The 57,167-nt window shown below is 65.6% G+C and carries 50 protein-coding genes; 16 read left to right on the forward strand and 34 right to left on the reverse strand.

Translation table 11 applies throughout. From position 1 onward, the window contains the following. The 4 genes from ilvA to GCT19_RS42555 all read right to left on the reverse strand — a co-directional run. Nucleotides 1-1,189: threonine ammonia-lyase, biosynthetic (gene ilvA / locus GCT19_RS02335; RefSeq protein ID WP_152851118.1), on the reverse strand; the 1,189-nt coding region annotated here is incomplete at its 3' end. Nucleotides 1,190-1,451: 262 nt separating this feature from the next. Next, a complete protein-coding gene (locus GCT19_RS02340; protein ID WP_018435620.1) occupies nucleotides 1,452-2,717 on the reverse strand; it encodes a virulence factor family protein in 1,266 nt (421 codons plus the stop codon). Continuing rightward, a complete protein-coding gene (gene mprF / locus GCT19_RS02345) occupies nucleotides 2,714-5,305 on the reverse strand; it encodes a bifunctional lysylphosphatidylglycerol flippase/synthetase MprF (RefSeq protein WP_152850937.1) in 2,592 nt (863 codons plus the stop codon). Before mprF ends, GCT19_RS02340 begins: the two co-directional genes overlap by 4 nt. Before the next feature lie 436 nt (nucleotides 5,306-5,741). Further along, nucleotides 5,742-5,885, reverse strand: a complete 144-nt coding sequence (locus GCT19_RS42555) for a hypothetical protein (RefSeq protein ID WP_013089588.1) — start codon at nucleotides 5,883-5,885, stop codon at nucleotides 5,742-5,744. A 226-nt stretch (nucleotides 5,886-6,111) separates the two neighbouring features. Here GCT19_RS42555 and GCT19_RS02350 point away from each other — a divergent pair, with 226 nt between their 5' ends. Next, nucleotides 6,112-7,515 carry an MFS transporter gene (locus GCT19_RS02350; protein ID WP_152850938.1) on the forward strand — a complete coding sequence of 468 codons (1,404 nt, stop codon included), beginning with the start codon at nucleotides 6,112-6,114 and terminating at the stop codon, nucleotides 7,513-7,515. A 63-nt stretch (nucleotides 7,516-7,578) separates the two neighbouring features. On the opposite strand, the gene GCT19_RS02355 is transcribed toward GCT19_RS02350, so the two are convergent. The 5 genes from GCT19_RS02355 to GCT19_RS02375 form a co-directional block, all read right to left on the reverse strand. Next, nucleotides 7,579-8,073 (reverse strand): DUF421 domain-containing protein, encoded by a 495-nt coding sequence (locus GCT19_RS02355; RefSeq protein WP_152850939.1) that lies wholly within the window; start codon nucleotides 8,071-8,073, stop codon nucleotides 7,579-7,581. 88 nt (nucleotides 8,074-8,161) lie between these two features. Further along, nucleotides 8,162-8,827, reverse strand: a complete 666-nt coding sequence (locus GCT19_RS02360; protein WP_152850940.1) for a glycosyltransferase — start codon at nucleotides 8,825-8,827, stop codon at nucleotides 8,162-8,164. After that, nucleotides 8,824-9,429: an SAM-dependent methyltransferase gene (locus GCT19_RS02365; protein ID WP_013089592.1), complete on the reverse strand. Its 606-nt coding sequence runs from the start codon at nucleotides 9,427-9,429 to the stop codon at nucleotides 8,824-8,826. The genes GCT19_RS02360 and GCT19_RS02365 overlap by 4 nt, the downstream gene beginning before the upstream one ends. A gap of 33 nt (nucleotides 9,430-9,462) precedes the next feature. Continuing rightward, nucleotides 9,463-10,659: an acyl-CoA dehydrogenase family protein gene (locus GCT19_RS02370; RefSeq protein WP_018435615.1), complete on the reverse strand. Its 1,197-nt coding sequence runs from the start codon at nucleotides 10,657-10,659 to the stop codon at nucleotides 9,463-9,465. 121 nt (nucleotides 10,660-10,780) lie between these two features. Further along, entirely contained in the window at nucleotides 10,781-12,751 is a 1,971-nt protein-coding gene (locus tag GCT19_RS02375; RefSeq protein ID WP_026228720.1) for a PAS domain-containing hybrid sensor histidine kinase/response regulator, read from the reverse strand. Between the two features lie 317 nt (nucleotides 12,752-13,068). On the opposite strand from GCT19_RS02375, the gene GCT19_RS43200 reads away from it, so the two are divergent. Next, the gene (locus GCT19_RS43200; protein ID WP_152851119.1) at nucleotides 13,069-13,266 is read left to right on the forward strand and encodes a hypothetical protein; all 198 of its coding nucleotides are present in this window, start codon (nucleotides 13,069-13,071) and stop codon (nucleotides 13,264-13,266) included. A 64-nt stretch (nucleotides 13,267-13,330) separates the two neighbouring features. Here the strand turns inward: GCT19_RS43200 and GCT19_RS02385 are convergent, their stop codons facing one another. After that, nucleotides 13,331-14,389: an NAD(P)/FAD-dependent oxidoreductase gene (locus tag GCT19_RS02385; protein ID WP_152850941.1), complete on the reverse strand. Its 1,059-nt coding sequence runs from the start codon at nucleotides 14,387-14,389 to the stop codon at nucleotides 13,331-13,333. 242 nt (nucleotides 14,390-14,631) lie between these two features. Between GCT19_RS02385 and GCT19_RS02390 the strand changes: the two genes are divergently transcribed. Continuing rightward, nucleotides 14,632-15,069 carry a carboxymuconolactone decarboxylase family protein gene (locus tag GCT19_RS02390; protein ID WP_013089597.1) on the forward strand — a complete coding sequence of 146 codons (438 nt, stop codon included), beginning with the start codon at nucleotides 14,632-14,634 and terminating at the stop codon, nucleotides 15,067-15,069. 54 nt (nucleotides 15,070-15,123) lie between these two features. On the opposite strand, the gene GCT19_RS02395 is transcribed toward GCT19_RS02390, so the two are convergent. Further along, nucleotides 15,124-15,984 (reverse strand): LysR family transcriptional regulator, encoded by an 861-nt coding sequence (locus GCT19_RS02395; protein WP_018435610.1) that lies wholly within the window; start codon nucleotides 15,982-15,984, stop codon nucleotides 15,124-15,126. Between the two features lie 149 nt (nucleotides 15,985-16,133). On the opposite strand from GCT19_RS02395, the gene GCT19_RS02400 reads away from it, so the two are divergent. The 5 genes from GCT19_RS02400 (at nucleotide 16,134) to GCT19_RS02420 (ending at nucleotide 20,560) form a co-directional block, all read left to right on the forward strand. Next, nucleotides 16,134-17,534: a DHA2 family efflux MFS transporter permease subunit gene (locus tag GCT19_RS02400; RefSeq protein ID WP_018435609.1), complete on the forward strand. Its 1,401-nt coding sequence runs from the start codon at nucleotides 16,134-16,136 to the stop codon at nucleotides 17,532-17,534. A 94-nt stretch (nucleotides 17,535-17,628) separates the two neighbouring features. Then, on the forward strand, nucleotides 17,629-18,558 hold the full coding sequence (locus tag GCT19_RS02405; protein ID WP_018435608.1) for a LysR family transcriptional regulator: 930 nt from the start codon (nucleotides 17,629-17,631) through the stop codon (nucleotides 18,556-18,558). Nucleotides 18,559-18,636: 78 nt separating this feature from the next. Then, nucleotides 18,637-18,864: a hypothetical protein gene (locus GCT19_RS02410; RefSeq protein ID WP_018435607.1), complete on the forward strand. Its 228-nt coding sequence runs from the start codon at nucleotides 18,637-18,639 to the stop codon at nucleotides 18,862-18,864. Nucleotides 18,865-19,086: 222 nt separating this feature from the next. Further along, nucleotides 19,087-20,205, forward strand: a complete 1,119-nt coding sequence (locus GCT19_RS02415; RefSeq protein ID WP_152850942.1) for a glycosyltransferase family 2 protein — start codon at nucleotides 19,087-19,089, stop codon at nucleotides 20,203-20,205. A gap of 133 nt (nucleotides 20,206-20,338) precedes the next feature. Next, entirely contained in the window at nucleotides 20,339-20,560 is a 222-nt protein-coding gene (locus GCT19_RS02420) for a hypothetical protein (RefSeq protein ID WP_013089603.1), read from the forward strand. 134 nt (nucleotides 20,561-20,694) lie between these two features. Here GCT19_RS02420 and GCT19_RS02425 read toward each other — a convergent pair whose 3' ends face one another. The 13 genes from GCT19_RS02425 to GCT19_RS02485 all read right to left on the reverse strand — a co-directional run bounded on the left by GCT19_RS02425 (nucleotide 20,695) and on the right by GCT19_RS02485 (nucleotide 39,377). After that, the gene (locus GCT19_RS02425) at nucleotides 20,695-22,002 is read right to left on the reverse strand and encodes an MFS family transporter (protein WP_152850943.1); all 1,308 of its coding nucleotides are present in this window, start codon (nucleotides 22,000-22,002) and stop codon (nucleotides 20,695-20,697) included. 288 nt (nucleotides 22,003-22,290) lie between these two features. After that, complete coding sequence (locus tag GCT19_RS02430) at nucleotides 22,291-23,814, reverse strand: SpoVR family protein (RefSeq protein ID WP_018435604.1); 1,524 nt, start codon at nucleotides 23,812-23,814, stop codon at nucleotides 22,291-22,293. Nucleotides 23,815-24,051: 237 nt separating this feature from the next. Continuing rightward, nucleotides 24,052-25,323, reverse strand: coding sequence for a YeaH/YhbH family protein (locus GCT19_RS02435; RefSeq protein ID WP_018435603.1), 1,272 nt, complete (start codon nucleotides 25,321-25,323; stop codon nucleotides 24,052-24,054). A 162-nt stretch (nucleotides 25,324-25,485) separates the two neighbouring features. Next, nucleotides 25,486-27,408 carry a PrkA family serine protein kinase gene (locus tag GCT19_RS02440; RefSeq protein WP_018435602.1) on the reverse strand — a complete coding sequence of 641 codons (1,923 nt, stop codon included), beginning with the start codon at nucleotides 27,406-27,408 and terminating at the stop codon, nucleotides 25,486-25,488. 721 nt (nucleotides 27,409-28,129) lie between these two features. Continuing rightward, complete coding sequence (locus GCT19_RS02445; protein WP_152850944.1) at nucleotides 28,130-28,891, reverse strand: 2-keto-4-pentenoate hydratase; 762 nt, start codon at nucleotides 28,889-28,891, stop codon at nucleotides 28,130-28,132. A gap of 364 nt (nucleotides 28,892-29,255) precedes the next feature. Beyond that, entirely contained in the window at nucleotides 29,256-31,022 is a 1,767-nt protein-coding gene (locus GCT19_RS02450; RefSeq protein WP_152850945.1) for a methyl-accepting chemotaxis protein, read from the reverse strand. Between the two features lie 284 nt (nucleotides 31,023-31,306). Beyond that, the gene (gene rbsK, locus GCT19_RS02455; protein ID WP_321576739.1) at nucleotides 31,307-32,236 is read right to left on the reverse strand and encodes a ribokinase; all 930 of its coding nucleotides are present in this window, start codon (nucleotides 32,234-32,236) and stop codon (nucleotides 31,307-31,309) included. Nucleotides 32,237-32,284: 48 nt separating this feature from the next. Further along, nucleotides 32,285-33,328, reverse strand: a complete 1,044-nt coding sequence (locus GCT19_RS02460; RefSeq protein WP_018435598.1) for a LacI family DNA-binding transcriptional regulator — start codon at nucleotides 33,326-33,328, stop codon at nucleotides 32,285-32,287. A gap of 115 nt (nucleotides 33,329-33,443) precedes the next feature. Then, nucleotides 33,444-34,523, reverse strand: coding sequence for an ABC transporter permease (locus GCT19_RS02465; RefSeq protein ID WP_018435597.1), 1,080 nt, complete (start codon nucleotides 34,521-34,523; stop codon nucleotides 33,444-33,446). After that, a complete protein-coding gene (locus GCT19_RS02470) occupies nucleotides 34,523-36,115 on the reverse strand; it encodes a sugar ABC transporter ATP-binding protein (RefSeq protein WP_013089613.1) in 1,593 nt (530 codons plus the stop codon). Before GCT19_RS02470 ends, GCT19_RS02465 begins: the two co-directional genes overlap by 1 nt. Nucleotides 36,116-36,468: 353 nt before the next feature. Then, a complete protein-coding gene (locus tag GCT19_RS02475; protein WP_013089614.1) occupies nucleotides 36,469-37,443 on the reverse strand; it encodes a sugar ABC transporter substrate-binding protein in 975 nt (324 codons plus the stop codon). 315 nt (nucleotides 37,444-37,758) lie between these two features. After that, on the reverse strand, nucleotides 37,759-38,736 hold the full coding sequence (gene corA, locus GCT19_RS02480) for a magnesium/cobalt transporter CorA (RefSeq protein ID WP_018435594.1): 978 nt from the start codon (nucleotides 38,734-38,736) through the stop codon (nucleotides 37,759-37,761). Between the two features lie 179 nt (nucleotides 38,737-38,915). Further along, entirely contained in the window at nucleotides 38,916-39,377 is a 462-nt protein-coding gene (locus GCT19_RS02485) for a hypothetical protein (RefSeq protein ID WP_152850946.1), read from the reverse strand. A gap of 258 nt (nucleotides 39,378-39,635) precedes the next feature. Between GCT19_RS02485 and cydX the strand changes: the two genes are divergently transcribed. After that, on the forward strand, nucleotides 39,636-39,782 hold the full coding sequence (gene cydX, locus GCT19_RS02490; RefSeq protein ID WP_026228716.1) for a cytochrome bd-I oxidase subunit CydX: 147 nt from the start codon (nucleotides 39,636-39,638) through the stop codon (nucleotides 39,780-39,782). Next, on the forward strand, nucleotides 39,779-40,360 hold the full coding sequence (locus GCT19_RS02495; protein WP_321576740.1) for an AAA family ATPase: 582 nt from the start codon (nucleotides 39,779-39,781) through the stop codon (nucleotides 40,358-40,360). The genes cydX and GCT19_RS02495 overlap by 4 nt, the downstream gene beginning before the upstream one ends. Before the next feature lie 110 nt (nucleotides 40,361-40,470). Here GCT19_RS02495 and GCT19_RS02500 read toward each other — a convergent pair whose 3' ends face one another. Then, entirely contained in the window at nucleotides 40,471-41,568 is a 1,098-nt protein-coding gene (locus GCT19_RS02500; RefSeq protein WP_041734636.1) for a saccharopine dehydrogenase family protein, read from the reverse strand. Nucleotides 41,569-41,826: 258 nt separating this feature from the next. Continuing rightward, complete coding sequence (locus GCT19_RS02505) at nucleotides 41,827-42,285, reverse strand: Lrp/AsnC family transcriptional regulator (RefSeq protein ID WP_152850947.1); 459 nt, start codon at nucleotides 42,283-42,285, stop codon at nucleotides 41,827-41,829. A gap of 308 nt (nucleotides 42,286-42,593) precedes the next feature. Here GCT19_RS02505 and GCT19_RS02510 point away from each other — a divergent pair, with 308 nt between their 5' ends. Then, entirely contained in the window at nucleotides 42,594-43,115 is a 522-nt protein-coding gene (locus GCT19_RS02510) for a Spy/CpxP family protein refolding chaperone (protein WP_013089620.1), read from the forward strand. A 112-nt stretch (nucleotides 43,116-43,227) separates the two neighbouring features. After that, nucleotides 43,228-43,665, forward strand: a complete 438-nt coding sequence (locus tag GCT19_RS02515) for a PGDYG domain-containing protein (RefSeq protein ID WP_152850948.1) — start codon at nucleotides 43,228-43,230, stop codon at nucleotides 43,663-43,665. An 18-nt stretch (nucleotides 43,666-43,683) separates the two neighbouring features. Here GCT19_RS02515 and GCT19_RS02520 read toward each other — a convergent pair whose 3' ends face one another. The 8 genes from GCT19_RS02520 to GCT19_RS02555 all read right to left on the reverse strand — a co-directional run bounded on the left by GCT19_RS02520 (nucleotide 43,684) and on the right by GCT19_RS02555 (nucleotide 51,556). Next, nucleotides 43,684-44,049: a DUF3022 domain-containing protein gene (locus GCT19_RS02520; protein ID WP_018435589.1), complete on the reverse strand. Its 366-nt coding sequence runs from the start codon at nucleotides 44,047-44,049 to the stop codon at nucleotides 43,684-43,686. Between the two features lie 96 nt (nucleotides 44,050-44,145). Next, on the reverse strand, nucleotides 44,146-45,042 hold the full coding sequence (locus GCT19_RS02525) for a YhfC family intramembrane metalloprotease (RefSeq protein ID WP_152850949.1): 897 nt from the start codon (nucleotides 45,040-45,042) through the stop codon (nucleotides 44,146-44,148). Nucleotides 45,043-45,126: 84 nt separating this feature from the next. Next, nucleotides 45,127-46,200: a LacI family DNA-binding transcriptional regulator gene (locus GCT19_RS02530; protein WP_152850950.1), complete on the reverse strand. Its 1,074-nt coding sequence runs from the start codon at nucleotides 46,198-46,200 to the stop codon at nucleotides 45,127-45,129. A gap of 54 nt (nucleotides 46,201-46,254) precedes the next feature. Further along, nucleotides 46,255-47,220: a 2-hydroxyacid dehydrogenase gene (locus GCT19_RS02535; protein WP_152850951.1), complete on the reverse strand. Its 966-nt coding sequence runs from the start codon at nucleotides 47,218-47,220 to the stop codon at nucleotides 46,255-46,257. Continuing rightward, entirely contained in the window at nucleotides 47,220-48,509 is a 1,290-nt protein-coding gene (locus GCT19_RS02540) for an MFS transporter (RefSeq protein ID WP_018435585.1), read from the reverse strand. The genes GCT19_RS02535 and GCT19_RS02540 overlap by 1 nt, the downstream gene beginning before the upstream one ends. A gap of 123 nt (nucleotides 48,510-48,632) precedes the next feature. Then, on the reverse strand, nucleotides 48,633-49,616 hold the full coding sequence (locus GCT19_RS02545; RefSeq protein ID WP_152850952.1) for a sugar kinase: 984 nt from the start codon (nucleotides 49,614-49,616) through the stop codon (nucleotides 48,633-48,635). Between the two features lie 86 nt (nucleotides 49,617-49,702). Further along, nucleotides 49,703-50,497: a sugar phosphate isomerase/epimerase family protein gene (locus tag GCT19_RS02550; RefSeq protein WP_152850953.1), complete on the reverse strand. Its 795-nt coding sequence runs from the start codon at nucleotides 50,495-50,497 to the stop codon at nucleotides 49,703-49,705. Nucleotides 50,498-50,665: 168 nt separating this feature from the next. Beyond that, nucleotides 50,666-51,556, reverse strand: a complete 891-nt coding sequence (locus GCT19_RS02555) for a LysR family transcriptional regulator (protein ID WP_152850954.1) — start codon at nucleotides 51,554-51,556, stop codon at nucleotides 50,666-50,668. A gap of 137 nt (nucleotides 51,557-51,693) precedes the next feature. Between GCT19_RS02555 and GCT19_RS02560 the strand changes: the two genes are divergently transcribed. From GCT19_RS02560 to GCT19_RS02575, 4 genes are all read left to right on the forward strand, one after another. Further along, nucleotides 51,694-52,773, forward strand: a complete 1,080-nt coding sequence (locus GCT19_RS02560) for a YeiH family protein (RefSeq protein ID WP_152850955.1) — start codon at nucleotides 51,694-51,696, stop codon at nucleotides 52,771-52,773. Nucleotides 52,774-52,975: 202 nt separating this feature from the next. After that, complete coding sequence (locus GCT19_RS02565) at nucleotides 52,976-53,713, forward strand: glutathione S-transferase (protein ID WP_152850956.1); 738 nt, start codon at nucleotides 52,976-52,978, stop codon at nucleotides 53,711-53,713. Nucleotides 53,714-53,825: 112 nt separating this feature from the next. Continuing rightward, nucleotides 53,826-55,559: a ClcB-like voltage-gated chloride channel protein gene (locus GCT19_RS02570; protein ID WP_321576741.1), complete on the forward strand. Its 1,734-nt coding sequence runs from the start codon at nucleotides 53,826-53,828 to the stop codon at nucleotides 55,557-55,559. Nucleotides 55,560-55,711: 152 nt separating this feature from the next. Beyond that, nucleotides 55,712-57,049 (forward strand): C45 family autoproteolytic acyltransferase/hydolase, encoded by a 1,338-nt coding sequence (locus tag GCT19_RS02575; protein WP_018435578.1) that lies wholly within the window; start codon nucleotides 55,712-55,714, stop codon nucleotides 57,047-57,049. The last annotated feature ends 118 nt before the right edge of the window (nucleotides 57,050-57,167 follow it).

The raw sequence follows: 57,167 nt of genomic DNA on the forward strand, positions 1-57,167 counted from the left end.
TCAGATCGACGGTCGCGAAGCCGTGCGCTTCGAATGCGTCGGCGATCTGCGCCGGTTCGCTGCGGTTGCGGATCTGCACGCCGACGAAGATATGCGCCGAGTTCGCGTCGGCGATCCGGTAGTTGAATTCGGTGACGCTGCGCGTGCCGACCAGTTCGCAGAAGCGCCTGAAGCTGCCGCGCTCTTCGGGGATCGTCACCGCGAATACCGCTTCGCGCGCTTCGCCCACTTCGGCGCGTTCGGCGACGAAGCGCATGCGGTCGAAGTTCATGTTCGCGCCCGACGTGATCGCGATCAGCGTCTGGTTCTCGATGCCTTCCCGTTCGGCGTACTGCTTGGCGCCCGCCACCGCGAGCGAGCCCGCGGGTTCGAGCACGCTGCGGGTGTCCTGGAACACGTCCTTGATTGCCGCGCATAGCGCATCGGTGTTCACGAGCAGCACTTCGTCGAGATATTCGCTGCACAGGCGGAAGGTTTCCTCGCCGACGAGCTTCACCGCGGTGCCGTCCGAGAACAGGCCCACTTCGTTCAGCGTCACGCGCTCGCCCGCCTTCAGCGACGCAGCCATCGCGCACGAATCATCGGTCTGCACGCCGATCACCTTGATCTCCGGGCGCACCGATTTCACGTATGCAGCGACACCGGCCGCGAGACCGCCGCCGCCGATCGGCACGAAGATCGCGTGAATCGGCCCCTGGTGCTGGCTCAGGATTTCCATCGCGACGGTGCCCTGGCCCGCGATCACGTACGGATCATCGAACGGATGCACGAAGGTCAGGCCGCGTTCTTCCTGCAGCTTGACCGCGTGACCATAGGCATCGCTATACGATTCGCCGAACTGCACGACCTCGACGGTCGGCCCGCCGTGCGTGCGGATCGCGTCGACCTTGACCTGCGGCGTCGTCACCGGCACGACGATGATCGCCTTCACGCCCATGCGTGCGGCCGACAGCGCCACGCCCTGCGCATGATTGCCCGCCGACGCGGTGATCACGCCGCGACCGAGCGCTTCGGCCGGGATATGCGCCATCTTGTTGTACGCGCCGCGCAGCTTGAACGAGAACACCGGCTGGTTGTCCTCGCGCTTCAGATAGACCGGATTGCGCAGCCGTGCCGACAGGTTCGGCGCGCGTTCGAGTTCGGTCTCGCGCGCCACGTCGTAGACGCGCGCGGTCAGGGTCTTTTTCAGGTAGTCGTGAAAGCGGACATAAAAAAACCCGCCTCGTTTGGCGGGTTATGTGTCACTGCAAGTCGACGCGCGCTAACCCACCATTCGATGAATGATGCTAATAATCAGCGCAATACGGATGTCGAGGCAGTTCATGCCGGCGATCTTCGTCGACTTGGCAGGCTTTGTCAATCTCCGCGGACCACGGTTCCGGCCAGAACGGACCAGCAAAAAAACGGGGCGCGCCGTCAAGCGCGCCCCGCTGATACAGCCAACGCCGCAATCAATCGCGCACGCCGCTCTGCTTCTTGAATGCCGCGAGAATGCGTCGCTCCAGCGCGTTGTAATCGCCGCCGAAGTGATGATCGCCGGAGGTGCGGATGACTTCTACACCGCTCTTGTCGAGTGCCGGACACAGCGTGTCGGTCTCGCTCTCGCCATAAAAGCATTGAACGATCGACGGCGGCACATGCGTCAACTCGGGCCGCACGTTCAGCGCCTTGTCGCTCGCGGGCATGCCGAGCCAGCCGCCGACGCGGATCTGGAAGTCGGCGTCGGGCGCGAAGCCGAGCAGCGACATCAGCGACACCTTATCGCGCTGCGCCTGCGGCAGACGGTTATACGCGAACGGCATCACGTCGGCGCCGAACGAGTAGCCGATCAGCGCAACGTGCTGCGCGTGCCAGCGCTCGCCATAGGTTTGCATCACGCGCGCGAGATCGCGGCTCGTTTGCGCGGGCGGCTTCTCGCTCCAGAAATAACGCAGGCTGTCCCAGCCGACCACCGACACACCATCCTTTTGCAACGCCTGCGCGATCGTCTTGTCGAGATCGCGCCAGCCGCCATCGCCCGAAATCACGATCGCCAACAGGCCGTTCGGATGCGCGGCCGGCAACTCGATTAGCGGCAGGTCGGACACGTCGTCGGCACTCGTCGAGACCGGCTGCAGATGCGGCGTCAGCAAAGCGACGAGACGCGCGCGATCGGCGTTGCCCGTGCTCGCCTTTTCGACGAAGCCAGGCACCTTGTCACGGATCACGGTCGGGTCGGGTGGGCACGGTTGGAAGCGCGCGTCGAGCGTGCGGTCGGCGTCGACCGACACCGCGCCCGCGATCGTATTGGACGGCGCCTGCTCGAGCACGTGCATCGCCAGCGTTGCGCCCTGCCCGGTACCCGCGACGATCGGCGCGAAGTAGCGGCTCGACTGCGATTGCCGTTCGAGCTGATGACTCAGCGCCTCGGCATCGCCCACCAGTTGATGGCAGGTTTCCTTCTTCGCGGCAAGGTTGGCCTCGTAGCGCGCGGTATCGACGCCGACCGTCATCGCGCCCGCTTTCGCGAGCGCATCGGCGCTCTGCTGATCGGCTGCGCTCCAGCCGCTCGCCTGCGAATACAGCACGACGAAGCCGCGCAGCGGCCCCTCGGGCTGCGTGACGCGCACGTCGCCATAGCGGCCGCCCGGCACGGTGATGGTGGCCGCGTGCGCGAGCGCGCCGCAGCTCAAAACGCTCGCCGCGACGGCGAGCCGGAACAACGGATGCAATGTCATGAACGCCGGCCTCCTGCCAGCAGCGACAGGTCCGCGAGCGTGAAGAACACGCCCGAACCGGATGCCGCGAGATAGCGCGGCTCCCAGTGCGGTTGAAACTTGCTCTTGAAAGCACGCAGTCCGCGGAAGTTATAGAAGCGACCGCCGAAACGCCACACGATGCCGGCCAGCCGATGCCAGCGCGACGCGAGCGGAGTCGGCTGCACGCCGGAGAGCGGCGCAATGCCGAGACTGAGCGAGCGGAAGCCCGCCTGCTTCAGATGCAGCGCGAGCTGCGTGAACAGATATTCCATCGCGTACGGCGACGCGCTTTCGACGTGACGCATCACGCCGACGGTCGCCTCGGTATTCATATCGGTCGTCATGAAGGTCACGAACGCGACCGGCTCGCCGTTCTGGCGCACCAGCATCACCGACTGCGCGGCGAGGTATTCGTCGTGGAAAGCCGCGACCGAGAAACTCTTCTCGCGCGCATCGTGGCTGCCGAGCCAGCCGTCGGAAATGCCGCGCAGCGTTTCGAGCGACGCCGGCACACGCGCCTGATCGATCACTTCGACGCTAAAGCCGTCGCGCTCGCCGCGCTTGAGCGCATAGCGCAGATGCGCGCGGTGCGAGCCCTTCAGATCGAAGTCGTCGAGCACGACGTGCGCTTCCTCGCCGAGCTTCATCAGCGTGAGGCCGGCGTCGAGATACAGCGGCAGCGCATTCGCGCGCACCTGGTAGAACGCGGCGCGACCGCCGTGCGCATGTGCGAGCGCGACGAACTTTTTGATGAGGCCTGCCCACTCTTCGCGCGGCCCCACCGGATCGTGCAACGCGGCCCACGTGCGGCCGTATTTCGCGTACATCAGGAACGCCTCGCGCGATTCCGAAAACAGGAAGCTCTTGTCGCCCATCAAAGCGAGACCGGCATCGCTGCGTTCCTGCGCGCGGACGATGCGCGCGGCGTCGAGCAGATCTTCGGGCGCCGGCTTCACGAAGCGGCCCGGTGCCGGGCGCAGCAATTGCCAGAACGAGAAGGTCGCGGCGAACACGCTCGCTGCGAGCGTTGCGCGCAGCGCGCGCGGCGCGCGCTCGTCGAACGCGAATTGCCACCACAGGTCGCGCGTGTACGGCACGTCACGGAAAGCGAACAGCATGACCCACGTCGCGAACATCAGCACCATCGCGATCGACACGAGCCAGCCGGCCGTGAAACGCTCGGCGAACAGCGACGAATGACGGTTGAAGCGCTTGCGCGTCGCGAGCAGCAGCACGATCAGCATGCCGAGCACACCGGCTTCGACGAATGCGAGACCCTTGGTCAGCGACAACGCAAGGCTCAGCAATGCGAGCGCGAGTGTCATCCACCATGCGGCATCGAGCCGCCGCAGCAGCCCACGCGCGACGAACAGCAGCAGCACGCCGACCACGCTGCACAGCAGCGCCGAGCTTTCGAGCACCCACAGCGGCACCACGTTGCGCAGCATATGAATGCGCTGCCAGAACGCAGGCGTCGCGCTCGAGATGACCAGCATGCCGCCGACCACGAACGTGACGAGGCTCAGAAACAGCGGCGCGAGTTCCGACACGCGCTCCGCCTGCAGCATCGACAGACGGCTCTTCAGCGCGCGCCCCTCGAAGCCCGCGAGCAGCGCCGCGGAGACGATCAGCGGCAGGCCGAAATAGATCGCGCGATAAGCGAGCAGCGCGGCGACCATCTGATGCATCGGCACGCTGCCGCTCAGTGTGAACACCATCGCCGCCTCGAACACGCCGACCCCGCCGGGCGTATGACCGATCAGGCCGAGCAGCATCGCGGCCGCGTAGACGGTGATAAAGCCAATGAAGCTGACGTTCGCATGCGGCAGCAATGTCCACAGCGCGAGACCTGCGGCAACCACGTCGAGCACCGCCAGCGCGACCTGCGCGAGCAGATCACGGCGCGCCGGAATATCGAACGAGAGCCACTGCCAGCGCGTGCGGATCGGCCGGGTTTCGCGACGGCACGCGGCGGCCGCCAGCGTCAGCGCGATCAGCAGCGCGGCGCCGCTCCAGCGCAGCGCGACCGGCGACAGATGCAGCATCGGCGCGAGCGGTCCGGCCATGCCGAGCATGCCCAGCGCGGTCATCAAAACGAGGGCGAGCGCGAGCGACACGCTGGTGAACACGGTCATGTGGCCGATCTGCGCGGGCGTGATGTTCGCGACGCCGTACACGCGCGCGCGCACCGCTCCGCCCGTCAGCGCGCCGAAACCGGTCGCATTGCCGAGCGCCGAGCCGGCCGTCGCGCCGACCCACAGCGCCGCGCGCGGCACACTCGCGCCGAGATAGCGCAGGCCGACCGCGTCGCGCCCCACCAGCGCGACGTAGCTAAGCGCGGTCGCGCCGAGCGCGCCGACCCACTCGCGCGGCGACAGCTGGCGCAGTTCGCGCATCACCGAACGGTAATTCACCGCCTCCGACAGATGCTGCAGCACGACCAGCAGCAGCCCGCAGATGACGAGCGCGAGCACGGGCGACAGAAGTCCCCGGCTGCCAAGCACTTTCGCGGCACGGCCGAGCAGCGCGCGCGGGCGCTCGAAGCTGTGTTGAAGTCGGTGGAACATGGTCAATGCGGGCCTTGCGAGAGCGGTCGCGGCGACGGGCGCGTCACGCGCGGTATCGCCTGTGGCGGCGATTACAAAGTGATAACGGCAAAACGTGCAAAAGGTTGACAGCATTAGCAATTTTGCTGTCGGTTTACCGGTGCGCGGCGCGTCGAAAGCGCGCGATTGTAATGCTTCGTCGCGCGATGCGAGGGGGGCGGGGCCGGCTGGGCGAGCCGCAATCAGGCGCGAAAGCGCGATATCTGGAAGGGAAACTGCGATGGCGGGCCCGAACTGGCCCGAAGCGAGGGCCTTTCGTGGGGACCGATGTCGACGGCACGGCTGAGGAGCCGAACGCGCCCCGCCTGGCGGGGCCAGAAAGCACAATGCCCGCTACTCGGGCGGGCATCGACACTTGTGAGCCGGGGCTTGCGCGACCGGCGCGGGTAACACGCGCTTATTGCGGGCGACGATACGCTTCGGCGATCACCGCGCAGTTCTGCAGATGCAGGTTCAGCGCATGCAGCGCCAGCGCACGCAGCTTGCCGAAGAACGTGGTGGCGGCGGGGGTGGAACGGACGACAGTCGATGCGGTGTTCATGGCGGCTCCTTATTAGGGTTTATACCTAAGCGATAACCCGATTATAACCATCTCGTGCCGCAGCGCAACAAAAATCAATATTGATTGCGATGTCGCAACGCCGCAGTCGTGCGTCAGATACAGAAATTGGTAAAGGGGCGGCATCGGCCGCGCAGGTATTAACAATCCGCACCGTACAGGTGCAATAATGACCCCTTTGCCTGCGACGCTTCGCCGCACCGCCGTCATGACAGTCGCCCAGACTCAGAAAGCTCTGATTGCGCCCCTTATCGTCGCGTGCGCGATGTTCATGGAAAGCGTCGACGCCAATGTGATCGTCACCGCGCTGCCGGCCATGGCGCGCGATTTCGCCCGCGATCCGGTTACGCTGAAAATCGCGGTCACGAGCTACGTGCTCGGGCTCGGCGTGTTCATCCCGGTATGCGGCTGGCTCGCCGACAAATTCGGCGCCCGCTCGGTGTTCCGCACGGCGATCGGCATCTTCATCACGGGCTCGCTGTTGTGCGCCGCGTCGAACTCGCTTGCCACTTTCACGGTTGCGCGTTTCATTCAGGGCGTCGGCGGCGCGATGATGGTGCCGGTCGGGCGGATCATCATCTTTCGCGTGGTGGAGAAAGCCGACTTCATCCGCGCGATGAATTATCTGAGCGTGCCCGCGATGCTCGGCCCCGCCGCCGGTCCGCTGCTCGGCGGCTTCATCACCACGTACCTGCACTGGCGTCTGATCTTCTTCATCAACGTGCCGATCGGCATTCTCGGCATCTATCTGACCAATCGCTATATCGCCAATACGCGCGAACCGGACCCCGGCCCGCTCGACTGGATCGGCTTCCTGCTGTCGGCGGCGGGTGCGGTGCTGCTGCTGCTCGGTTTGTCGCTGGTCGGCGGCGAACTGATTTCGAATACCGACGCGTTCGGCATGTGCGCGCTCGGCGCGGTGCTGCTCGCGATCTACGTCGCGTACGCGCAGCGCGTCGCGCTGCCGCTGCTCGACCTGCGCTTTTTCAAGGTGCCGACGTTTCAGGCGAGCGTGCTCGGCGGCTCGCTGTTTCGCATTGGTCTCGGCGCATTGCCGTTCCTGCTGCCGCTGCTGCTGCAGGAAGGCCACGGCATGAGCGCGTTCCAATCGGGGCTGATCACCTGTGCGTCCGCGTTCGGCGGCATGTTCATGCGCACGATCGCCTCCACCGTGCTGCGCCGCTTCGGCTTTCGCCAGGTGCTCGTGTTCAACGCGGCGCTATCGGGCGTTTCGATCGCCGCGTGCGGACTCTTTTTCCCGCACACGCCGACGTGGATCATCTGGGTCGTCGTGCTACTCGGCGGCTTCTTCCCCGCGTTGCAGTTCACCAGCCTCAATTCGCTGACCTACGCGGAGATCGCGAGCCGCGACGTCGGCCGCGCGACGAGCCTCGGCAGCGTCGTGCAGCAGATGTCGCTCGGTCTCGGCGTGACGGTCGGCGGGATCGTGCTGCAGATTTCGCGCGCGCTGCATGGGCATCCGAGCATCACGTGGTCCGATTTCTGGCCTGCGTTTCTAGTGGTCGGGCTGTGCTCGTTCGCGTCGATTCCGGTCACGCTGCGCTTGCCGCGCGGCGCGGGCGCGGAGATTTCGCGAGGCGGGCGCGGCTGAGCCGCGCGTCGAGCCCATACAGCGCGCCCGAACAAGCGCCCCGCCCTTCACGCGTTCGGGCGCTCACGCGCGCTTGCGAATCACGCTCACTTCGCCATTGCGTTCGAGAATCGCGGCGGCCACGTTGTCCATCGAGCGCGAGCCGGTTTTCTGCCGCACGCTTTCCTCGATGTCGGTGCGCGTGATGAGCGCCGCGTGCATTTCGTTCGCGTTGAACTTGCCGTCGCTGAACACCTCGCGCTCGACGCCGCACACCAGCAGCTCGAAGCGGCGCGAACGTATGAACGCCCACGCGAGCACCCGGTGACATACGACGATCACCAGCGACGCGACCACGGTCGCGATGAACGGCGACGCCCCAACGATCGCGCGGCTCAGCGTCGCGCCGAGCAGAATCACGACCACCAGATCGAACGGCGAGCGCTGACCGAACGAGCGCCGCCCCGAGACGCGAATCAGCACGATCGCGATCACGAACACGACGATCGAGCGCAGTCCCATCTGCAACGGGTCGAGCTCCCTGCCCTGGCCGAATAGAACGAAAAGCGCGTCCATCATGTTCGTCCTCCCCGCGGCGTATTGCCGTGCAATGTTCTGGTGTGCGGATCGTTGCGAGCGAGACCAGCTCGCGACGCAGCGGCGGCGCTCAGGCCAGCGCGCGATCCGTCGCCCATGCGATCAACGTATCGCCGAAGCCGCCGCGCGCGCGGGCCGCGGTGCGCGCGCTCGTGGTCACGCGCGGCGCGGCGCTCCACGCGATACGCGCGCCCGTCGCGATCAGGCGATCGACGAGCGCGACGTCCTCGCTGCACTTGAGTGGCGGAAAGCCGCCCGCGCGCCGATAGGCTTGCGCGGAAACGCCGAGGTTCGCGCCGTGCACATGGCGATGCCCGTCGGCGTCGACATAGGTCTTGCGAAAATATTCGCGCACGCTGTGCGGATGCGCGCTCCAGTCGTCGACGGCGATCGAGCCGCACACCGCATCGGCGCCGAGCGCCAATTGCGCGGCGAGCCAATCCGGCGACACGCGGCTGTCGGCATCGGTAAACGCGAGCCAGCGCGCGCCGAGCGCGAGCAGCAGCGACGCGCCGAGCGCCCGTGCGATCCCGACGTTGCGCGCCTTCAGCGTCAGCGTCTGCACGCCGTAAGCGCGCGCGATGGCCCCGCTGAAATCGCTGCACGCGTCGAGCGCGACGACGATCCGCACCTCTTCGCCGGCGAGCGCTTCGTGTCGCGACGCTTCGAGCAAGGCCGCGAGGCACCCCGCGATCAACGCCTCTTCGTTATGCGCCGGGACGATCACGCCGATCATAGAAGCCCCTCCCGCTGCGCGACCGAACGTGCGTCGCGCGACCACACGTCGATCAGCAAGTCGGCTTCGTCGTGATGCGCCAGACGTGCGAGGCCGCAGCGCGCATCGAATAGCGCGTGCGCGCGGTCGGCGGATTCGCGCGCTTCGGCGAACGGCCGGCGCCAGTGACAGGCGAGCAGCGTGCCGTCCGTAGTCAACGAGCCGGCAATGCGCGCGGCCAGCGTTTCGAGCTCGGCCGCGTCGAGGTAGTACGCAAACTCGCTGATCACGATCAGATCGAACGGCCCATGCTCGGTCGGCCATTCGCACGGCACGCTGCGCTGTTCGATCCGCACGTTCGATGCGCCCGCCACCCGTTCGCGCGCCAGTTCGACGGCGCGCGCGTGCAGATCGGCGGCGAGCAGCGCGTCGCAGCGCGTCGCGAGCCCGGCCGTCAACTCGCCGTTCGCGCAACCTGGTTCGAAGCCGTTGCGATAGCGCGGCCGCGGCAGCAGCGCAAGCGTCAGCGAACGCTTGCGGCGTTCGTACCAGCCTTCGCGCAAACGCCACGGATCATCGCTGCGTCGGTAAAGTTCATCGAAGTACAGCATCGGCGAGCTCATCTCAGCGATCCTCCGGAGGCTGGGGAAAAAAGGTCATAGCGTCCACGACGCGAGTGTTTGCGCCGACGCGTGATCCGCTGCCGGCGCGGCGGTCGTGTCAGCGGACCCGACGAGCCGTTCGCCGAGCGCGGCGAGATCGCGTTCCGCGTGGCTTTGCCGCAGAAACACCGGCAGGTCGGCGAGCGCCCGCGCGAAGCGCGCATCGCGGCACAACGGGCCCGCGCCGAGCGCGCGCGTCGCATGATCGATGACGGCGCTCGCGGCCTGCTCGACGGCAAGACGCGCGCGCAACACGCGGGTCTGCGCATCATCTGATGGTTGCGCGTCGATCCATGCGGCGGTTTCGCGCAAGACCGCGGCGGCCGACTGCAATGCGACATCGGTCGCACCGAGATGAGCCAGCCGATGCGCATCCGCGCGCCGGGCGCACGCGTCGCGCAGCGTACGGCCGATCTGCGCGGCCGCGCCGTACCAGCACGCGGCGATACCGGCGCCGCCATGCCAGAAGCCCGCGCGACGCAGATAGGCATGCGGCGCGCCGACGAGCGTCGCCACGGTGTCGTTGAACGTCACATCGGCGCTCGCGGTCGCCCGCATGCCGACGGCCTGCCACTTCGATGGGTCGATCGAGATCGAGCTCTGGTCCAGCGCAACCGCCGCGAGCACCGGCTCGTCGTCGCGCCATGCGGTCACGAGCGCGTGGGTGAGCGCCGGCGCGCCGGAACACCAGGCTTTGGTGCCGGCCAGGCGCACCTGAGCGCCCTCGCCGCAGACGTTCTCGATTCCTTCATTGATCGCGCGCACCCGCGCGTCCGGCGCCTCGGCGGCCCACACGCCCCAACGACTTGCCGGCGGCGGCAGCGGACCGTTCAGCTCGGCGAGAATCGCGAGGGCATCGGTATGGCCTTCGAACAGTTTGACGAGACCGAGGTCGCGCGCGGCAACGGCGGACAGCGCGCGCCAGCGCACCAGCGTCTCGCCATGCGCCGGCAACGGCATGGTCGGCGCGCGATCGTAGCCGCGCTCGATCAGGTCAGCGAGAAGTGCTCCGAGAGCAGCGGGATCGTTCGCGTCGAAACGCGCGTCGCGCAGGAAATCGTCGAGCGGGATCGGCGGCTTGCCGGCCTGCGATGCACTGGCGCTCGCGCGCGGTCCGCAGCCGCCGTGTTGATTCGAGACCTGCCGTGACTGGGCCTTGAAGCTGGCCGCGTGGTCGCGCGTGTCGAGCATCGTGCCTCCCTGCAGCGTTTCGATCCGTGGCCCGCCGAGCGGCGGCGGACCGGAACGTATGCAGAGTCTCAGCAAACACCGTGCCCCAGCTGACGAGGCAGCCGCGCAGCGAAAAAAGCGGCTACGTCCCCCCGCTTCCGCTCAATCGTCCATCCGCCTTCGCGAGCAATGCGTCGAGGACCCCCATTTCGACCGGCTTCACCAGGTGCGTATGAAAGCCCGCGTTGCGAGTGCGATCGAGATCGCTGGCATGACCGAAGCCCGTCATCGCCGCGTACATCGTGCGAGCCAACTCGGGCAGCGCGCGCAACGCCGCGAGCGTCGCATAGCCATCCATCTTCGGCATCGCGAGATCGATCAGCGCGAGATGCGGCGAAAAGCGCGGCGCGATCTGCAGCGCCTGCTCGCCCTCGTAGGCGACACGCACCTCGTGGCCCTTCAGTTCGAGCAGCATCGCGAGGCTGTCGGCCGAATCGCGATTGTCGTCGACGAGCAGAATCCGCAGCGGCTGCACGTGGGGCGCGGCACTGATCGCGCCGCTCTCCGCGGTGTCGGACTGCGCCGAGAGCGGCAGACTCAGCGTGAACGTGCTGCCAAGCCCCGGTCCTTCGCTGCTTGCGACGATGCTGCCGCCATGCATTTCGACGAGCGACTTGCACAGCGTCAGGCCGATCCCAAGGCCGCCCTCGCCGAAATTTTGGCCTTCCTTCTCCTGCGCGAACAGCTCGAAGATCTTGTCGAGCGAGCGCACCGGAATGCCGCAGCCGGCGTCGCGCACTTCGAGCACCGCCATGCGAAAGTCCACGCGTCCCTGCATTTCGATCACGCTGCCGTTCGGCGAAAATTTCGACGCGTTGTGCAGCAGGTTTTGCAGCACCTGCACGAGCCGCGTCATGTCGCCGCGAATGCTCACGGGGACGTCGGTTACCTGCGCGACCACGCGCTGCTCGCGCGAGTCGGTGAACGGCCGCGCCGCTTCGATCGCGCGCGCGACGAGTTCGGCGAGATCGACGCGCGCAATCCGCAGTTCGACCTTATCGGACATGATCCGGCCGATATCGAGCAGATCGTCGACGAGTCGCGTCAGGTGCGTAACCTGGCGATCGATCAGATCACGCGCACGCGCGACCACCGGGCTCAGATTGGCTTCCATCTGCATCGTGCCGACCGCGTTGCGCACCGGCGCGAGCGGATTGCGCAGTTCGTGGGCGAGCGTCGCGAGAAATTCGCGCATGCGCTCACCGGAGCGCTCGAGCTCCTCGCGCCGGCGCCGCTCGGTCAGATCGCGCGTGACCTTGGCGAAGCCGCGCAAGCGTCGCGATTCGTCATAGACGGCCGTGATGATCACGTTGGCCCAGAACGTCGAGCCGTCCTTGCGCACGCGCCAGCCTTCGTCTTCGACGGTGCCGATCTGCCGCGCGATCGCGAGCTCGCGCGCGGGCTTGCCGGCCGCGGCCTCCTCGGGCACATAGAACAGCGAGAAGTGCCGGCCGACGATTTCATCGTGCGTATAGCCCTTGATGCGCGCGGCGCCCGAATTCCAGCTGACGACGAAGCCTTGCGGATCGAGCATGAAAATCGCGTAATCCTTCACGCTATCGACCAGCAGACGGAAGCGCTCCTCGCTCTGGCGCATCGCTTCGAGATATTCGCGCTGCGCGGTCAGGTCGCGCGTGATCTTCGCGAAGCCGGTGACCTCGCCCTGCTCGTTGCGTATCGCAGTAATCACGACGTTCGACCAGAACGTCGTGCCGTCCTTGCGCACGCGCCAGTCCTCGTTCTCGAAGCGGCCGGTGAGCGCCGCCTGTTCCAGCTCGTAGCTCGGCCAGCCGCGCGCGACGGCTTCCTCGGTATAGAAGCGCGAAAAATGCTGGCCGACGATCTCGTTTTCCGTGTAGCCCTTCAGTTTCTGCGCGCCGGCGTTCCAGCTCACGACGTGGCCTTTCGCGTCGAGCAGAAAGATCGCGTAGTCCGAGATCGCCTGCACGAGCGACCAATAATTGACGCCGACGGGCGTCGACGGCGCGGCCTCGGCCTGCACTCGAGCGGGCTCGCCGTGGACGCGGAGAGTAGAAGCATCAAGCTGGGTCATGGCGGACACGTAATTGGAATTGTTGTGTTTAGCAAATCTCGCGCCTGGCCGGCGCCGAAGCCTTCGCGCAAACGGTTGCGCGGCCCACGCATGGGCCGGGATACGTCGCGAAGGGCGCTCGGGCGCCGGCTCATAAGGCGCAAAGCTTATAACGGCGGGCCCCGCGATTGCTAGCCGACCATCACGGAAAGCGTCGCCGCGCTGCGGTTTCGGCTTTCCGTGTTGCCCTTCGTTAGCAAAAACAGGAGTGTCAATTGAAAAAGGTATTCACGACTTTCGCCACGAATTTCGCGGCCCCATGCGCCCTCGCCGCGGCATTGAGCCTCGCCTCCACCGTCGCGCAGGCCGAAGGCTGCGCCAAAGGTGCGGTCGTGGGCGGAGTGACCGGCCACGTTGCCGGACATCATGGGACGGCGGGTGCTGCCGCGGGCTGCGCGATCGGCCACCATGAGGCAAAGAAGAAAGACAAGGCCGCGAGCGCCGCGGCCGCCGCGAGTCAACCCGCTGGAAAATGATGCCAACGGCCGGTCCGGCTCGACATCGCTGCGAATCGAAGTTGCCGCGGCGCTCGCGCGCCCGTCAACCGGCCGCGCCGATCTTTTCCGCGAGCTTCGTGTCGTAGCTCGAATGGACATGCACGCGCTTCTTGTCGGGATACGCGTACGCGTACGCCTTGCGCAGCGCGAGCGACGCCTCGTGAAAGCCTGACAGGATCAGCTTCTGCTTGTTCGGATAGTTCGCGATATCGCCGACGGCGAAGATGCCCGGCCGCGAGCTTTCATAGTTCGAGGTATCGACATCGATACGGCCGCCGTGAATTTTCAGTCCCCACTGCGCGATCGGGCCGAGATCCGCGACGAGTCCATACAGCGCGATCAGGTGTTCGGCTTCGAGCTGTGTCTCGCCGTCGATCTGCCGCAGCGTCAGCGAACGCAGCGCGCCGTCTTCCACATCGAGCGCCGCGATCGCGCCAACGATGAAGTCCATCTCCCCCGCTTCGACCGCGCGCCGCATCAGCTCGACGCTCGAATCGGCCGCGCTGAAGCCGGCGCGCCGATGCACGAGGGTCACGCGCCGCGCGACGTTGCGCAATGCCAGCGCCCAGTCGAGCGCGGAATCGCCGCCGCCCGCGACGACCACGTTTTTGTCGGCGAAATCGGCGAGGCGCGGCACGCTGTAGTGCACGTGGCGCTTTTCGAGCGGCACGGCCTCGGGGAGCCCGAGCTTTTGCGGAACGAACGCGCCATTGCCGGCGGCGAGCAGGATCGCTGCGACGTCGAACACCAGGCCGCGCTGCGTGCGCACGGTCCAGCGGCCGTCGTCGCGTTGCTCGACCGTGTCGACGCGCTGTTCGAGATGAATCGGCACATCGAACGGCTTGCATTGCGCGAGCAGTCGCTCGACCAGTTCGCGCGAAGTGCACGACGGAATCGCGGGGATATCGTAGATCGGCTTGTCGGGATACAGCTCGATGCACTGGCCGCCGACCCGTCCGAGTATGTCGACGATCTGGCAGGTGAGGCCGATCACACCGGCCTCGAATGCCGCGAACAGGCCCACGGGACCGGCGCCGACGATGAGGACATCGGTGCGGATCGGCGAAGTGGGCACAGAGGACGGGTCGGCGGCAACGGTCATGGGGCAGGTCTCCGGATTACGGTGAAAGGCGCAAAGCAAGCGTCGATGACTCACCTTACCGAATCGGCCCGCACGCGGCAACGATGCCATCGTCGGCGGTAAGGGTGCTACGCGGGCCCGCTCAACGCCTGAAAGTGGCTACCTGAAAATATCCGGAATCGGCCATTTTGATGAACCAAACGACGGACTAAGCTAACACCTGTCTGATGCATCGCATCGTCCCACCCACCCAGGAGCCCATCATGGAACAACGTCTCGACTTCTACAAAGCCAACCCCGCCGCGATCAAGTCGCTGCTCGGCGTCGAAGAGCGCATCGGCAAGTCGGCGCTCGAAAAATCGCTGACCGAACTGGTGCGGCTGCGCGCGTCGCAGATCAACGGCTGCGCGTATTGCGTCGACATGCATACGAGCGACGCGCGCAAGGGCGGCGAAACCGAGCGGCGTCTCGCGACCGTCGTCGTGTGGCGTGAAACGCCGTTCTTCACGGACCGCGAACGCGCGGCGCTCGAGTGGACCGAAGCGGTCACGCTGGTGTCGCACGATCACGTGCCCGACGCAGTATGGCAGACGGTGCGGCCGCATTTCAGCGACGAAGAGCTGGTCGATCTGACGCTGCTCATCTCGGCGATCAATGCCTGGAACCGCTTCGCGATCTCGTTCCGGAAGATGCCGGCCTGAGTGGTCGCATGAGCGGCGGCATGAGTGGTGGCATGAGGCGGCGCAATGCCTGCCTCACTCGCCGATCCACGACCCGCGCAGATCGCTGTCATGCAGCAACTGCAGCAGCGTGCCAGCCGGTCGGCTCAAGCGCTTCGCCGCCAGCGCGATGAATTCCACCGACGGCAACGTCGGCAGTCCGGCCGCATTCAACGGCGGCGCCAGGCCGCGCGCGGCCAGATACTGCGGCCGCACGGTGATGCCGAGTCCGCCACGCGCGGCCGCGATACAGCCGGAATGACTGCTGCTCGTGCAGACGATCTGCCAGCTCGCGCCGGCTTCGGCGAGCGCATCGAGCACGACCGCGCGCGTCACGCTCGGCTCGGCGACCAGAATCAGCGGCAGCGGCTGGCTGAGATCGACGAGCGTGCCGGTGCGCGCGAGCCATTCGAGCCGCCCCGTGAAAAGCGGCACGCCGCGCCGGTCACCGAGCCGGCGCTTGCCGACCAACAGATCGATCGCGCCCGCGTCGAGCAGTTCGTACAGCCGGCCCGTCATGCCGATCGTAATTTCGAGTTCGACGTCGGGATGCGCGTTGCGAAACGCCGCGAGCACGGTGGGTAGCGGGCCGAGCGCGATGTCGTCCGACGAGCCGAGCCGCACGCGTCCCTTCAGACGCGGCGCGCGAAACTGCGACTCCGCGCGCGATAACGCCTGCAGGATCACGCTCGCATGCGCGAGCATCGCTTCGCCGTCGGGCGTCATCGCGAGCGAATGGGTGTCGCGCACGAACAGGCGCCGGCCCACGCTCTGTTCGAGCCGCCGGATATGTTCGCTGACGCTCGACTGCGTCAGGTCGAGCCGTCGCCCCGCCTCGGTGAAGCTATGGCAGGCCGCGACGGTCGAGAAGGTCTTTAGCCAGATTGGATTGAGCATGCGCGATTGTCGCGCTGCTTATCGGCATTGTCGATAACAGTCAGCGATCTCAGTGGGGTTCCCGATTGACGGGGATGTCAATAAGATGACGGAATTCCGCCTGGCCCCGCTCCGGGCGGCGCTTTGCCGCCGCGCCCGCTGTTGAAAACATGACCAAGGATTCCTCTCAAACCGCCCTGCTGTGGATCGTCGCCGCCGGCTTCTTCATGCAGTCGCTCGACACGACGATCGTCAATACCGCGCTGCCGTCGATCGCGAACAGCCTGCACGTCGCGCCGCTCGCGATGCAACCGGTCGTCGTCGCCTACACGCTGACGATGGCCATGCTGACGCCCGCCTCCGGCTGGCTTGCCGACCGCTTCGGCACGCGCCGCGTCTATTTCGCCGCGATTCTCGTGTTCGTGCTCGGCTCGATCTGCTGCTCGAGCGCGCACACGCTCGGCCAGCTGGTGATGGCGCGGGTGCTGCAAGGCCTCGGCGGCTCGATGCTGCTGCCGATCGGACGACTGGCGGTGCTGCGCAGCGTGTCGGGCGAGCAATACGTGTCGGCGCTCGCGTTCATTTCGATCGCGGGGCAGCTCGGGCCGATCGCCGGGCCGACGCTCGGTGGCTGGTTCGTGCAGGCGATCACGTGGCACTGGATCTTTCTGATCAACGTGCCGATCGGCGCGCTCGGTCTGTACGCGGTGCACCGCTTTCTGCCGTCGCATGACGAGACGCAGGCGCCGCCGTTCGACGTGATCGGCTGCGCGCTGCTGTCGCTGTGCATGATCGCGTTTTCGCTCGCGATCGACGCGCCGGTCCCCGCGCATCGCGCGGCGTGGTCGGCGGGGCTGTTCGCGTTGGCCGTCGCCAGCGCGCTCGCCTACATTCCGTATGCGAGAAACCGCCGCAATCCGCTGTTCAAACTGTCGCTGTTCGGCGAGCCGAACTTCAGCGTCGGCCTGATCGGCAACCTCGTCTGCCGGGTCGGTTCGAGCGCGGTACCGTTCCTCGTGCCGCTGCTGCTGCAATTGCAGCTCGGCTACTCGCCGCTGCACTCCGGTCTGATGATGCTGCCCGCGGCGCTCGCCGGCACGCTCGCGAAACGCTGGATCGCGCCGCTCGTGCGCCGCTACGGCTACGACACGTTCCTACTGGTCAACACGATCATCGTCGGCTCGGCGATCGTCGCGTTCTCGCTGATTTCGCGCGGCACACCGCTCGTGATCGAAGTCGCGATCCTCGCCGTTTTCGGCGCGGCCAACTCGATGCAGTACGCGGCGATGAACAGTGTCACGCTGAAGGACCTGTCGCACGAAGACGCGGGCATGGGCAATAGCCTGTTCTCGATGGTGCAGATGCTCGCGATCGGGCTCGGCGTGTCGATCGGCGGCGGGCTCGTCAATCTGTTCGCGGATCAATGGGGCTCGGCGGAACTCGGCTTCCGGCTCGCGTTCGTATGCGTCGGCGTGATCACGCTCGTGTCCGCGTGGATCTTCCGCCGTCTCGACGACCCGTCCGGCACGCGCGTGATTCGCGGCCAGGCTGCGACGAGCGCGGGGCGTTGACACGCGACGCGTCTCATCGCGTGTCAGCACATGAATTCGAAAGCTCTTCGCGTTAGCATGTCTGGCATCCATGGCTACCAGGCAGGTACCCGCGATGCCATTCGATGAGCGCGTGCTGAACGGCATGGGCGTGCTGACCGCGATCGTCGATTGCGGCAGTTTCGCGGCCGCGGGCGAAGCGCTCGACATGTCGCAATCGGGCGTAAGCCGCTCGGTCGCCCGGCTCGAAGCACGCCTCGGCATTCGCCTGTTCGACCGCACCACGCGCTCGGTCACGCTGACCGACGAAGGCCGGCGTTTCTACGAGCAGATCGTGCCGCTGCTCGGCGGACTCGAGGAAGCGGCGGCCTCCGCCGCGCAGGGCGCGACCGCGGTACGCGGGCGTCTGCGCGTCAACATGGACCCGTTCTTTTCACGGCTCGTGCTCGGGCCGCGCCTCGGCAGCTTCATCGACAAACATCCGGATCTACAGCTCGAACTGATCACGCGCGACCAGCTGGGCGACATGGTCGCGGACGGCTTCGATGTCGCGATCCGCTTCGGCGACCCGCCGGTGTCGACGCTCGTCGCCCGCAAGCTGCTCGATACGCGCATTCTGACTGTGGCGGCGCCGTCGTATCTGAAGAAGCATGGCAAGCCGGAGAATCCTGCCGAGCTCGAAGACGGCCGGCATATCTGCATCAAGTTTCGCGATCCGCTGACCGGTTATCCGTTCACCTGGGAATTCCATCGGGGCCGCAAGAAGCTCACGCTGACGCCGCGAGGGCGGCTCACCGTCAACGACGTCGGTACGCTGCATAGCGTTTGCATCGCCGGCCAGGGGATTGCGCAGATTCTCGCGCTCGGCGCGGAGTCGCTGCTCGCGAGCGGCAAGCTGATCGAGCTATTTCCGGATTGGGGCGACGAGGTGTACCCGCTGTATGCGCTATATCCGTCGCGGCACCATCCGCCGGCCAAAGTGCGCGCGTTTCTCGACTTCATCCTGTCGCTGACGGGCCGCAAGCCGAGCCACCCGGCCGCCTGAGCGCACACCTTCTGTTTGCCGCCCGCCGGGGTCCGCGTCTTGCTACTGGAGCCTTATCTTCCCTCCAGGAGAGCAGCGATGAGCAAGACGACGGAAAAATCCCAAGGCGAAACGAAAAGCGCGGGCGAAAACAAAACAAAAAGCGAGGCCGGCACCCAGACGGAGGATTTAGCGCATCCGCATCACGCCGTGCATAGCGACAACGCGAAGAGCAAGATGCCCGAGCGCCCCGACGAGGGCCACAAGCAGTCCCCGGCGGACCGTCCGGGCAAAAAGCGCGGCGAAGGCGAACCGTCTGTCGGTTGAAAGACCCCATAACAGAGCGGCCCTGGCTGCTTCATGCATTCAGGCCGCATCACTTTCCCTTTCATCGCCTTTCTGTAAGGAAACATTTCTTCCTCATTTTTACCGAATATTTTTTCAGCGCCTTGGACTATTTTGCTGCTAGCAGCGAAGTGTGCGCCCCGCGAACCGCCGCACCGCTTTCCGCCGGTTCATGCCGCTTCCGACCGTTAAAAGGCGTCATCCATGTCCAACGCGTCACGTTCTCCCTTCGCCCGTGCGGCCATCGCGCATGTCTCCATCTGCGTGCCGACCTGCAATCGCCCCGAGTTGCTCGTCGAATGCGTCGACTCGTGCCTCGCGCAAAGCTATCCCCATGTGGAGATCGTGATCGGCGACGATTCGACGGACGCCCGCTCACGGCAACTGATCTTGCAGCGGTACCGCGACGAGCCGCGCGTGCGCTACGAGAAGCACGACCCGCCGCTTGGGCAGGCGCGCAATGTGTCGAGCCTGTTCGAGCGGGCGCGCGGCGACAAGATCCTGTTGATCCACGACGACGATCTTTTGACGAGCGACGCCGTCGACAAACTCGTGTCGCTATGGCAGCGCCATCCGGGGCTCGATGCGGCATTCGGCGCCCAGTACGAAGCCGACCACGACGGCGCGATCGATCTCGCCGCGAGCGAGCGGCTGAACGCGGCGTTCCGGCGCACCGAGGCCAACGAGGGTCTGCAGCCGCTCGCGGGCCGCACCGGCCTGATCCAGATGTTTCCGAACAATGGCTGGATGGCCGACGCGCGGCTCGTCAAGCGGATCGGCTACGACGAGCGGTACGGCGTCTGCTGCGACTACGTGTTCGGCACCGAGCTCTGCCTTGCCGCGCGGGAGGTGTTTTATCTGCACGACTACGTGTCGGTGTATCGGAAGACCGCGACGTCGATCTCGCACAGCACGCGCGGCACGAGCACGGCCGCACCGTTGAGCGCGTATGAGTTCGTGAAGTCGCTGCGTCTGCCGGCGCGGCTCGAAGCGTCGCGGCGGCAGGCGCTGCGGCGGCTCGCACCGATCGTCGTGTCGATTCACGCGAGAAACGGCGACGCGCGCGCGGGCTGGCGGATCGCGCGCGCGCATCTGTTCGCCTACAACTACGGCTTTAGCGCGCGGCTTTACTACCATCTGCTGATGCTGGCGCGCGCGGCCTGGCGCGCACGTCTGCCGACGGCGAGCGCCGCAGCCGATGCTGCCGCCCGCGGGGCGGCACCGTCGATCGCGACGGTCGCGGCGAATGAGGCCGCGAGGGTCGAGGAGTTCGTCGACAAGCTGGTCGACGAATTCGTCGGCGACCGTTCGAAGCCGGTATGAGTTGCGACAAGCGCGTGCGCAAGCCGATTTTCTGCTAAGCATTCCCTGCTTAGCAAACGCGTATTCGTTACTTGGTCCCGCGCACGCCGCTGATTACGATGGGCACGACCCGTCATCGCCGAGGTGCTTCGCCATGTCAGACAGTGCGTGTTTCAGGCCGCGCGTAATCGAGCCGGTCGTCGAGGATCAACCCGAAGGACTCGGCCTCGCGGTCGAATTATGGTTCGCGCAGCCGATCGACGGCATCGCGGGCCGCGCGGTGCAGATTCATCTGCGCAGCGGCGCGAGGATGGAACAGGCCGAGAGCTTGCGCGACCTGCTGCATGCGTGGGGGACACGGATCGTCGTCAGTTGAGCGAAGCGCCCTGCCGCCAGTTCGCGTAGTGACGCGCAATCGCCGATGCAATTAAAAACGGCGGCCCGGTTGCCCCGGACCGCCGCTGGAACGCTTCATTGCGGCACGACGTCACGCCGTGCCCGGCTAGCGGTTCACGGCTCGTGCCGCAAATATCCTTCCGTCGACGGATCACGCATGCGCAGCGACACGATACCCGCGAGCGCGCACAGCGCCGTCACGTACCAGAAGAACATCGTCTCGACGCCGGCCGACTTCAGCCACAGCGCGACATATTCCGCCGAGCCGCCGAAGATCGCATTGGCGACCGCATACGACAGCCCTACGCCGAGCGCACGCACTTGCGGCGGAAACATTTCCGCCTTGATCAGGCCGCTGATCGACGTATAGAAGCTGACGATCGCGAGCGCGACGACGACGAGCGCGAACGCCGCGACCGGACTCGTCACGTCCTTCAGCGCATGCAGCAACGGCACCGTGCCGAGCGTCGCGAACAAACCGAAGCACAGCATCGAATTGCGTCGGCCGATCCTGTCGGACAGCGCGCCGAACGCCGGCTGCATTAGCATGTAGACGAACAGCGCGGCGGTCATCACCGAACTCGCGGTCTTCGCGTGCATGCCGGCCGTGTTGACCAGGTATTTCTGCATATACGTCGTGAACGTATAGAAGATCAGCGAGCCGCCGGCCGTGAAGCCGAGCACCGTCATGAACGCGGCCTTGTGCTCCCACAAGCCACGCAGCGTGCCCGCTTCCTTGCGCTGACGCGTCGCGGCGGTGGTGGTTTCGTCGAGCGATTTACGCAGATAGAGCGAGATCAGCGCAGAGATCGCACCGATCGCAAACGGTACGCGCCAGCCCCACGCCTTCAGTTCGGCGGTCGTCAGCAACTGCTGCAGGACCACGAGCACGAGCAGCGCGAAAAGTTGACCGCCGATCAGCGTCACGTACTGGAACGACGCGAAGAAGCCGCGCCGGCCCTTCAATGCGACTTCGCTCATATAGGTCGCGCTGGTGCCGTATTCGCCGCCCACCGACAGGCCCTGGAACAGCCGCGCGATCAGCAGCAGCGCCGGCGCGAGCGCGCCGATCTGCGCGTACGTGGGCAGCATCGCGATGACGAGCGAGCCGCCGCACATCATGAAGACCGACACCATCATCGCGGTGCGGCGGCCGCGCTTGTCGGCGAGCCGGCCGAAGAACCAGCCGCCGATCGGGCGCATCAGGAAGCCGGCCGCGAACACCCCGGCCGTGTTGAGCAACTGCGTAGTGCTGTTGCCGCTAGGAAAGAACGACGGCGCGAAATACAGCGCCGTGAACGAATACACGTAGAAGTCGAACCATTCGACGAGATTGCCCGATGAAGCGCCGACGATCGCGAAGATGCGGCGCCGGGTGTCGTCTGCCTGGTTGACGACGGGTTGGTCGGTTAGATCGTTCATGCTGATGTCGGTCCTTTTGCTTAAAACGAGGATGACGCTCGTGACGCCGCCTTGATGCGCGTCGCGGACAACCGCAGACGCGCGCGCGGCGAATTTTACATAAGTGAAAAGTTCAGATGGGATTTTGTCTGCGGAACTGCAGGAAAGCCCTGGGTACGGGCCCGCGGCGAATTTAGAACTGCAACGAAAACGAAGCCCCCGCCAGCCGGGAGGCTGCGGGGGCTTCGGGTGATCGACGCGGACCGTCCCAGCAACGTTATGTACCGTTGCGGCAGTTGGACGGAGACGTCAGATTCTCACGGACGGTGGCACATACCGGCACTCGTAGCGCTTTCTGACGGTACCGTTTTCGTCGACGCTCTCGAGGTATACGTCGAACTGCCACAAGCGCGCCATGTGCTTGAGCACCTCGTCGCTATCCGACGACAGGTGCCGGTTGTCGCTCATGAAATGCCGCAACGTCAGGCTACGATCGCCACGCGTATTGACGGCCCATACCTGGATGTTCGGCTCGCGGTGATGCATGTCGTACTGCCGCGACAGCGCCTGGCGCACGTACTGGTAGCCGCTGTCGTCGTGAATCGCCGATACTTCCAGCGCGTCGCGCATGTCGTCGTCGAGCACCGAAAACAGGCGCATTTCGCGGATCAGATGCGGTGACAGGTACTGCGCGACGAAGCTCTCGTCCTTGAAGTTGCGCATCGCGTAGTGCATCGCGGGCAGCCAGGGACTGCCGGCCAGATCCGGAAACCACTTGCGGTCTTCGTCGGTCGGCGCTTCGCAGATGCGGCGGATGTCGCTCATCATCGAAAAGCCGAGCGCATACGGATTGATGCCGCTGTAATACGGCTTCGTGACCGGCGGCTGATAGACGACGTTGCTGTGCGAATGGAGGAACTCCATCATAAAGCCGTCTTCCAGCTTGCCCTGGTTGTACATCGTATTGAGCAGCGTGTAGTGCCAGAACGTCGCCCAGCCTTCGTTCATCACCTGGGTCTGCCGCTGCGGATAGAAATACTGACCGATCTTGCGCACGATGCGGATCACCTCGCGCTCCCAAGGTTCGAGCAGCGGCGCGTTTTTCTCCGCGAAATACAGCAGATTTTCCTGCGGCTCGGGCGGATAGCGCTCCTCGACCTCTTCGGGCAGCGGCGTATGGCGCGTGGGCAGCGTGCGCCACAACTCGTTGACCTGCGACTGCAGATACGCCTCGCGCTCACGACGCGCGGCGAACTCTTTCTCGAGCGACAGCTTCTGCGGCCGCTTGTAGCGGTCCACGCCGTAATTCATCAGCGCGTGGCACGAATCGAGCAATTCCTCGACGCGATCGAGCCCATAGCGCTCCTCGCATTCCGCGATGTAGTTCTTCGCGTAGACGAGGTAGTCGATGATCGCGTGCGCGTCCGTCCACAAGCGGAACAGATAGTTGCCCTTGAAGAACGAGTTGTGACCGTAGGCCGCATGCGCAATGACGAGCGCCTGCATCGTCATCGTGTTCTCTTCCATCAGATACGCGATGCAGGGATTCGAATTGATGACGATTTCGTACGCGAGCCCCATCTGGCCGCGGCGATAGCTTTTTTCGGTGGAGAGAAAATGTTTGCCGAACGACCAGTGACGGTAGTTCACCGGCATGCCGACGGACGCGTAGGCATCCATCATTTGTTCAGCGCTAATGAGTTCGAGCTGGATCGGATACACGTCGAGCTCGTATTGCTCTGCAACACGGGCAATATGCGAGTCGTACTCTTCGATCAATTCGAAGGTCCAGTCGGACGGGCACGGCAGAGGCCGTCTATCGGCTACGTTCATACGGACTTCCCTTTGCCCCTCTTTGGGCGTTCCGGTGTGTCCCGTGCTGCAGCATTGCGGACTGCTCCGGCGCGAGCGGCTGCCGTGCTAGCCGCTCCTGCCTCGGCATGCCCCGACAGTTGCTGCGGCACGCCTTTGTTGCGCTGCGGCGCAGTCATACGACGGCTTGCCTCAAGTCGTACGATTCATCGCCGCACGCGTCGCGATCCAGGTGCTGGATGCGCAATCTGCGTTCCATCACGAAGTCGCCGCCTGCTTCTCGAACAGCTCGCGAAACACCGGATAAATATCGGCCGCGGTTTCGACCTTCTTCATCGCCATATGCGGTTGCGAGAGCGCCAGTTGCGCGTATTCGAGCCACAGATTCTGCTCTTCGGGCGTCACCTGAATATACGCAAAATACCGCACCTTCTGCAGGATGTCATCCGAGAGTATCTTGCGGCACTTCGGCGAATCGTCGGTCCAATTGTCGCCGTCCGAAGCCTGCGCCCCGTAAATGTTCCATTCAGTTGGCGAGTAGCGTTCCTCCATCACCTTGCGCATCAGTTCGAGCGCGCTCGACACCACCGTGCCACCGCTTTCGGTCGAGTGGAAGAACGTATCTTCGTCGACTTCCTCGGCGCGCGTGTGATGGCGAATGAACACCACTTCGATGCGCTCGTAGTTACGCTTCAGGAACAGGTACAGCAGGATGAAGAAGCGCTTCGCGAGATCCTTGCGCTGCTCGTCCATCGAACCTGACACGTCCATCAGGCAGAACATCACCGCCTGGCTCGACGGCGTGGGCTGCTTCACGCGATTCACGTAGCGCAGATCGAACGGATCAATGAACGGAATCCGCCAGATGCGTCCTTTCAGATGGTGGATGTCGTCTTCGAGCAGCTTGATCTCTTCACGGCGATCGGCGGGATCGGCCTTCAGCTCTTCGAGCTGCCGCTCCATTTCGTGCAACTGGTTGACGAGCGGCGCGCCGAGCGCGATGCGCCGGCCGAGCGCGCTGCGCAGCGAGCGCACCACGTCGATGTTGTTCGGTGTGCCCTCCGCGGCCCAGCCCGCGCGGATGCTTTTCCACGTCGGCACCGCCATCAGATGGGTTTTGACGAGACGCGGCAGTTCGAGGTCGTCGAAGAAATACTGCATGAACTCTTCGCGGCTCAGCTCGAACACGAAGTCGTCCTGACCCTCGCCCTCGTTGCTGGCCTGACTGCCTCCGCCACCGCCCCCGCCGCCTTGCGGGCGCTGGATCTTGTCGCCGCGGATGTAGTCCGAGTTGCCGGGATGCACCATCTCGCGCCGGCCGCCCGGTCCATGACGGAACGACGGCTCCGCGATGTCCTTGCGCGGAATGGTGATGCTCTGGGTGTTCTGGATATCTTTGATGCTGCGATCGCGCACCGCGTCCGAAACGGCGCGACGGATATAGTTTTTGACGCGGCGCAAAAAACGCTCGCGATTCGCAATACTCTTGTTCTTCCCTGCCAACCTGCGGTCGATGATTTGATGAAGCACGCCCGGTCTCCCGTCCGTGCAACCGCGTTTCCGCTGCGGCCACACTAATATTTCCGGTGCGCGAGACGCCCGCCGCGCAGTGCATGCTATGCGGCTTGCGCCTCGCCGGTTGCCCGTACGGTCGAACCGTACGGGCGGCACATCATGAGTATCATGCGCGCATCACGATGACTTGCGCACGCGCAGATACCAGTCGCACAGCAAGCGCACCTGTTTCGGCGTATAGCCCTTCGCCACCATGCGATTGACGAAGTCTTCATGCTTGCGCTGCTCTTCGGCCGAGCCCTTCGCGTTGAACGAGATCACCGGCAACAGCTCTTCCGTATTCGAGAACATCTTCTTTTCGATCACGACGCGCAGCTTCTCGTAGCTGATCCACGCGGGGTTCTTGCCCGCGTTCGCAGCCCGCGCGCGTAGCACGAAATTCACGATCTCGTTGCGGAAGTCCTTCGGGTTGCTGATGCCCGCCGGCTTCTCGATCTTCTCCAGTTCGGCGTTCAACGCGGCACGGTCGAAGCTCTCGCCGGTGTCGTGGTCGCGGAACTCCTGATCCTGGATCCAGAAGTCCGCATACGTGACGTAGCGGTCGAAGATGTTTTGACCATACTCGGAGTACGACTCCAGATACGCGGTCTGAATCTCCTTGCCGATGAACTCCGCATAGCGCGACGCCAGCACGTCCTTGATGAAGGACAAATACTTCTGCTCGGTTTCCGGCGGGAACTGCTCGCGTTCGATCTGCTGTTCGAGCACGTACATCAGATGCACCGGATTGGCCGCGACCTCGGTCGAGTCGAAGTTGAACACGCGCGACAGAATCTTGAACGCGAAGCGGGTCGACACGCCGGTCATGCCTTCGTCGACGCCCGCGAAGTCGCGGTACTCCTGGTACGACTTCGCCTTCGGGTCCGTGTCCTTCAGATTCTCGCCGTCGTAGACCTGCATCTTCGAGAACAGGCTCGAGTTCTCCGGCTCCTGCAAACGCGTGAGCACGGACATCTGCGCCATCATCTTTAGCGTGCCCGGCGCGCAAACCGCGCTGGCCAGCGACGAGTTGCGCAGCAGTTTCTCGTAGATCTTGACCTCTTCGCTATAACGCAGGCAGTACGGCACCTTGACGACGAAGATCCGGTCGAGCAGTGCTTCGTTGTTGCGGTTGTTGCGGAACGCCTTCCACTCCGATTCGTTCGAGTGAGCGAGGATGATGCCGTCGAACGGAATCGCGCCGAAGCCTTCCGTACCCTTGAAGTTGCCTTCCTGGGTCGCGGTGAGCAGCGGGTGCAATACCTTGATCGGCGCCTTGAACATTTCGACGAACTCGAGCAGGCCCTGATTGGCCAGGCACAGGCCGCCCGAGTAGCTGTACGCGTCGGCGTCGTCCTGCGCGTACTGTTCGAGCTTGCGGATGTCGACTTTGCCGACCAGCGACGAAATGTCCTGATTGTTCTCGTCGCCCGGTTCGGTCTTGGAGATAGCGATCTGACGAAGGATCGACGGATAGCGGCGCACCACGCGGAACTTGCGGATGTCGCCGTTGTACTCGTGCAGGCGCTTGACCGCCCACGGACTCAGGATGCCTCGCAGGTAGCGGCGAGGGATGCCGTATTGCTCTTCGAGGATCGGACCGTCTTCCTCGTAGTCGAACAGACCGAGCGGCGATTCATTGACGGGCGAGCCCTTGATCGCATAGAACGGCACGCGCTCCATCAGTTGCTTCAGCCGTTCCGCGATCGACGACTTGCCGCCGCCGACCGGTCCTAACAGATACAGTATCTGCTTCTTTTCTTCGAGCCCCTGGGCCGAATGCCGGAAGTAGGCGACCACCTGCTCGATCACCTCTTCCATTCCGTAGAACTCACGGAATGCGGGGTATACCTTGATGACCTTGTTCGCGAAGATACGCGATAAACGCGGATCGTTGCGAGTGTCGATCTGTTCAGGTTCTCCGATTGCCGTCAACATGCGTTCGCCTGCAGTGGCGTACGCGGCGGGATTGTCTTTGCAGAGCGCGAGATACTCCTCGAGCGAGAGTTCATCCTCCCGTGTTTTCTCGAAGCGGGTCGCGAAACTGCTGTAGATATCCATGCTACCTCCTCGCCGAAGTCTGGGGCGATGTCGTGCGCGGCGCGCTATTCGGAAACGACATCGCTCGAATTCATCCTAAACCCTTTTAAATTTTTTTTCACGGACTACGTTGCGAAAATCGCTCCGTAACCGCGAAGCTACAATCCTCACTTGGAAACAAAGAATCGACCACCTACAATTTTTCATTCACGCTGCAACGAATCAAATCATCCGCTGCTCCGCTGTACCGTTACTTTCTTCACCACCGCATCGCTATTCAGTGCTCCTGCACGACTTCGCTTTACCGCTGCATCGCGTCATGACACCGCGTTGCTATTGCACATACCGTACCTGCACCGTCGACCCTTCACAAAAATGCGGCTGTCTGCGCACGCACACTTCGTCACAAAAAGCAGGCACGTGGTGAAGTTTTCGACGCGTCGCGCCAAACGCGTCAGGCGATTCGTCCGCGCGTGATGGGTTTGGTTCCGCACCGTTCACTTCATGGGCCGCCCGCCGTTGCACTCCTCGATCCGTATGACTGGATGACGGCAGCCGCTCGCGCCACCCTCATAGGTGTATACGGAAGCAAGCGGCAAAGTTGCAACAAATGGATTCGAACAGGTTAACGATTCAAAGACTGCCACCGTTTCAATATCGCCAAAATAAAAACGGCTGCACGCGGGCAGCCGTTGGAATGATGAAGCGTTGTAATTTGCGGTTACAACCGCCGCAGCATCGATCAGGTCAGTTCAATTTCCACTTCACCCAAACCATCGATATGACCACGCACGATGCCGGGCTCGTCGATCTTGTGCGCGCCGACGTACGAGCCAGTGGTCAAGGTCCAGTCGCGCTCGATCGTGATCCCCATCGCCGCGCAATGGTTGACGAACCAGACGAGCAGCTCGCGTGGATCGCCGGCCGGATTACCCGTCACTTCCGGTATCAGCGAGCGGCCGTTGAAGCTCAGCTCCAGTTCCGGCGACACGAAGTCGAAGCCGCGCGCGAGGCTCGCATAGACGGCCGGATGGCCGGTAATCAGCGCGCCGTTGTTCTGCGCGTCGGCTAGCTGCGCGAGCGGCGCGACGTTCGGCCACTCGGCGAAGCGGCTGTCGACGATCTCGATGGCCGGCAGCACGGCGCCGACCTTCGACAGCACCTCGTCGCGCGCATAGGCCTGACCGCGCGGCTCGATCGTCACGTCGAAGCGGAATGCGATCTCGAGCTCGACCAGCACGCGAAAGAATCCGTCATGCGCGAGCCGCGCCGGCGACGGCACCACCAGCGAGGCCGGAATCGGCGCGCCCGATGTGGCGCCGCCCGGCGACTTCGCGCCGATCTTCCACGCGCCGGTCGATTCGCCGAGACCCGCGAGCACCGCCTGCTGGATCGCGTAGGCGGTCGCCGCGTCGGGCGGCAGGCTGTCGGGTGGGGGCGCGTCGATCGGCAGGTGCTGCCGGCGTGCCTCGACGAGGTGTTGCGCAAGATCGTATCGCGTCATGTCGGTTCTTTGTGGCTGGCGCATGGCAGGGTTCGCAGGACGTAGCAATAAGTGGGAACCACCTGTTGAAGGTGCGGGCAGCCGCGCGCCGCGCACGCGGATCGGGGCCGTGCCCGTCAATGTACCGGATCACGACACGCGCCGGTGAAAGGCGGCGGCGCGCAAACGTTATTTCTTGCGCGAGCCGAAAAAAAACCGCGCCCGGGGACCCAGGCGCGGCTTTTCGCGAAGCTATCGCCGCTGATGCGGCGCGTGCCGGACAGCCGGCGAGCGGACGGGAACGGATGTTGCAACGAACCGCGCGTGTCGAATCACCTAACGCGCGACAGCGCCACCGTCCATGTACACGTGAACCCGAGCCCGCTCAGAAGGTCTCCCAGTCCTGATCGCCGCCGGCCGTTGCCGCGGACCTGGCCGGCGCGCGGCCGGGCGCGGGGGCGGCGGCAAGCTGCGGCGCGACAGCGGCCACAGTCGCCGCCTTCGCCGTAGCCGGCGTGAGCTTGCGGGCGCGAGTAGCGACCGGACCCGTGGCCACCGGGCGCTTCGGCGCCGCAAGCGCCGACGCCCCGTCGTGACCGCCACGGCCGCTGTCGTCGACCTGGAACACCGCGACCACGCTGCGCAACCGGGCCGCCTGCTCCTCGAGCGACGCCGCCGCGGCGGCCGCTTCCTCGACGAGCGCCGCGTTCTGCTGCGTGACCTCGTCCATCTGCGTGACCGCGCGCGCGACCTGGTCGATGCCGCCGCTCTGCTCCTCCGACGCCGACGCGATCTCGCCCATGATGTCGGTCACGCGCTGCACCGCGCCGATGATTTCGCTCATCGTGCGGCCGGCCTCGTCGACGAGCGCCGAGCCCGACTGCACGCGCTCGACCGACGTATCGATCAGCTCCTTGATCTCCTTGGCCGCCGCCGACGAACGCTGCGCGAGGCTGCGCACCTCGCCCGCGACGACCGCGAAGCCGCGCCCTTCCTCGCCGGCGCGCGCCGCCTCGACGGCTGCGTTCAGCGCGAGGATGTTGGTCTGGAAGGCGATGCCCTCGATGATCGAGATGATGTCGGCGATCTTCGCCGAGCTCTGGTTGATGTCGCCCATCGTGCCGACCACCTGGCCGACCACCGCGCTGCCCTTATTGGCGATCTCCGACGCATTGGCGGCAAGCGCGCTCGCCTGGCGCGCGTTATCGGCGTTCTGCCGCACGGTGCCGGTCAGCTGCTCCATGCTCGACGCGGTTTCCTGCAGCGCGGACGCCTGCTCCTCAGTCCGCGACGACAGGTCGACGTTGCCCGCCGCGATCTGCCGCGTCGCGGTCGCGATCGACTCGCTGCCAACGCGCACGCTGCGCACCGTTTCGGTGAGGCTGCGCTGCATTTTGGCGATTCCTTCGAGCAGTTGCCCCATTTCGTCGCGCGAACTGACGACCACCGGACGACGCAGATCGCCGGCCGAGATCGCCTCGAAGTGGCCGAGCGCTTCGTCGAGCGGACGTGCGATCGCGCGGCTCAGCGTCAGATACGACAGCGCCGCCGCCAGCACGCCCACCACCAGCGCGCCGATGCTGACCATGCGGAACATATGGAAACTGCTCTGCGCGGAGTCGAAACCCTGCTTCGCCGAATCGAACTGGTATTTGCGCAGTGCGTCGTCAGCGCCGACGAGGTCGTTGAAGACGGCCTGCAGACTCTTCGCGTGCTCGACCAGCTTGCTCTGATCGTTCGCCTCGATTGCCGTCGCGAAGCTTTCGAGCTGCTGATGCAGCGCGTTGCGCTTCGCGGCGACGTCCTGCGCGAGCCGGTCTTCGTCCGCGCCGCGCGGCAGATCGAGATACTTTTTCCACCACGTGTCGGACGTGCTGCCGAGCATGCGCGCGCGCTCGATCGTGGATGCCGCTTCCGGTGTGCCGACGAGGAACGCGGCGCGGTCGAGCGCGAGCCGTTCGCGCGCCGCGTAGATTTCCGCGTTGCCGATGTTCACGGCGCCCGGCATCGCGTTGGTGAAGGTGTCCTCATAGGCGTCGTTCGAACGGCCCATGCCGAACAGACCGAAAACGCCGATCGCAACCAGCAACGCGGCGAGGAATGCCATCGTGAGTCCAATTCGCGCCTTGATCGTGATGCCTTTATTCAACATGCTTGGTCCTGTAATGAGAGGCTGCTGCTTACGCAGCTTTGGGGCGGCGTGAGTTTGGGTCCGGCGCTTTTTTTGAATGAGCGCTCTAATTCCCGTTTACGGCAGCGCGGTCATAGACTTGAAGCATTTAAAAGGTATGAACAAAGACGATGTAAGACGTTGAAAGCAAGTTGACTGGAGACGTACATATTCGCGTCGCGTTGGTGAAACGCGACGGTGTTCGTCGAAGCACGACTTTTGACGTTCGAGCGGCGGGGAGTTTGGGCGGAGCTACCGCGACGGCATCAGCCCAACGCGTCGACTTCGGCGCGCGTCGGAATCGACGGCTGTGCGCCCGCGCGCGTCACCGACAGCGCCGCGGCGCGTTGCGCGAAGCGGATCGCCGCTTCGACGCTCGCACCCTGCGCGAGCTGCGCCGCGAAGCCGCCGATGAAGGTGTCGCCGGCCGCGGTCGTGTCGACCGCCTCGACGCGCGGCGCGTCGTACAGCGTCGCGGCCGCGCCTTCGAGCGCCGCATGCACGCCGCGCGCACCCAGCGTGACCAGCACGTTGCGCGCACCGGCCGCGCGCAATGCGGCGGCGGCACGCGCGGCATCCTCGGGCGAGTCGACGGCGACACCGCTCAGCGCGGCGGCTTCGAGTTCGTTCGGAATCAGGTAGTCGATCAGCGGCAGCCAATCGGCCGGCAACGGGCCGGTAGCGGGGGCCGGGTTCAGGATCACGATCTTGCCGAGCCGCCGCGCCGCGGCCAGCGCCGCATACACCGATTCGGGCGGGGTTTCGAGCTGGCAGATCACGACATCGGCGGCGGCGAGCGTCGCTTCGTGTCGCGCGATGGCGGCCGGCGTGAGCTCGCCGTTGCTGCCCGCGACGATCACGATCGTGTTCTGGCTCGCATCGTCGACGACGATCAGCGCCACGCCGCTCGGCTCGCTGCCGGTTTCGAGCGCCGCGCAGTCGATGCGCTCCGCTTCGAGACCCGCGCGCAGCTGCGCGCCGTTCGCATCGGCACCGACGCAGCCGAGCACCGACACCTGCGCGCCGAGCCGCGCCGCGGCGACCGCCTGGTTGCCGCCCTTGCCGCCCGCGACCTGCGCGAAGCCGCGGCCGGCCAGCGTCTCGCCCGGCTGCGGCAGGCGCGGCGAGCGCACCACCAGGTCCATGTTCAGACTACCGACCACCGTGACGCGTGCGCGCGTTTGCTTGCTTGCCACTCGAGTGTCCTCCGTTGCACGACGGGCCGCGTTGCGATTGCGAGCGCGTCAGGCCGCCAGATCCCGCCTTGCGTCGCCCGCCCATGTCGCGGTGGATTCGCGCACGATCAGCCGCGGCGATACCACGCGCCGGCGCGCCGGGGCCCGCGCCGTGTTGTTCGATGCCGCCTCGGCGATCCGGTCGACCAGCGTCTGCGCAGCGGTGTCGCCAAGCGCGCGCACCGACTGCCCGACCGTCGACAGCGACGGGAACGTGAAGCGCCCCAGCTCGATATCGTCGAAACCGATGATCGAGCAATCGCGCGGCACGCTGATGTTGCGCTCCGCCGCCGCGCGCAACGCGCCGATGCCCATCATGTCGTTGACCGCGAAAATCGCCGACGGCCTGACCGTATCGAACAGCTGCGCGGCCGCGCGGTGTCCGCCGGTCCCCGAAAAATCGCTTTCGACGATCGCGTCGGCCGGAATCTCGATGCCGCGCTCGGCCATCGCGCGAATGAAGCCGTGCACGCGCATCGCGCTGACCGCGGTCTGAATCGACCCGGTGATGCAGCCGATCCGCACATGCCCGAGCTCGAGCAGATGACGGGTGGCCAGGTACGCGCCCTTCTCGTGATCGATCTGCACGAGGTCCGCGTTGACCCCCTCGATGTTGCGGTCCACCACGACGAGCGGCTCGCGCGCGTCGGCGAGTGTCTGCGCGAGCACGGCGTCGTCGCCGGCCGACGCGACGATCAGCCCGTCGATGCGCTTTTCCTGCAACACGCGCAGATAGTTGCGCTGCTTCGCGGGGTCATCGTCGGAGTTGCAGAAGAACACGCAGTAGCCGTTGCGCGCGCAGCCGTCCTCGATGCCGCGCGCGAGCTCCGCGAAATACGGGTTGGTGCTGTTCGGCACCACCAGTCCGATCGTCGCGGTCGCCCGCGCCTTCAGCGAGCGCGCGACCGCCGACGGCACATAGTGCAGTTGACGGATCGCGTGCTCGACTTTCGCGCGCACATCGGCCGACACCGGCCGCGAGTTGTTCACGACGTGCGATACCGTCGTGAACGACACGCCCGCCACGGCCGCTACATCCTTGATCGTCGCCATAACCTGTTGCTCTCCTACTGCCTGTTGTTCCCGCCGGATGCGCCGCCTGGCGACCCCCGGACGTCTTCATCGAAGACCCACCACACTGATTCAACGTTGCGCCGCGGCGCACTCATCAGCCGCGTTTGCGGCGGCTGCGGTAGGTATCGAGCACCACCGCCACCACGATCACCGCGCCGGTGATCATGCGTTTGGTCGGCTCGTTCGCGCCGATCTGCGCGAGGCCCGCCGCCAGCACCGAAATGATCAGAACGCCAAAAAACGTGCTGATCACCGAACCACGCCCGCCCATCAGACTCGTGCCGCCGATCACGACCGCCGCGATCACCTGCAGCTCGAGGCCGACGCCCGCATTCGGATCGGCCGCCTCGAGCCGCGAGATCTGGAACAGCGCCGCGAGTCCGGACAGCGCGCCCATCAGCGCGAACACGATCACCTTGTACGGCCGCGGATTGACGCCCGCGAGCCGCACCGCTTCCTCGTTGGTGCCGATCCCGACCAGATAGCGCCCGAACACCGTGCGCGTCAGCACCAGCTGCGCGATCACCATCACCGCGACCGCGACCAGAAACGCGGGCGAGATCCCGAGCGCGATCGGGTTCGACAGAAAGTCGAACGCGTCGCCGATATACGCGGTGCGCGAATTGGTCATCTGATACGCGAGGCCGCGCGCCGCTTCGAGCACGCCGAGCGACACAATGAACGACGGAATCCGCCAGCCCACGGTCACCGCGCCGGTCACGGTACCGGTCAGCGCCGCGACCGCGACACCGAGCAGCGCGCCTGCGGCCGGCCCCCAGCCCCACTTCAGCGTCACCACGCTGACCACCGACGCCCCGAGCGCGAGCACCGAACCCACCGACAGATCGATCCCCGCGATGATCAGCACGAAGGTCATGCCGACCGACATCACGACCAGATCCGGAATCTGGTTCGCGATCGTGCTGAACGTGTCGTAGGTCAGAAAGTGCGAACTCAGCAGCGAGAACAGCACGATCATCGCGAGCAGCGCGCCGGCGAGGCCCAGGTAGTTCGAAAAGCCGAGCCGCGTGCCGGCCGGCTTGCCGCTCGCGAGCGGCGCCGACGGATCGGCCGGCGGCGTCACAACGGGCGCGTCCGGCGCGCCAGCCGGCTTTTCGTCCTGCGTGCCGCCCTGCTTGACACCCGCCGCGTCGCGCCACGATTGATCGGTCATCACAGACTCCCTGCTTCGTTGACGCCATGCGTATGCAGCAGCGCCTCGCGGCCGCGGTAGCCGGCGAACGCGGCCGCGAGCAGCGCATCCTGGCTCCAGCTCGCGCGCTCGAACACGCCCGTCATGCTGCCCGCCGACATCACGCCGATCCGGTCGCAGATCAGCATCAGCTCACGCAGATCGCTCGACACCACGACGAGCGCGCGGCCGTCGCGAGCGAGCGCACCCATCAGGCCGTAAATATCGAACTTCGCGCCGACGTCGATGCCGCGCGTCGGTTCGTCGAACAACAGCACACGGCAGTCGCGCGCGAGCCAGCGGCCGATCACGACCTTCTGCTGGTTGCCGCCCGACAGCTCGGCGACGATCTGCGCGGGACCCGAGCTGCGAATCCGCATCGCGGCGATCTGCTTCTTCGCCAGCGCGTTCTCGCGCTTCGCGTCGACCACGCCATGCCGCGCGACGCTGCCGAGATTGCCGAGCGACACATTGGCCGCGATCGGTTGCGGCAGCAGCAGACCTTCGCCTTTGCGGTCCTCGGTGATCAGCGCGATGCCCGCGCGCACCGCGTCCGCCGGCGAGTCGATCTGCACCGGCGTGGGCGGCGCGCCCGGCGTCGCGGCGAGCGACACGCTGCCGCCGTCCTTGCGGTCTGCGCCGTAGATGAGCCGCATCAGCTCGGTGCGGCCCGCGCCGATCAGCCCGCTGACACCGAAAATCTCGCCCGCGCGCACCTCGAACGACACGTCGCGCACGACCTTGCCGCGCGTGAGCCGATCCACTTTCAGCAGCGGCGCGCCGATGTTGCGCTCGCCGAGATCGATATGCTCGCCGAGCTCGCGGCCGACCATCCACGTGACGATCTGCTCGCTCGTGATGTCCGCCATCGCGTCGACATGCACGAGGCGGCCGTCGCGCAGCACCGCGACCCGTTCGGCGACTCGCGCCAGCTCTTCGAGCCGGTGCGAGATATAAACGAGCGCGACGCCTCGCGCCTTCAACCGCCCGATCTGCTCGAACAGCAGATCGACCTCGCGCGCGGTCAGCATCGCGGTCGGCTCGTCGAGGATCAGCACGCGGCAGTCGCCGATCAGGTTGCGGGCGATCTCGACCATCTGCTGATGACCGATACCGAGTTCGCCGACCAGCGTGTCGGGATCGATCGCATCGAGCCCGACCTGCGCCATCGCCTCGCGCGCGTTCTCGCGCAGCTTGCCGCGATCGATCCAGCCGAAGCTGAACGCGCCCGCGCGCGGCAGCCGGTTCAGGAACAGGTTCTCGGCGACCGACAAGGTCGGCAGCAGATTCAACTCCTGCATCACCATGCGCACGCCGAGCGCCTCGGCCTCGGTGCGGCTCGCGGGCGCGTACGGCGCGCCGGCGAGCTGCATCGTGCCCGCGCTCGGCTCGACCAGCCCCCCGACGATCTTCGACAGCGTGCTCTTGCCCGCGCCGTTCTCGCCGGTCAACGCCAATACCTCGCCTGCTCGCAGCGACAGCGATACGTCGGCGAGCACCGGTTCGGCATAGGTCTTGCCGATGCCGCTGACGCTCAGCACGACAGGCAAGGCGTCGTGGTCGGTTGAATCCATCGCGCTCCTGATTGCATGGCGCTTCTGGCGCCTTCGTGTCACCCGGGCGGTCCGCTGCGCTTGCCGCACAGCACATCGCTTCCCGATGCCACGAGTCATGCCGGCCCACTGCGCGGAATGCGCAGGCGCTCACGGCCGCGCTTCTCTCATCGCGCGAGCCGCCGTCATGACGCTTATCTCTGGAATTAACGGCGGCCCGACGGAATTCTTGAGCGTTCGTTGAATAAAAGCGGATCGGCGGGTCGCCGCATTGCCGCTCAAGCGTGCTGTGCGCGCTTTACGGCGAAATTTGCGGTTCCCCGCGGGCTTGCCCGGCCGCGCCCGGCTCGCGCTCGACGCCGGGCGCGCCGCGCTTACTTCAGCGTTTCCTTCGTGACCAGAACGACCGGCGTTTCGACGACGCCCGACAGCTCCGACTGCTTCCTGTTTTCGCTCAACGCCTTCAACGCGGTATCGATGCCGAACACGGCCTGCTTCGCCGCGAACTGGTCGGCCGTGGCGAGCACGCGGCCGTCCTTCAGCATCGGATGGATCGCGTTGATGTTGTCGTAGCCGACCACCAGCACCTTGCCCTGCTTGCCGGCCGCGCGCACGGCCGAGACCGCGCCGATCGCCATGTTGTCGTTGCCGGCGAGCAGCGCCTTCAGGTTCGGATACTCATTGAGCATCGCCGACGCGACCGCGTTGCCCTTGTCGATTTCCCACTCGCCCGACTGCACCGACACGATCTTCGCGCCGACCGTCTGCATCGCATCCTTGAAGCCCGCGGTGCGCTGCTGCGCGTTGGTGGTGGTCGATACGCCTTCGAGGATGCCGACCTCGTCGCCGGACTTCAACCGCTTCGCCAGGTAGTCGCCGACGAGCCGCGCGCCCTTGCGGTTGTCGGGGCCGACAAACGGCACGTTCAGGTCTTTCGACTTCAGCACGTCCTGATCGAGCCGGTTGTCGATGTTGACGACGATAATGCCCGCGTCGACCGCCTTCTTGACGACCGGCACCAGCGCCTTCGAATCGGCCGGCGCGAGCACGATCGCGTCGACCTTCGACACGATCATCTGCTCGACGATGCGGATCTGGTTGGCGGTGTCGGTTTCGTCCTTGATGCCGTTGGTGATCAGGTCGAACTTGGCCGGGTTCTGCTTCTGATAGTCCTTCGCGCCGGTCTCCATGGTCAGGAAGAACTCGTTGGCGAGCGACTTCATCACCAGCGCGACCTTCGGTTTATGAGCCGGGGCGTTCTGCGCGTGGGCGACGGAAAATGGCAGGACGGCGGAGGCGGTGGCGAGAACTGCGGCGGCAACGATGCGACGACGGGTTCGATGGCTCATGCGTATCTCCATGGTTGTCAGGCTCGCGGGCGAGCCGTATTTTTTGTGATGCGCAAACGTTTGCGAGGCTTATTCTCAGCGCAAGCTTTTCGGAATGTCAACGATTCGCGGTGCTGCAACGCACCGGCGCGCACCATCCGCGGCGGCGCCCTGCGCTCGATCGATCCGGGCAGCGTGTGGCAAGGTCTCCTCGCTCAGTCCGTGCAGTCGATAACGCCGATGCGTCGCGTGCGGCGCGACACACCGGCCGCTTATGCTGGCCTGGTATCGCGCGCGCTGCAAGCGAAACCGCGAGGATATTGAAAGGCGCGCCGGCTACAGCCAGCCGGCCTTGCGAAAACGCCGGTACAGCACGAAGTCGATCGCCAGCATCACGACCAGCACGACCGGATAGCCGAACTTGAAATGCAGCTCGGGAATGCGCTCGAAGTTCATCCCGTAGATACCGGCGATCATCGTCGGCACCGCGAACAGCGCCGCGAACGAGCCGAGCCGCTTGGTGATTTCGCTCTCGGCGAGCGAGATCATGCCGAGGTTCACCTGCACCGCCGTGACGACGATTTCGCGACGCCCCTCGATGGTTCTGACGATCCGGTCGAGGTGGTCGTAGACGTCGCGGAAGTAGGCCTGCATGCCGGCGCAGATGCTCGGAATGCGGCCGCCGGTCAGTTTGCCCACCGCTTCGCGCAGCGGCTGGATGTGGTGCTGCAGGGTCACGAGCCGGCGCTTCATCGTGTACAGGTCCTGCACGATCGCGCGCGAGGCGGCCGAATCGTTCTTCTCGAAGATGCGGTCCTCGAGCGCTTCGAGCTCGGTGCTCATCGCCTCGACGATCGGGAAATAGCGGTCGACCACGTCGTCGATCAGCGCATACAGCACGAACGCCGAGCCTTCCTTCAACAGATGCGGCTCGTGCTCGCAGCGCTTGCGCACGCTCTGAAAGCCGGTGCGCGTGCCGCGCCGCACCGACAGCACATAGTTGCTGCCGACGAACACGTCGACTTCGCCGATCACGAACTCGCCGTTCTCGTCCATCTCGACCGTGTGCATCACGGTGAACAGCGAATCGCCGTACTCCTCGATCTTCGGGCGCTGATGGCCGTGTTGCGCATCTTCGATCGCGAGCTCGTGCAGATTGAACTCTTCTTTCATCACCGCGAGTTCGTCGGGGCTCGGGTCTTTCAATGCGACCCAGACGAAGCACTCGGGCCGCGCGACATAGTCGCTGATGGCGTCGATATCGATGTCGGCGAGCTTCCGGCCGTCCTGATAGGCGGCGCAATTGATCAGCATGTTCGGATTACCCTGGCTACAAAACCAGACCCGGCCACCCTCTCGCGTAAGCGTTGCGTAAGACGGGCAACAGGTCTGCGTGAACGGACAAGCACGCTTCCAGCAGGCTTGGATCAGCCGCCATGTTAAGGCGCGCTGCGTACGGCGCGCGTTTCGAATTGTTAATGCCCGACGACATGCTACTGCGCGACCCGCTGCAGGCCGATGCGATGATCGTCGTTGAACGTGACCGACGCGCGGTTCGTGTAGCGCGGGTCGGCCGTCACGATGAAGTTCAGCTCGATGACCGGATCGAACTGCGTCGAGACGCCGATCCGATGCGTGCCGGGCGGCAGATAGAACACCACGTGCTCGCCGTTCATCAGGTCGGTCACGCGCTCGCCGTCGATATAGACGAGCGCATCGCGGAACCGCACGATCACGTCGCGCGAACGCTCGCGCCGCACGTCCACCGCGACGAGGCCGGGACCCGGCTGCGTATAGCCCTGTCTGACGATCCGCTCGGCCGGCACCGGTTTGAACGGCACCGGCTCGGCCGGCGTCGACGCGCAACCGGCCAGCGTGAGCACGCTGAGCGCGACGCATGCAGCCGACGCGGGGCAGCGTGCGGCCCGGCCGCGGCAAGACAGGCGCATCGGCATGCTGGTTCTCCCGGGTGCTCTCGATGGTGGGCCGAATTTCTGACTACGCGGTGCGCTCGTACGCACGACTGTTCCGCATCATAGCAACGCGCGCACCTTGCGCCAGTCAACGCGAACGGAGCGCGCGCCGCGCCCTCTTGCATGGCGCGGCGTTCTTCTTCATGATCGTTGAAGGCGGCCGCGCTCACGGCTGGCCGTCGTTGGTTACCGGCAAGCCTGTCGATCCGCGTCGCAGGACGCACGATCAAGGAGACTGCGATGTGGTATTTCACCTGGATTCTCGGCGTCGGGGTGGCGCTCGGCTTCGGCATCATCAACGTGATGTGGCTCGAGACCAACGGCAAGTTCGCGCGCGACCCGCGCCCCGATGCGGCCGCCGCGCCGCGTGAGGACAAGCCTGCGTGACTTCTCTGGTTTTCTTTTGCGGTCATGCGGGCACGGGCAAGACGACGCTGGCGAAAAAACTGTTCGGCCCGCTGACGAAAGCGAGCGGCACTCCCTTCTGCCTGCTCGATAAGGACACGCTGTACGGCGGCTATAGCGCGGCCGCGATGGCGATGGTGACCGGCGATCCGAACGATCGCGATAGCCCTCTTTTCCTGCAGCATCTGCGCGACCCCGAGTATCGCGGCCTCATCGATACCGCGCGCGACAATCTCGAACTCGGCGTCAGCGCATTGGTCGTCGGCCCGCTGTCGCGCGAGGTGCGCGAGCGGCGGCTGTTCGATCATGCGTGGCTCGGCGTCGCGCCAAGCGTGAAGTTGCGGGTCGTATGGGTGCGGACCTCGGAGGACGTGGCGCGGCAGCGGATCGTCGCGCGCGCGGATCCCAACGATGCGTACAAGCTCGCGCACTGGGACGACTACCGGCGGCGGCGCTTCGAGCCGAGCGGCGCGAGCCGCGAGGGTCTGCTGATGTTCGACAATACCGCGCCCAGTTCGGCGGACTATCAAGCGCTCGTTGCGCAAATCGTGGCTGGGTGACGGCTACGCGAGTGCGGTGCAGCGCGGCCCCGCTGATCCGCTGAAAAACGAAAACTCCCCGTACGTTAGTGACGTACGGGGAGTTTTATTTGGCGCGAGCTATTCGAACCTCAAACCGTCACCATCGCCTCCAGCGACTGCCCTTCGTACAGTTTGCCGAAGCGGTTCGCGAGGAATTCGCCGAGCGACACCTGCTCCTGCCGCACGAAGCCCCTTTGCGGCAGCTTGCGCTCGCGGAACAGATCGAGCACTGCGCACATCGCGCCGGCGGTGGTGATCTGGATCGCGCTCATCGGCACGCCGCAGACGGTCTTCGCGAAAATCTTGCGCGTGAACACCTCCTGCACGAGCTGACCGTCGCGCATGCCGCTCACGGTGATGAACACCAGCACGACGTCCTGCGCGGTCGACGGCACCGAGCGGCGCATGATGGTCTTCAGCGTATCGCGGTCGCTCGACAGACGCAGGTCCTCCAGCAGGAACTGCATCAAATTGCGATGACCCGGATAGCGCACCGACTTGTAGTCGAGCGATTCGACGCGGCCCGCCAGCGTCTCGCACAGCGTGCCCAACCCGCCCGACGTGTTGAACGCTTCGTACTCGGTGCCGTCGAGCGAGAAATGCTCGAGGCCTTCGAGCGGCTGCACCCACTGCGTTCGGCCGTCGCGGATCGCCTCGCACGGCTGGCAGTATTCGTTGATCAGGCCGTCGACGCTCCACGTCAGGTTGTACTTCAGCGCATTGGTCGGAAACTCGGGCAGCGCGCCGACGCGCATCTTCACATCGCGGATCTCCGTGAAGCGATTCGCGAGCTCGTGCGCGGCAATGCCGATGAAGCCGGGCGCGAGACCGCACTGCGGCATGAACGCGTGATCGGCATCGTCAGCGATCGCGCGGATCGCGTGGGTCGCGCGTACGTCCTCGGTCAGGTCGAAATAATGGACACCGGCGCCCTTCGCGGCCGATGCGACGTTCACCGCGAGGTAGTACGGCAGCGCGTTGATCAGCACGTCGAAGCCCTGGATCGCGGCGCGCAGCACGGCGGCGTCGGCGGAATCGATGCGGCGGGTCGGAATGCCCTGGGCGGCGAGCTTGTCGAGTGCGTGCTGATCGCGGTCGAACGCGACGACTTCGTAGTCGCCCGTCTCGCGCAGCATATGAGCAATGGTGTGACCGATCAGACCTGCGCCAACGATAGCTACTTTCATCTGCTTCTCCTTGTTATCCATGTGCTGTCTCCGAGCTTGGGGAAGTGCGCCGCGTATCGCACGCGGCGCCTGCGGGCCGAACCCTTGAATGACAGTGTAGGAAGAAGCAAAAACAGTTCATACGCGCAAAATGCTGCGCTATGACCATCAGGTTCGACGTTCTGACGAACGGGTCAAACGATTCGTCGAAAACGCGTAAAAAACGCGTAAACGACGGACTATCGAAGCACTCGCGAAGAGGTTACGCCGGGCGCCGACTCACACCGTGCCGCGGTCGATTTTGCGCGCCAGAATGATCGACGTCGTGGTTCGCTCGACGCCTTCGAGGCCGCCGATCTGATCGAGCAGGTCGTTGAGCCGCTCTGGCGAATCGGCACGCAGCCATGCGACGTAGTCGAACTCACCGCTGACCGCGCACAGCAACTGCACTTCGGGCATCTTGCCGAGGCGCTTCTGCACGGCCGGCCCGTGCTTCGGCGCGATGATGATGCCGACATACGCGACGATGCTCGAATCGAGCACGTCCTGGCCCAGCCGCACGCTGTAGCCGGCGATCACGTTGCTGCGTTCGAGCCGCGCAATCCGCGCGATCATGGTCGTGCGCGCGACGCCGAGCTGTCGCGCGAGATTCGCGACGCTCTCGCGCGCGTTGGCTTGCAGCAGTGCAACGAGATTACGGTCGAGGTCGTCGAGTTGGTCGAGGCGCGGAGGTCTCATCGAAGGGGCGGGAAGTTGGTAGGGAATGTCGCGGATTATCGCGCGTCTGCGCGGGCAGCGGCGCTGTGTCACGGGCGTCCTCGACGCAGCTTGTCGGCGCACTTGCCGCTCAAGCGCGAGCCGTTTCCCTTTCGTTTCGGTTGTAAGCGTTTGTCGCACAGAAGCCGCATTGCAGGCATATCGTGTTACTAATAGCGGCGACGGGCGAATGCGGCAGCCGGTTGCGGTGCGCCGCTATTCGTCGCTGGCGCGAGGCGAGTCGCACGCCGCGCGCCGAGTCTCAATACGAACAGACATCAGGAGTTTCGATGAAAAAAGCACTGGTTATGCTGGCTACGGCCGTTTCGATGGGCGGCGCGTTCGCTCAAACCGCAGCCGCGCCGGCCTCGGCACCGGACACCACGGCAACGGCTTCCACGGCCAAGGCCGGTCACGAACGCAACGTCGAAGACCGTATCGCTTATCTGCATTCGCAACTGAAGATCACGCCCGCGCAGGAAACGCAATGGAAGGCGTTCGCCGACGTGATGCGCAGCAACGGCGAAACGATGGGCCAGCTGTTCGAGCAGCGCAAGGCCGCCACCAACGTGAGCGCGCTCGACGACATGAAACAGTACGCAACGATTGCGCAGGCGCACGCGGACGGCATGAAGAAGCTCGTCGATGCGTTCGAGCCGCTGTATAGCAGCCTGTCGCCGGAGCAGAAGAAGCTCGCCGATGCGACGTTCCACCATGGCGGTCCCGAGGGTCATCAGCGCGGCCACCATGGCAAGGGCAAGGGCGGCAAGCCCGCGGCCGAAGCCGCGAGCGACGCGACCGTCAAGCCGTAACGAAAGAGCGCCCGCGGCGGGGGTTGCCCCGTTGCGGGCATCTGGCATGATTCGGGTTCGCAAAGCGGCGAGTCTCGCCGCAACGCCCACCTTCTAATCTCCCACCCGCTTCATGACCGAACTCAGGAATCTCGATCTGCGTGACGATCCCCACGCCCAACGCGTCGTCAAGGACGAAACGGTGAGCGTCGAATTCGCCGCCGCCGAAGGCCAATTGATGAGCCTCGAAGGTCCAAACCACTATGTGCGCGGCGATGCGCTGATCACCGGCTCGACCGGCGACCGCTGGGTCGTGTCGCGCGAGCGCTTCGACGCGAAGTACCTGCCCGCCAATGCGGCGCTCGCCCTCGGCGAAGCCGGCGCATATCGCAACCGGCCGGCGGTCGTGCTTGCCCGCCGGATGGACGAGCCCTTCTCGCTCGCGCGCTCGGCGAGCGGCGGTGACGTGCTGCACGGCGCGGCCGGCGACTGGGTCATGCAGTACGCGCCCGGCGACTATGGTGTCGTGCAGGCCGCGCGTTTCGCGAAGGTGTATCGGCTGGCGGGCTGAATCCGCTTCGCCCGCGCTTCATGCGAACTCGTCGCCGAGCTCGACCGTGACTTCGCGCGGGACCGCCTCGCCGTTCGCGTACATTTCTTCGAGTGAGCCCAGGCTCGCTTCGACGTACGCGCGCAAAACCGCGAAGCTGCGGCCACGCAGCCGCGCCGGCATCGCGCGATAACGGGCGAGCGCCGCAGGCGCGATCGCGACCGTCATCTCGATACGACGCGCGGTCGAACCGAAGCGCATCGCTACCCAGTGAATCGTCAGTGTGGGCGTGCCATTGTCGGCGGCACGTTCGATGAATTGCGTCTGCTCGGGAAACAGATCGCTGATGACGCGCGCGAGTTCGTCGAACTCCGGATGCGCGCAGTCGTATTGGTAAGCTTCCATGAAGGCTGCCGGGAAAAGAAGATCCTGAAACGTAGGCGCATTTTAGAGAAACGCCGGAGGGATAGCGAGGCGCCTGCGATCCAGCGGTTCATCCGTTCACGCCGCCGGTCGCCGGTAACTCCGGATCAACAGTCCCGCGACGAACACCGCCGCCACCGCATAGATCGTATCGACCGCCGCGAGCGGCAGCAGCCGCGCCTGCGTCATCGCTGCGGGCGCGTCGATCAGCGCGTGCACCACGATCGCGAGCGGCAGGATGCCGCGCGAGCCGCCCCGCACGCCGCGCCACATCAGCACCGACAGGCCGATCTGGAACACCAGCGCCGCGACGCGTTCGAGCGCGAAAATGCCAGCCAGCTGCGGCGTCAGGCTCGCGAGAATCAGATGCACGCGCATCACGGCTTCGGCCGGCAGATTGCCGAGGTAATCGCCGAGCCGTCCGCGGTTTTCCAGCACCGCGAACACGAGCCACTGGATCTGCACGAGCACGCCGACCATCCACGCCTCCGCGCCGCCGTGGCCGAGGCCGTAGCTCAGCGCGGTGCCATCGTCGGCGCGCAACGCGGCGGTGCGCTTGTCGGCGGTCGCACTGGCGGCGGTGCTGCCCCCCACGCTTGCAGCCACGCCGGTGGGCGCGTCCACGCTCGACTTTTTGCACACGGCCGGCTGCGTCGCCGCGCGCTTCATCAGCAGCCGCATGCCGAAGAACCGCCCCACTTCCTCGCAAACGCCCGCGGCCAGCGCTCCGTAGACAACGAACGCTAGCGGCTGCGAAAGAAACGCCGCCGTCGCCGCGTTGCCGCGCAGCAGATAGTCGTTCAGCGCCCGCTCGATCACCATCGCGAACAGCGCGAACACCGCGACGCCGGCGATCGCATCACGCGGCCTGAGCGCGAGCGGACGGTGCAACTGCCGGTAAATCAGAAAGGGTAAAGCGGCGATGACGAGCGTGGCGAGCGCGAGGCTCGCGAGGGTAAGCGGTGGCACGACCATGAGTATCCTTGCGGGGTTCCTTGCAATCCCCGGCGCGCAACCGCTGCGCGCCGCAGCCCCGAATGATCGCAGATTGACCGGAAATCAGCGCGCCGTCGACGCACGCACGATCAGCTCGCCGGGCAACAGGCAGTCGCGCGCGCCCGTCAGCGCGCCTTCGATGCGCTCGTGCAGGAATTCGACCGCGCGATAACCGATGTCATAGGTCGGCTGACGAATCGTCGTGATGCCGGCGAGCTCGGCCCAATCCGGATCGTCGATGGAAAGCAGCGCGACGCGGCTCTGCCAGTGCGCGCCGTAACGGGCGTTCAGGTGGAGCGCGAGGCGCAACGCGACCGGTGCGTTGGCCGCGAACAGCGCGACCCGTGGGGCGGTGCCGGCCCCGTCCAGCGAGTCGATCGCACCATCCAGCTCCGCAAGGCCGCGCTCGACAGCAGTTTCATCGGCGAGATCGAGTACTAGCGTACGACCGCGCGCGCGGCCCTCGTCGCGCATCGCGCGATCGAACGCTTCGACGCGCAGCCGCCGCGAGCTGACCCGCTCGAACGGCTGCACGACGAACCAGATATGCTCGAAGCCCCGTTCGAGCAGATGCCGCGTCCCAAGCTCGGCGGCCGCGCCATTGTCGAGACCGACCATGTCCGCGATCAGCCCCTCCACGCGGCGATCGACCAGCACCGCCGGAATCCCGCCGTCGCCGACCGGCCGCAAGGTCTCCTCACGCACGCCCAGCGCGTTGACGATCACGCCTTCCACGCGATACGTGGTCAGCAGTTGCAGGTAACGCCGCTCCATCTCGACCTCGTTCGCCGCGTGGCAGATCAGCGGCATCAATCCGAGCGCGTGGCAGGCGGCCTCGACGCCTTGCAGCACTTCGACGGAATACGGATTGGTCAGGTCGGCGACCAGCATCCCGATCAGCCGGTTGCGGCCGCGCTTGAGGCCACGCGCCATCTGGTTCGGCTGATAGTCGAGCCGCGCGATCGCGGCTTCGATGCGCGCGCGCAGCTCGGGCGACAGCGCGCTGAACTCGCCGTTCAGATAGCGCGAGATGCTGGTCTTGCCGGTGCCGGCTTCGCGCGCGACATCGGTGATCGTCGCGCGGCGCGTCGGCGCAGGCGGCGGATTGGGTGGCGTGCCGGGCGGGGTCGTGCTCATTCGCTGATCGCTCGTGTCGGTGCGAGGGCGGCAGCTTGCGCGCCGCCCGGCGATTCACTTCGCCAGGACTTCACGGTTGACGATGTTGGTCGTCAACGTGCCGTCGAGCGCGGCGACCAGGTTTTGCGCCGCGTTGAGCGCCATCGCATGACGGGTCTCGTGTGTCGCCGAGCCGATATGCGGCAGCGCGACCACGTTCGGCATCGACAGCAACGGCGAGTCGGCCGGCAACGGTTCGGTGTCGAACACGTCGAGGCCCGCACCGTGAATCGTGCCGTTTTGCAACGCGTCGATCAGCGCCGGTTCGTCGACGGTCGCGCCGCGCGACGCGTTGATCAGGATCGCGCTCTTCTTCATCGCGCGCAATTCGGCCGCGCCGATCAGATGCCGCGTCTCTTGGGTGAGCGGCACCTGCAGGCAGACGAAATCGGACTGCGCGAGCAATTCCGCCAGCTCGACGCGGCGCGCGCCATACGCCTCTTCCGCATGGCGGTTCGCGCTGCGGTTCGTGTACAGCACCTTCATGTTGAAGCCGAGCGCCGCGCGTCGCGCGACCGCGCCGCCGATCCGCCCAAGCCCGACGATGCCGATCGTCTTGCCCTGCACGTCGAGCCCGAACTGCGCGGGCCCGATGCTCGTGCGCCACTGCCCCGCCTTGACCCAGTCGGCCAGCTCGACGACGCGCCGCGCGGACGCGAGGATCAGCGAGAACACGGTATCGGCGGTCGATTCGGTCAGCACGTCCGGCGTGTGTGCGAGCACGATGCCGCGGCGCGTGAGGTCGTCGACGTCGAACTGGTCGTAGCCGACCGAGATCGTCGACAGCGCCTTCAGCCGGCTCGCGCCTTCGAGCATCGCCGGCGTGATCTTCACGCTCGCGCCGATGCCGCCGTCGGCATCGCGCAATGCGGCGACGAACGCATCATGCTGTGACGGATCGACCTGCACGACCTGCGCATGCTGTTGCAGATAGGCGAGCACATCCTCGGGCAGCGACTTCCAGGCGACGATCTTGTTCATCAGCTAATTTTCCTTGCGACGGTGGGACGAGCGGAGTCGCGTTGTTCGGCGGCGGCGGGCTTGACGGCGAGCGTCAGGATCACCGCGGCGACGAGCGCCACGCTCATGAACGCATACGATGCCGCGGGCGAGCCGGTCGCGCCGTTCAGATAGCCGACCACGTACGAGCCGACGAACGAACCGAGCGCGCCCATGCTGTTGATCAGCGCCATCGCGCCGCCCGCGACGTTCTTCGGCAGCAACTCCGGCACGATCGCGAAGAACGGGCCGTACGGCGCATACATCGCGGCGCCCGCGATCACGAGCAGCGCATACGAAAGCCAGAAATGCGCGGAGCCGAGCCCGTACGACGCCGCGAACGCGATTGCGCCGACCAGCAGGAACGGCCACACGAACACCTTGCGGCGGTTGAGTTTATCCGATGCCCATGAAGCTGCAAGCATCGCGATCGTCGCGGCCGCATACGGCAGCGCAGACAGCCAGCCGGTCTCGACCATGCCGATCGACGAGCCGTTCTTCAGGATCGACGGCAGCCACAGCACGAAACCGTACACGCCGATGCTCCAGCAGAAATACTGCGCGCACAGCTTGATGACCGCGGGCGTGCGAAACGCCTCGCTGTAGTTGCGCACCGGCTTGATCGCGGCCTGCTCGGCGCGCAGCGTCTGCGCGAGCGTGTCCTTTTCCTGCTGCGTGAGCCACGACACCTGCTCGGGCTTGTCCTTCACGAGGAACCACCAGCACACCGCCCAGAGGATCGCGGGCGCGCCCTCGGCGATGAACATCTGCCGCCAGCCGAACGAATGCACGAGGTAGCCCGACACGACCGACATCCACAGCACCGTGACCGGGTTGCCGAGAATCAGGAATGTGTTCGCGCGCGAGCGTTCGCTCTTCGTGAACCAGTTGCTGATGAAGATCAGCATCGCCGGCATCACCGCGGCTTCGACGACGCCGAGCACGAAGCGGATCGCCATCAGCGACGGAATGTTGCTGACCATGCCGGTCAATGCGGCGCAGCCACCCCACAGAATGAGGCTCCAGAAAACGAGCTTCTTCACGCTGCGGCGCTCGGCGTAGATCGCGCCCGGAATCTGGAAGAAGAAATAGCCGAGGAAAAACAGCGCGCCGATCAGCGACGCGAGCCCCTTGCTGATGCCGAGATCCTGGTTGATGCCGGCCGCCGCCGCGAAGCCGAAATTCGCGCGATCCAGATACGCGAGGCTGTAGGTGATGAACACGATCGGCATGATCGTCCACCAGCGGCGAATCGCAAGTGATGTGGTCATGAAAGTCTCCTTGGACGGCGTCGTCCCGAATCAATGATGAAAAAATCTGGGCGCGCTGCGGGCGCTCTTGTTGTCGTCGATGCTGGGCGCGGATGCATCGCGATCGATGCAGTCCGCTTCGCGTCAGGCCGCGCTCGCGATGCCCGGCACCTCGGCCAGTTCCAGCGCGTCGAGTTCGGCGCGGCTCGGCAAGCCCTCCGAATCGCCGATCACCTGGATCGCGAGCGCGCCGATCCGGTTGCCGCGCGCGACCGCCTGCGCGAGCGTGCGGCCTTCGAGTAGCGCGCTGATCACGCCGACCGCGAAACCATCGCCCGCGCCGACCGTATCGACGACGTTCGCGACCGGCCGGCCGGCGACCGTGGCGGCGTCGGTCGCGGTGCGGTAATACGCGCCCTGCGCACCGAGCTTGACGATCACGCCGCGCGCGCCGCGCTCGAGGTAGAACTTCGCGATGTCCTCCGGCTGCCTGTAGCCGGTCAGAATCTCTCCCTCGCCGATGCCGGGCAGCACCCAGTCGGCGTGAGCAGCCAGCGCGTTCAATCCCTCGACCATCGCCGCGCGCGACGGCCACAGCGTCGGGCGCAGGTTCGGGTCGAACGAAATCGTCTTGCCTGCCGCACGCATTTCGCGGGCCAGATGGAACGCGAGTTCGCGCGAACTCGCCGAGATCGCCGGCGCGACGCCGGTCAGATGCAGGTGACGCGCGGGCAGCACGTAGTCGGCGGCGTAGTCGTCGAGCGACAAATGGCTCGCCGCGGAGCCTTTGCGGAAGTATTCGACCGCCGGGTCGCTGCCGTCGTCGTTCTTCGACTTCAGCTGGAAGCCGGTCGGGTACCGCGCGTCGGTGCTCACGCATTGCTGGTCGATGCCCTCCTTCGTCAGCGTGTCGCGCACGTACTGGCCGAACGAATCGTCGCCGACGCGGCTCATCCAGCCCACCCTGAAGCCGAGTCGGGACAAGCCGATCGCGACGTTCAGATCCGCGCCGGCGATGCGCTTCGTGAAGTGTCCGACGCCCGCGAGCGGGCCGGTTTCGGCGGCGACGAACATCGCCATCGCTTCGCCGTAGGTGATCACGTCGAGGGCGGGGTACGGGTGGGTCATGCTGGGCTCCTGGTGGTGCTTTTGATGCCGATTATTGATGTTGCGTGGGATGCGTCGTTTGCTGCTTCGGTTGCCGCGTCGCGGGCCTATAGCCGCGCCAGCCAGTTCACATAGCGCGCGGCATCCGCATCGATCCGGCTCGGGTCGAACGGAAACTCGATGCCGCGCGGCACATCACGCGGCAGTCGGTCGAGGACCGCGCGGAAGGTAGCGTCATCGTCGGCCGGCGCGGTCGCGAAGCGCCGCGCGCCCTCGCCCGTCGTGGTCTTGCAATGGATGTATTCGACGTACGGCGCAAGCTGCGGCGCGAGTTGGAGCGGCGCGACGTCGAGCCACGCCCAGTTGCCGATATCGAAAGTCATGCCGAGCGCGCCCGCATGGCCTTCACGCGCGAGCGTGTCGAACAGCCCGACGAACTGTGCGGGCGAGCCGCCCTGCGCCAATTGCCCGTTTTCGACGACGAGCCGTGGGTGCGCGCCGCGCGTGGTGCCCGAGCCGCTCGCCAGCTGCGCGACGATCGCCGCACCGTGAGCCTCGCGCGCGAAGCCGCCGAGTTGCAGCTTGACGAAGCGCGCGCCGAGCGCGGCCGCTTCGTCGAGCGCCAGACGCAGCGCGCCGGTATCGAGTTCGCCGTCCGTCGCGAACAACGATGCCGGCGTCGAGAACACCGACCACAGCCCGAGATCGCCCAACGCCGCGCCGAGCGCGCGCAGCCGTTGCGGGGCCGTGTCCGCGTCGCTCGCGAACAGCTCGCGGCGCACTTCGAAACCCGCCGCGCCGGCCCGCTTCGCGGCCTGCGCCCATTTCAGATGGCCGTCGGCGCGCACGGCGTTCACACCGAACGCGCTGGCGACGATCACGATCTCGACTGCATCAGCCATGTCCAACTCACTCAATCTTGATGCGAAACCGGCTTTTGGAACCGGTTCCAACCGCACTTCGAAAAAAAGCGCCGAGGCGCTGCGATGTGCGAATAGTGCGCGGGACAGCCACCGCGCACCATAGAGGAAATCCCCAGGCGCGCCGGGCCCATGCTGCCAGCGCTGCGGTCAGCCCTCGTCCGCGATGCACATCGCCAGAAACCGTTCGACCACCCGCGAGGGCGCGCTCGCATGCGGCACCAGAATCGACAGCCGCCGCGTCAGCGGCTGCGGGCTCAGCGACATCAGCCGCAGCGCACCGTTCTCGTGCCGCATCGACATTGCCGACACGAAGCCGACGCCCATACCTGCCCGCACCGCTTCCTTCACGCCTTCGACCCCCGCTATCTCGAGCGCCACGCGCATCGGCACGCCCGCGCGCGCGAACTCGCGCTCGACCGTCTGCCGCACGCCCGAGCCTTCCTCGCGCAACACCAGCGGATACGCGCCGAACGCGGCCAGCTCGATGCGCCCGCCGTTGTCCGCCTGCGCGAGCGGATGCGAGCGCGGCACGATCGCGACGATCTCGTCCTCGCGCCACGCATGGACGACCGTGTCCGGCGGCAGATCGGCGCCGGCGGGACCCTCGATCATCGCGATGTCGACCGAGCCGAGCGCGCCGACGATCTCGGCCGTGTTGCCGTTGGCGGTATGCACGGTGACGTCCGGAAAGCGCCGATGGAATTCGGCGATCAGGTACGGCAGCAAGTAGCTCGCCGGCGTCGTGCTCGCGCCGATCCGCAAAGTGCCCTGCTCCAGACCGCGCAGCGCGTCGCGATACGCATGCGCCTGCCGCCAGGTGTCGCGCAGCCGCGCCGCATAGCTGGCGAGCTGCTCGCCGGCCGGCGTCAGCCGCACGCCGCGGCCATCGCGCTGATACAGCGGCTCGCCGAACTCGTCCTGCAATTGCCGCAGCTGTCCCGACACCGCCGGCTGGGATAGATGCAGCGCCACCGCCGCCCGGCTGATATTGCGATGCTCAGCGACGGCCGCGAACGTTATAAGCTGATCCGGGGTCATTTCGATGAAATATCCATTGAACCGATACTTCACATTCTAAATCACGATTTTTCATATCGATATATCTAATTTAGGATTAGCCCCATTGCTGCTCATGCAGTTCCGTGCAAGTTCGCTACGAAGTCAGGCACCCGATCATGTCTACACCGACCGTCCCGCTCACCGCCGCCTCCCCCGCATTGTCCACTCGCGGCCAGCTCAATGGCGTGCTGTTCGTCGCGCTGTTTGCCGCCGCCGTCACGCGCATCGCCGCGATTCCGGCGGTTGCCGGTCTTGGCCTGAGTCCGCTGATCGTCGGCATCGTCGCTGGTGCGATCTATGGCAACGCGCTGCGCGACAACATGCCGGCCAGCTGGGCGGCCGGCGTCAACTTCTCGGCGCGCAAGCTGCTGCGCATCGCGGTCGCGTTCTTCGGCCTGCGCGTGAGCCTGCAGGAAATCGCCCAGGTGGGCCTGCCGGGGCTCGCGGAATCGGTGCTGATCGTCGTCAGTACGCTCGTGATTGGCACCTGGGCCGGCATCAAGATCATGAAGCTCGATCGCGACACCGCGCTGCTGACGGCGGCCGGCAGCGCGATCTGCGGCGCGGCCGCGGTGCTCGCGTTCGAATCCACTCTGCAATCGAAGCCGCACAAGAGCGCGATGGCGGTCGGCACTGTCGTGCTGTTCGGCACGCTGTCGATGTTTCTGTACCCGGTGCTGTTCAACGCAGGCTGGCTGCATCTCGATACGGTCGGCGCCGGTCTGTTCTTCGGCGGCACGATCCACGAGGTCGCGCAGGTGGTCGGCGCGGCGAGCAACGTGAGTCCGGAAGCGACGCACATCGCGACGATCGTCAAGATGACCCGCGTGATGCTGCTCGTGCCGGTGTTGCTGGTGGTCGGCCTGTGGGTGAACCGCGCGGCGCGCGGCGCGAAGGATGGCAGCACGGATGGCGCCGCCCCGCGCAAGCTTGCGATCCCCTGGTTCGCACTGGGCTTCCTTGCCTGCGTCGCGATCAACTCGCTGCACGTGCTGCCGCAAAGCGCCACCTCGTCGCTGAACCTGCTCGACACCTTCGCGCTGACGATGGCGATGACCGCGCTGGGCATGGAAACGCGCATCTCGCAGATTCGCGAAGCGGGTCCTCGCGCGCTGACCACGGGCCTGATTCTGTATGTGTGGCTGATCGCGGGCGGACTGGGCATCACATGGACCGTCCAGCACCTGGTCCGCTAAGCCGTCGCCGGCTTCGCCCCCTTCCCCGACACCCCGCCGCGCGCGGGGTTTTGGGCTTTCTGGCGCCCCATCCGGCCCGCTCACACGGCATACTCGTTGCTGCGAACTTTGCTCCCACAACCCGCCTGTGCGCACGGTCCGACGGCAGCGGTGAAACCGCCTTCCCGCGACGCGTCCCGGCGACCGGAATGAGGATCGATCGATGAGCCTGGAACTGTATTACTGGGATGGCCTGCAAGGCCGCGGCGAATTCGTGCGGCTCGCGCTGGAGGAAGCCCGCGTCGACTATGTCGAGGTCGCGCGCGGCAAGCCTTCGAAGGGCCTTGGCACCGAGGCGATGATGGCCGTGATGGACAGCCCCGACGAGCCGTATCCGCCGTTCGCGCCGCCGTTTCTGAAAGACGGCGATCTGGTGATCGCGCAGACCGCCAACATCCTGTTCTACCTCGGCCCGCGTCTGAAGCTCGCGCCGGAGGTGGAGAGCCTGCGCTACGTCGCGAACGGCCTGCAACTGACGATCGCCGACGTCGTCACCGAAGCGCACGACACCCACCATCCGCTTGCGAGCGGCCTCTACTACGAGGAGCAGAAAGACGCGGCGAAGGTGCGCGCGCACGATTTCATCGACCATCGGATTCCGAAGTTCATGTCGTACTTCGAGCGCGTGCTCGCGCAGAATCCGGCTGGCGACGATTTCATGGTCGGCGACGCGCTGACCTATGTGGATCTGTCGATGTTCCAGCTGATCGACGGTCTGCTGTATGCGTTTCCGCGCGCGCTGAAGCGCTTCGGCGAACACTATCCACGGCTCGCCGCGCTGCACGACCGGGTGATCGCCAGACCGAACATCGCCGCGTATCTGGACTCGGACCGGCGCATCGACCATAACGAAAGCTGCGTCTTCCGGCACTACCCGGAACTCGACAAGGCGGCGACTTGAAGCGCGCCGCCCGCCCCCGCCCGCTCGCCGCCGCGCGCCCGCCATTCGAGGCGGGCGCGCTTTTGTTGCGGCGCGCGTTTTTCAACCTTCCATCACGCCCCGTACCGTCGACGTGCTTTCATTCCTGCTGAAGCTGCGCACCCGCGCCCAACGCCTTTTCCGCCTCTCCGATGCCCACACGATGCTGATGTGGTCGGTCGTCGTCGGCATTGCGGGCGCGTTCGCCACCGTTGCGTTTCGCAAGGGCATCGAACTGCTGCAACTGGCGATCACCGGTCACTCCGGTAGCTTCGTCGAAACGGCGCGCAGCCTGCCGTGGACCGTGCGCATCTGGGTGCCGGCCGCGGGCGGTCTGGTCGCCGGCGTGTTTCTGCTGATCGCGCAGCGTCACGCCGACAGGCACCCTCACTCCGACTACATGGAAGCCGTCGCGATCGGCGACGGCGCCGTGCCGGTGCGCCTGAGCCTGTGGCGCAGCGTGTCGTCGCTGTTCACGATCGCGAGCGGCGGCTCGATCGGCCGTGAAGGTCCGATGGTGCAGCTCGCCGCGCTCGCCTCGTCGCTGATCGGCCGCTGGGTCCACTTCGATCCGCCGCGGCTGCGCCTGCTCGTCGCGTGCGGCGCGGCGGCCGGTATCACGTCCGCGTACAGCGCGCCGATCGCGGGCGCGTTTTTCGTCACCGAGATCGTGCTCGGCTCGATCGCGATGGAGAGCTTCGGGCCGGTGGTGGTCGCGGCGGTCGTCGCAAACATCACGATGCGCGAATTCGCTGGCTACAAGCCCCCCTACGAGATGCCGGAGTTCCCGACCGTAACCGGTCCCGAGGTGCTGCTGTTCGTCGCGCTCGGCGCGTTGTGCGGCGCGGCCGCGCCCCAGTTCCTGCGGTTGCTCGATGCCTCGAAGCGGACCTTTCGCAAGCTGCCGGTGGCGCTGCCGGTGCGGCTCGCAATCGGCGGTCTCGTGGTCGGCATCATTTCGGTCGCGGAGCCCGAGGTTTGGGGCAACGGCTACAGCGTCGTGAACTCGATCCTGCATTCGCCGTGGACGTGGTCCGCGCTCGTGCTCGTGCTGGTCTGCAAGCTCGCGGCAACCGCGGCGACGGCCGGCTCCGGCGCGGTCGGCGGCGTGTTCACGCCGACCCTGTTCGTCGGCGCGGCGGTCGGCTCGCTGTTCGGCCAAGGCATGCACGCGTTGTGGCCGGATGCGACGTCGGCCGCTTATGCGTATGCGATGGTCGGCATGGGCGCGTTCCTCGCGGGCGCGACCCAGGCGCCGCTGATGGCGATCCTGATGATCTTCGAGATGACGTTGAGCTATCAGGTCGTGCTGCCGCTGATGGTGTCGTGCGTGGTCGCGTATTTCATCGCGCGGGCGATCGGCAAGACCTCGATGTATGAGATCACGCTGCGCCGCAATCGCGAGGAGCAGGAACGCACGCGGCTGCGCGCGACGCAGATGCGCGAGCTGATTCGCCCCGCGCAGACCGTCGTGCCGCCGAACGCGACCGTGCACGACATGACGCGCGTGTTCCTCGAATATCCGGTCAAGTATCTGTATGTCGCGAACGACTCGGGCGCGTTTCTCGGCGTGGTCGCGCTGAAGGACATCACGTCCGATCTGCTCGATCGGACCGACACGTCGATGAAAACCGCCGCCGACTATCTGCAGCCGCATTTCGACGTGCTGACGCCGGACATGTCGCTCGCCGTCGCGCTGCAGCACTTCATGGCGTTCCAGGGCGAGCGGCTGCCGGTGATCGAGAGCACCGCGCATCCGAAGCTCGCCGGCGTCGTCTACAAGACCTCGCTGCTCGACGCGTACTTCCGCATGAATCCGTCGCGCTAGCACCTTCGCGCGAGCTTCGCGGCGCGCGATGCAAAGCGCCGCGGATTCTCTACAATGGACAGACCGCCGGCCCCTCATGCGGCCGGCACGCGTGAGCCCGGCATGGGCGCAGCGAAAGCGCCCGCCCTATCCGCCGCATAGTCGGAGCGAAGATGAGCGAACCGTCCCCCGAGGCCGTACGCCGCGATCAGGCCGGCTGGATTTTCGTGCATATCGAAGGCGAGCCGTACGATCGCGGCGAGCAGCACGGCCAGTTGCTCGCCGACGAAATCAGAAACGCGATCCGCACCGCGCGCTATCTCGCCAGGTGGGACACCGGCGAGGAGTTCGACACCTTCGTCAACGCCGCGACGAGCCAGTTCGCGAGCAAGCTCGACACCGAATTCGCCGACGAAATCCATGGCATCGCCGACGGCGCGAAGCTGCCGTTCGCCGAAGTGCTCGCGTGGAACGGCTACATGGATCTGCTGCAAAGCTGGTGGCCGACGCATGCGGCCCAGGCGCAGCCGCATCTGGGCGCGAAACTGTGGCGCGGGCGGCGCGGCCACCATTGCAGCGCGTTCATCGCGACCGGCAACGCGACGCGCGACGGCCGCATCGTGATGGCGCACAACTCGTGGGACCGCTATGCGGCCGGCGACGCGTTCAACGTCGTGTTCGACATCGTGCCCGACCGCGGCAACCGCATCCTGATGCAGGGCCTGCCGGGCTGCATCTCGAGCCTGACCGATTTCTGGGTCACGGCGGCCGGCCTGATGATCACCGAAACGACAATTTCAAACTTCGCGGGCTACAACCCGGCCGGCGCGCCCGAGTTCTATCGCTCGCGGCGCGCGTCGCAATACGCGAACAGCATCAAGGAATGGTGCGACATGTTTTCGCTCGCGAACAACGGCGGCTACGCGAACAGCTGGCTGCTCGGCGACACGAAGACCGGCGAGATCGCGCGTTACGAACTCGGGCTGCACTATTCGGGCTTCGAAACCACCAAAGATGGTTTCTACAGCGGCTACAACACCGCGACGGATCTGAAGATCCGCAACCAGGAATGCATCGGCGAAGGCGAGGACTATACCGACGTGCGCAAGAACGGCGCGCGGCGTCTGCGTTTCATGCAGCTCGAGGAAATGCATCGCGGCAGTATCGACGTCGAACTCGCGAAGCAGATGATCGCCGATCATCACGACGTCTATCTCGATCGCAACGACAACCCGTGCTCGCGCACGATCTGCGGCCATCTGGAGCTCGACGACGCGCGCTTCGGCGGCACCGATCACGGCCCGTTCAATCCGTGGGGCGCGAACGACGGCAAGGTGGTCGATAGTGAAATGGCGCGCGAGATGGCGTTTACCGCGCGCTGGGGGCATCCATGCGGCCGGCCGTTCGACGCGCAGGCGTTCATGAAGCGGCATCCACAGTGGAACTGGCTGAACGGCTATATGCGCGACCGGCCGTCATGGCCGTGGACGCGCTTCGACGTGCTGCGCTAACGCATGGCGGACGCGCGTGCCGGTTCGTGCGATGATGGAATCTTCAATACGGTTTTGTCGCAAATGTGCGCGCTTTGCAGTATTTGCCATCTAAGATGGTAAGGAGCTTGGGCTGCGC

Origin of the sequence: Paraburkholderia atlantica (genome assembly GCF_009362785.1) — a bacterium.
Lineage (GTDB): Bacteria > Pseudomonadota > Gammaproteobacteria > Burkholderiales > Burkholderiaceae > Paraburkholderia > Paraburkholderia atlantica.

Excerpts from the sequence above, each read along its gene's own strand:
- GCT19_RS02340 (WP_018435620.1), bottom strand. The coding sequence starts at position 2,717 with ATGACATTGCATCCGTTGTTCCGGCTCGCCGTCGCGGCGAGCGTTTTG.
- mprF (WP_152850937.1), bottom strand. The coding sequence starts at position 5,305 with ATGTTCCACCGACTTCAACACAGCTTCGAGCGCCCGCGCGCGCTGCTC.
- GCT19_RS42555 (WP_013089588.1), bottom strand. The coding sequence starts at position 5,885 with ATGAACACCGCATCGACTGTCGTCCGTTCCACCCCCGCCGCCACCACG.
- GCT19_RS02350 (WP_152850938.1), top strand. The coding sequence starts at position 6,112 with ATGACAGTCGCCCAGACTCAGAAAGCTCTGATTGCGCCCCTTATCGTC.
- GCT19_RS02355 (WP_152850939.1), bottom strand. The coding sequence starts at position 8,073 with ATGATGGACGCGCTTTTCGTTCTATTCGGCCAGGGCAGGGAGCTCGAC.
- GCT19_RS02360 (WP_152850940.1), bottom strand. The coding sequence starts at position 8,827 with ATGATCGGCGTGATCGTCCCGGCGCATAACGAAGAGGCGTTGATCGCG.
- GCT19_RS02365 (WP_013089592.1), bottom strand. The coding sequence starts at position 9,429 with ATGAGCTCGCCGATGCTGTACTTCGATGAACTTTACCGACGCAGCGAT.
- GCT19_RS02370 (WP_018435615.1), bottom strand. The coding sequence starts at position 10,659 with ATGCTCGACACGCGCGACCACGCGGCCAGCTTCAAGGCCCAGTCACGG.
- GCT19_RS02375 (WP_026228720.1), bottom strand. The coding sequence starts at position 12,751 with ATGACCCAGCTTGATGCTTCTACTCTCCGCGTCCACGGCGAGCCCGCT.
- GCT19_RS02385 (WP_152850941.1), bottom strand. The coding sequence starts at position 14,389 with ATGACCGTTGCCGCCGACCCGTCCTCTGTGCCCACTTCGCCGATCCGC.
- GCT19_RS02390 (WP_013089597.1), top strand. The coding sequence starts at position 14,632 with ATGGAACAACGTCTCGACTTCTACAAAGCCAACCCCGCCGCGATCAAG.
- GCT19_RS02395 (WP_018435610.1), bottom strand. The coding sequence starts at position 15,984 with ATGCTCAATCCAATCTGGCTAAAGACCTTCTCGACCGTCGCGGCCTGC.
- GCT19_RS02400 (WP_018435609.1), top strand. The coding sequence starts at position 16,134 with ATGACCAAGGATTCCTCTCAAACCGCCCTGCTGTGGATCGTCGCCGCC.
- GCT19_RS02405 (WP_018435608.1), top strand. The coding sequence starts at position 17,629 with ATGCCATTCGATGAGCGCGTGCTGAACGGCATGGGCGTGCTGACCGCG.
- GCT19_RS02410 (WP_018435607.1), top strand. The coding sequence starts at position 18,637 with ATGAGCAAGACGACGGAAAAATCCCAAGGCGAAACGAAAAGCGCGGGC.
- GCT19_RS02415 (WP_152850942.1), top strand. The coding sequence starts at position 19,087 with ATGTCCAACGCGTCACGTTCTCCCTTCGCCCGTGCGGCCATCGCGCAT.
- GCT19_RS02420 (WP_013089603.1), top strand. The coding sequence starts at position 20,339 with ATGTCAGACAGTGCGTGTTTCAGGCCGCGCGTAATCGAGCCGGTCGTC.
- GCT19_RS02425 (WP_152850943.1), bottom strand. The coding sequence starts at position 22,002 with ATGAACGATCTAACCGACCAACCCGTCGTCAACCAGGCAGACGACACC.
- GCT19_RS02430 (WP_018435604.1), bottom strand. The coding sequence starts at position 23,814 with ATGAACGTAGCCGATAGACGGCCTCTGCCGTGCCCGTCCGACTGGACC.
- GCT19_RS02440 (WP_018435602.1), bottom strand. The coding sequence starts at position 27,408 with ATGGATATCTACAGCAGTTTCGCGACCCGCTTCGAGAAAACACGGGAG.
- GCT19_RS02445 (WP_152850944.1), bottom strand. The coding sequence starts at position 28,891 with ATGACGCGATACGATCTTGCGCAACACCTCGTCGAGGCACGCCGGCAG.
- GCT19_RS02450 (WP_152850945.1), bottom strand. The coding sequence starts at position 31,022 with ATGTTGAATAAAGGCATCACGATCAAGGCGCGAATTGGACTCACGATG.
- GCT19_RS02460 (WP_018435598.1), bottom strand. The coding sequence starts at position 33,328 with ATGGCGACGATCAAGGATGTAGCGGCCGTGGCGGGCGTGTCGTTCACG.
- GCT19_RS02465 (WP_018435597.1), bottom strand. The coding sequence starts at position 34,523 with ATGACCGATCAATCGTGGCGCGACGCGGCGGGTGTCAAGCAGGGCGGC.
- GCT19_RS02470 (WP_013089613.1), bottom strand. The coding sequence starts at position 36,115 with ATGGATTCAACCGACCACGACGCCTTGCCTGTCGTGCTGAGCGTCAGC.
- GCT19_RS02475 (WP_013089614.1), bottom strand. The coding sequence starts at position 37,443 with ATGAGCCATCGAACCCGTCGTCGCATCGTTGCCGCCGCAGTTCTCGCC.
- corA (WP_018435594.1), bottom strand. The coding sequence starts at position 38,736 with ATGCTGATCAATTGCGCCGCCTATCAGGACGGCCGGAAGCTCGCCGAC.
- GCT19_RS02485 (WP_152850946.1), bottom strand. The coding sequence starts at position 39,377 with ATGCCGATGCGCCTGTCTTGCCGCGGCCGGGCCGCACGCTGCCCCGCG.
- cydX (WP_026228716.1), top strand. The coding sequence starts at position 39,636 with ATGTGGTATTTCACCTGGATTCTCGGCGTCGGGGTGGCGCTCGGCTTC.
- GCT19_RS02500 (WP_041734636.1), bottom strand. The coding sequence starts at position 41,568 with ATGAAAGTAGCTATCGTTGGCGCAGGTCTGATCGGTCACACCATTGCT.
- GCT19_RS02505 (WP_152850947.1), bottom strand. The coding sequence starts at position 42,285 with ATGAGACCTCCGCGCCTCGACCAACTCGACGACCTCGACCGTAATCTC.
- GCT19_RS02510 (WP_013089620.1), top strand. The coding sequence starts at position 42,594 with ATGAAAAAAGCACTGGTTATGCTGGCTACGGCCGTTTCGATGGGCGGC.
- GCT19_RS02515 (WP_152850948.1), top strand. The coding sequence starts at position 43,228 with ATGACCGAACTCAGGAATCTCGATCTGCGTGACGATCCCCACGCCCAA.
- GCT19_RS02520 (WP_018435589.1), bottom strand. The coding sequence starts at position 44,049 with ATGGAAGCTTACCAATACGACTGCGCGCATCCGGAGTTCGACGAACTC.
- GCT19_RS02525 (WP_152850949.1), bottom strand. The coding sequence starts at position 45,042 with ATGGTCGTGCCACCGCTTACCCTCGCGAGCCTCGCGCTCGCCACGCTC.
- GCT19_RS02530 (WP_152850950.1), bottom strand. The coding sequence starts at position 46,200 with ATGAGCACGACCCCGCCCGGCACGCCACCCAATCCGCCGCCTGCGCCG.
- GCT19_RS02535 (WP_152850951.1), bottom strand. The coding sequence starts at position 47,220 with ATGAACAAGATCGTCGCCTGGAAGTCGCTGCCCGAGGATGTGCTCGCC.
- GCT19_RS02540 (WP_018435585.1), bottom strand. The coding sequence starts at position 48,509 with ATGACCACATCACTTGCGATTCGCCGCTGGTGGACGATCATGCCGATC.
- GCT19_RS02545 (WP_152850952.1), bottom strand. The coding sequence starts at position 49,616 with ATGACCCACCCGTACCCCGCCCTCGACGTGATCACCTACGGCGAAGCG.
- GCT19_RS02550 (WP_152850953.1), bottom strand. The coding sequence starts at position 50,497 with ATGGCTGATGCAGTCGAGATCGTGATCGTCGCCAGCGCGTTCGGTGTG.
- GCT19_RS02555 (WP_152850954.1), bottom strand. The coding sequence starts at position 51,556 with ATGACCCCGGATCAGCTTATAACGTTCGCGGCCGTCGCTGAGCATCGC.
- GCT19_RS02560 (WP_152850955.1), top strand. The coding sequence starts at position 51,694 with ATGTCTACACCGACCGTCCCGCTCACCGCCGCCTCCCCCGCATTGTCC.
- GCT19_RS02565 (WP_152850956.1), top strand. The coding sequence starts at position 52,976 with ATGAGCCTGGAACTGTATTACTGGGATGGCCTGCAAGGCCGCGGCGAA.
- GCT19_RS02575 (WP_018435578.1), top strand. The coding sequence starts at position 55,712 with ATGAGCGAACCGTCCCCCGAGGCCGTACGCCGCGATCAGGCCGGCTGG.